At 58.4% G+C, this 56,954-nt stretch carries 57 protein-coding genes (2 of these 57 cut by a window edge); 25 read left to right on the forward strand and 32 right to left on the reverse strand.

The window, feature by feature from the left end; translation table 11 throughout:
• The 8 genes from tolQ to C8D72_RS04560 all read right to left on the reverse strand — a co-directional run.
• On the reverse strand, positions 1-268 hold the 5' end (the start) of the coding sequence (gene tolQ / locus C8D72_RS04525; protein WP_115853622.1) for a protein TolQ. 419 nt of this gene lie to the left of the window's left edge; only the first 268 of its 687 coding nucleotides appear in the window; the start codon lies at positions 266-268; its stop codon lies off the left edge, out of view.
• Between the two features lie 11 nt (positions 269-279).
• Complete coding sequence (gene ybgC, locus C8D72_RS04530; RefSeq protein WP_115853168.1) at positions 280-684, reverse strand: tol-pal system-associated acyl-CoA thioesterase; 405 nt, start codon at positions 682-684, stop codon at positions 280-282.
• A 5-nt stretch (positions 685-689) separates the two neighbouring features.
• Positions 690-1,736, reverse strand: a complete 1,047-nt coding sequence (ruvB, locus tag C8D72_RS04535; protein ID WP_115853169.1) for a Holliday junction branch migration DNA helicase RuvB — start codon at positions 1,734-1,736, stop codon at positions 690-692.
• Positions 1,733-2,371, reverse strand: coding sequence for a Holliday junction branch migration protein RuvA (gene ruvA, locus C8D72_RS04540; protein ID WP_115853170.1), 639 nt, complete (start codon positions 2,369-2,371; stop codon positions 1,733-1,735). The genes ruvB and ruvA overlap by 4 nt, the downstream gene beginning before the upstream one ends.
• 77 nt (positions 2,372-2,448) lie before the next feature.
• Positions 2,449-2,985: a crossover junction endodeoxyribonuclease RuvC gene (gene ruvC, locus C8D72_RS04545; RefSeq protein ID WP_115853171.1), complete on the reverse strand. Its 537-nt coding sequence runs from the start codon at positions 2,983-2,985 to the stop codon at positions 2,449-2,451.
• 28 nt (positions 2,986-3,013) lie between these two features.
• Complete coding sequence (locus C8D72_RS04550; protein WP_115853172.1) at positions 3,014-3,772, reverse strand: YebC/PmpR family DNA-binding transcriptional regulator; 759 nt, start codon at positions 3,770-3,772, stop codon at positions 3,014-3,016.
• Between the two features lie 139 nt (positions 3,773-3,911).
• Positions 3,912-5,690, reverse strand: coding sequence for an aspartate--tRNA ligase (gene aspS / locus C8D72_RS04555; RefSeq protein WP_115853173.1), 1,779 nt, complete (start codon positions 5,688-5,690; stop codon positions 3,912-3,914).
• 98 nt (positions 5,691-5,788) lie between these two features.
• Complete coding sequence (locus tag C8D72_RS04560) at positions 5,789-6,031, reverse strand: FmdB family zinc ribbon protein (RefSeq protein ID WP_115853174.1); 243 nt, start codon at positions 6,029-6,031, stop codon at positions 5,789-5,791.
• A gap of 200 nt (positions 6,032-6,231) precedes the next feature.
• On the opposite strand from C8D72_RS04560, the gene C8D72_RS04565 reads away from it, so the two are divergent.
• From C8D72_RS04565 to C8D72_RS04585, 6 genes are all read left to right on the forward strand, one after another.
• Positions 6,232-7,167: a D-2-hydroxyacid dehydrogenase gene (locus tag C8D72_RS04565; protein ID WP_115853175.1), complete on the forward strand. Its 936-nt coding sequence runs from the start codon at positions 6,232-6,234 to the stop codon at positions 7,165-7,167.
• A gap of 141 nt (positions 7,168-7,308) precedes the next feature.
• Positions 7,309-7,773: an undecaprenyl-diphosphatase gene (locus C8D72_RS04570; protein ID WP_115853176.1), complete on the forward strand. Its 465-nt coding sequence runs from the start codon at positions 7,309-7,311 to the stop codon at positions 7,771-7,773.
• A 36-nt stretch (positions 7,774-7,809) separates the two neighbouring features.
• Complete coding sequence (locus C8D72_RS17520; protein WP_170140497.1) at positions 7,810-7,959, forward strand: hypothetical protein; 150 nt, start codon at positions 7,810-7,812, stop codon at positions 7,957-7,959.
• Positions 7,960-8,148: 189 nt separating this feature from the next.
• On the forward strand, positions 8,149-9,105 hold the full coding sequence (locus C8D72_RS04575; RefSeq protein WP_115853177.1) for a nucleoside hydrolase: 957 nt from the start codon (positions 8,149-8,151) through the stop codon (positions 9,103-9,105).
• Between the two features lie 51 nt (positions 9,106-9,156).
• Positions 9,157-9,900, forward strand: a complete 744-nt coding sequence (gene otsB / locus C8D72_RS04580) for a trehalose-phosphatase (protein ID WP_170140498.1) — start codon at positions 9,157-9,159, stop codon at positions 9,898-9,900.
• A 28-nt stretch (positions 9,901-9,928) separates the two neighbouring features.
• Entirely contained in the window at positions 9,929-11,332 is a 1,404-nt protein-coding gene (locus C8D72_RS04585) for an alpha,alpha-trehalose-phosphate synthase (UDP-forming) (protein ID WP_115853179.1), read from the forward strand.
• Between the two features lie 97 nt (positions 11,333-11,429).
• On the opposite strand, the gene yccX is transcribed toward C8D72_RS04585, so the two are convergent.
• Both yccX and C8D72_RS04595 read right to left on the reverse strand, forming a co-directional pair.
• Positions 11,430-11,696 (reverse strand): acylphosphatase, encoded by a 267-nt coding sequence (gene yccX / locus C8D72_RS04590; RefSeq protein ID WP_115853180.1) that lies wholly within the window; start codon positions 11,694-11,696, stop codon positions 11,430-11,432.
• A gap of 94 nt (positions 11,697-11,790) precedes the next feature.
• A complete protein-coding gene (locus C8D72_RS04595) occupies positions 11,791-12,708 on the reverse strand; it encodes a LysR substrate-binding domain-containing protein (protein WP_115853181.1) in 918 nt (305 codons plus the stop codon).
• 136 nt (positions 12,709-12,844) lie between these two features.
• Between C8D72_RS04595 and C8D72_RS04600 the strand changes: the two genes are divergently transcribed.
• Positions 12,845-14,095 (forward strand): dicarboxylate/amino acid:cation symporter, encoded by a 1,251-nt coding sequence (locus C8D72_RS04600; RefSeq protein ID WP_115853182.1) that lies wholly within the window; start codon positions 12,845-12,847, stop codon positions 14,093-14,095.
• A gap of 48 nt (positions 14,096-14,143) precedes the next feature.
• On the opposite strand, the gene cls is transcribed toward C8D72_RS04600, so the two are convergent.
• The 5 genes from cls to C8D72_RS04625 all read right to left on the reverse strand — a co-directional run bounded on the left by cls (position 14,144) and on the right by C8D72_RS04625 (position 19,522).
• Positions 14,144-15,565: a cardiolipin synthase gene (gene cls, locus C8D72_RS04605; protein WP_115853183.1), complete on the reverse strand. Its 1,422-nt coding sequence runs from the start codon at positions 15,563-15,565 to the stop codon at positions 14,144-14,146.
• A gap of 62 nt (positions 15,566-15,627) precedes the next feature.
• Positions 15,628-16,485: an endonuclease VIII gene (gene nei, locus C8D72_RS04610; RefSeq protein ID WP_115853184.1), complete on the reverse strand. Its 858-nt coding sequence runs from the start codon at positions 16,483-16,485 to the stop codon at positions 15,628-15,630.
• Positions 16,486-16,567: 82 nt separating this feature from the next.
• Entirely contained in the window at positions 16,568-18,598 is a 2,031-nt protein-coding gene (gene uvrB / locus C8D72_RS04615) for an excinuclease ABC subunit UvrB (protein WP_115853185.1), read from the reverse strand.
• A gap of 256 nt (positions 18,599-18,854) precedes the next feature.
• Positions 18,855-19,268 carry an OsmC family protein gene (locus C8D72_RS04620; protein WP_115853186.1) on the reverse strand — a complete coding sequence of 138 codons (414 nt, stop codon included), beginning with the start codon at positions 19,266-19,268 and terminating at the stop codon, positions 18,855-18,857.
• Between the two features lie 62 nt (positions 19,269-19,330).
• Positions 19,331-19,522: a heavy-metal-associated domain-containing protein gene (locus C8D72_RS04625; protein ID WP_115853187.1), complete on the reverse strand. Its 192-nt coding sequence runs from the start codon at positions 19,520-19,522 to the stop codon at positions 19,331-19,333.
• Between the two features lie 150 nt (positions 19,523-19,672).
• Here C8D72_RS04625 and ygfZ point away from each other — a divergent pair, with 150 nt between their 5' ends.
• Positions 19,673-20,713 carry a CAF17-like 4Fe-4S cluster assembly/insertion protein YgfZ gene (gene ygfZ, locus C8D72_RS04630; protein WP_115853188.1) on the forward strand — a complete coding sequence of 347 codons (1,041 nt, stop codon included), beginning with the start codon at positions 19,673-19,675 and terminating at the stop codon, positions 20,711-20,713.
• 72 nt (positions 20,714-20,785) lie between these two features.
• Here the strand turns inward: ygfZ and mscL are convergent, their stop codons facing one another.
• The 3 genes from mscL to C8D72_RS04645 form a co-directional block, all read right to left on the reverse strand.
• Entirely contained in the window at positions 20,786-21,286 is a 501-nt protein-coding gene (mscL, locus tag C8D72_RS04635; RefSeq protein WP_115853189.1) for a large conductance mechanosensitive channel protein MscL, read from the reverse strand.
• 131 nt (positions 21,287-21,417) lie between these two features.
• On the reverse strand, positions 21,418-23,004 hold the full coding sequence (locus C8D72_RS04640; RefSeq protein WP_115853190.1) for a peptide chain release factor 3: 1,587 nt from the start codon (positions 23,002-23,004) through the stop codon (positions 21,418-21,420).
• A 190-nt stretch (positions 23,005-23,194) separates the two neighbouring features.
• Positions 23,195-23,425, reverse strand: coding sequence for a hypothetical protein (locus C8D72_RS04645; RefSeq protein WP_115853191.1), 231 nt, complete (start codon positions 23,423-23,425; stop codon positions 23,195-23,197).
• 202 nt (positions 23,426-23,627) lie between these two features.
• Between C8D72_RS04645 and C8D72_RS04650 the strand changes: the two genes are divergently transcribed.
• The 5 genes from C8D72_RS04650 to C8D72_RS04670 all read left to right on the forward strand — a co-directional run bounded on the left by C8D72_RS04650 (position 23,628) and on the right by C8D72_RS04670 (position 29,173).
• Positions 23,628-24,926: an ATP-binding protein gene (locus tag C8D72_RS04650; protein WP_115853192.1), complete on the forward strand. Its 1,299-nt coding sequence runs from the start codon at positions 23,628-23,630 to the stop codon at positions 24,924-24,926.
• A 6-nt stretch (positions 24,927-24,932) separates the two neighbouring features.
• A complete protein-coding gene (locus C8D72_RS04655) occupies positions 24,933-25,469 on the forward strand; it encodes a response regulator transcription factor (protein ID WP_086898919.1) in 537 nt (178 codons plus the stop codon).
• Between the two features lie 53 nt (positions 25,470-25,522).
• Positions 25,523-26,338, forward strand: a complete 816-nt coding sequence (locus C8D72_RS04660) for an inositol monophosphatase family protein (protein WP_115853193.1) — start codon at positions 25,523-25,525, stop codon at positions 26,336-26,338.
• A gap of 100 nt (positions 26,339-26,438) precedes the next feature.
• On the forward strand, positions 26,439-28,244 hold the full coding sequence (locus tag C8D72_RS04665; protein WP_115853194.1) for a monovalent cation:proton antiporter-2 (CPA2) family protein: 1,806 nt from the start codon (positions 26,439-26,441) through the stop codon (positions 28,242-28,244).
• 86 nt (positions 28,245-28,330) lie between these two features.
• A complete protein-coding gene (locus C8D72_RS04670) occupies positions 28,331-29,173 on the forward strand; it encodes a fructosamine kinase family protein (protein WP_115853195.1) in 843 nt (280 codons plus the stop codon).
• Positions 29,174-29,191: 18 nt separating this feature from the next.
• On the opposite strand, the gene C8D72_RS04675 is transcribed toward C8D72_RS04670, so the two are convergent.
• The gene (locus tag C8D72_RS04675) at positions 29,192-30,475 is read right to left on the reverse strand and encodes an MFS transporter (RefSeq protein WP_115853196.1); all 1,284 of its coding nucleotides are present in this window, start codon (positions 30,473-30,475) and stop codon (positions 29,192-29,194) included.
• Between the two features lie 147 nt (positions 30,476-30,622).
• On the opposite strand from C8D72_RS04675, the gene C8D72_RS04680 reads away from it, so the two are divergent.
• From C8D72_RS04680 to C8D72_RS04715, 8 genes are all read left to right on the forward strand, one after another.
• Entirely contained in the window at positions 30,623-31,501 is an 879-nt protein-coding gene (locus tag C8D72_RS04680; RefSeq protein ID WP_115853197.1) for an acyltransferase, read from the forward strand.
• A complete protein-coding gene (locus tag C8D72_RS04685; protein WP_245955146.1) occupies positions 31,483-32,340 on the forward strand; it encodes a M23 family metallopeptidase in 858 nt (285 codons plus the stop codon). The genes C8D72_RS04680 and C8D72_RS04685 overlap by 19 nt, the downstream gene beginning before the upstream one ends.
• 104 nt (positions 32,341-32,444) lie before the next feature.
• Positions 32,445-33,569 (forward strand): glycosyltransferase family 4 protein, encoded by a 1,125-nt coding sequence (locus C8D72_RS04690; protein ID WP_342768062.1) that lies wholly within the window; start codon positions 32,445-32,447, stop codon positions 33,567-33,569.
• Complete coding sequence (locus C8D72_RS04695) at positions 33,559-34,128, forward strand: phosphatase PAP2 family protein (RefSeq protein WP_115853199.1); 570 nt, start codon at positions 33,559-33,561, stop codon at positions 34,126-34,128. Before C8D72_RS04690 ends, C8D72_RS04695 begins: the two co-directional genes overlap by 11 nt.
• 440 nt (positions 34,129-34,568) lie before the next feature.
• Complete coding sequence (locus C8D72_RS04700; protein WP_115853624.1) at positions 34,569-35,588, forward strand: TRAP transporter substrate-binding protein; 1,020 nt, start codon at positions 34,569-34,571, stop codon at positions 35,586-35,588.
• Between the two features lie 55 nt (positions 35,589-35,643).
• The gene (locus C8D72_RS04705) at positions 35,644-36,705 is read left to right on the forward strand and encodes a TRAP transporter substrate-binding protein (RefSeq protein WP_115853200.1); all 1,062 of its coding nucleotides are present in this window, start codon (positions 35,644-35,646) and stop codon (positions 36,703-36,705) included.
• 83 nt (positions 36,706-36,788) lie between these two features.
• Positions 36,789-37,421 carry a TRAP transporter small permease subunit gene (locus tag C8D72_RS04710; RefSeq protein WP_115853201.1) on the forward strand — a complete coding sequence of 211 codons (633 nt, stop codon included), beginning with the start codon at positions 36,789-36,791 and terminating at the stop codon, positions 37,419-37,421.
• Positions 37,418-38,719, forward strand: coding sequence for a TRAP transporter large permease (locus C8D72_RS04715; RefSeq protein ID WP_115853202.1), 1,302 nt, complete (start codon positions 37,418-37,420; stop codon positions 38,717-38,719). Before C8D72_RS04710 ends, C8D72_RS04715 begins: the two co-directional genes overlap by 4 nt.
• A 67-nt stretch (positions 38,720-38,786) precedes the next feature.
• Here C8D72_RS04715 and gcvT read toward each other — a convergent pair whose 3' ends face one another.
• The gene (gene gcvT / locus C8D72_RS04720; RefSeq protein ID WP_115853203.1) at positions 38,787-39,902 is read right to left on the reverse strand and encodes a glycine cleavage system aminomethyltransferase GcvT; all 1,116 of its coding nucleotides are present in this window, start codon (positions 39,900-39,902) and stop codon (positions 38,787-38,789) included.
• A gap of 89 nt (positions 39,903-39,991) precedes the next feature.
• Positions 39,992-41,356 (reverse strand): alanine/glycine:cation symporter family protein, encoded by a 1,365-nt coding sequence (locus C8D72_RS04725; RefSeq protein ID WP_115853204.1) that lies wholly within the window; start codon positions 41,354-41,356, stop codon positions 39,992-39,994.
• A 333-nt stretch (positions 41,357-41,689) separates the two neighbouring features.
• Between C8D72_RS04725 and gcvH the strand changes: the two genes are divergently transcribed.
• Together gcvH and gcvP are read left to right on the forward strand one after the other, a co-directional pair.
• Complete coding sequence (gcvH, locus tag C8D72_RS04730) at positions 41,690-42,088, forward strand: glycine cleavage system protein GcvH (protein WP_115853205.1); 399 nt, start codon at positions 41,690-41,692, stop codon at positions 42,086-42,088.
• A gap of 131 nt (positions 42,089-42,219) precedes the next feature.
• On the forward strand, positions 42,220-45,111 hold the full coding sequence (gcvP, locus tag C8D72_RS04735; RefSeq protein ID WP_115853206.1) for an aminomethyl-transferring glycine dehydrogenase: 2,892 nt from the start codon (positions 42,220-42,222) through the stop codon (positions 45,109-45,111).
• A gap of 136 nt (positions 45,112-45,247) precedes the next feature.
• On the opposite strand, the gene C8D72_RS04740 is transcribed toward gcvP, so the two are convergent.
• The gene (locus C8D72_RS04740) at positions 45,248-46,180 is read right to left on the reverse strand and encodes a LysR family transcriptional regulator (RefSeq protein WP_115853207.1); all 933 of its coding nucleotides are present in this window, start codon (positions 46,178-46,180) and stop codon (positions 45,248-45,250) included.
• Between the two features lie 199 nt (positions 46,181-46,379).
• Here C8D72_RS04740 and C8D72_RS04745 point away from each other — a divergent pair, with 199 nt between their 5' ends.
• Together C8D72_RS04745 and ppnN are read left to right on the forward strand one after the other, a co-directional pair.
• Positions 46,380-46,664, forward strand: coding sequence for a YfcL family protein (locus C8D72_RS04745; protein WP_115853208.1), 285 nt, complete (start codon positions 46,380-46,382; stop codon positions 46,662-46,664).
• Positions 46,665-46,726: 62 nt separating this feature from the next.
• Positions 46,727-48,100 carry a nucleotide 5'-monophosphate nucleosidase PpnN gene (gene ppnN, locus C8D72_RS04750; RefSeq protein ID WP_115853209.1) on the forward strand — a complete coding sequence of 458 codons (1,374 nt, stop codon included), beginning with the start codon at positions 46,727-46,729 and terminating at the stop codon, positions 48,098-48,100.
• Positions 48,101-48,124: 24 nt separating this feature from the next.
• Here the strand turns inward: ppnN and C8D72_RS04755 are convergent, their stop codons facing one another.
• The 10 genes from C8D72_RS04755 to C8D72_RS04800 all read right to left on the reverse strand — a co-directional run.
• The gene (locus C8D72_RS04755; RefSeq protein WP_147301499.1) at positions 48,125-48,502 is read right to left on the reverse strand and encodes a hypothetical protein; all 378 of its coding nucleotides are present in this window, start codon (positions 48,500-48,502) and stop codon (positions 48,125-48,127) included.
• The gene (locus tag C8D72_RS04760) at positions 48,499-48,951 is read right to left on the reverse strand and encodes a flavodoxin domain-containing protein (protein ID WP_115853211.1); all 453 of its coding nucleotides are present in this window, start codon (positions 48,949-48,951) and stop codon (positions 48,499-48,501) included. The genes C8D72_RS04755 and C8D72_RS04760 overlap by 4 nt, the downstream gene beginning before the upstream one ends.
• A 147-nt stretch (positions 48,952-49,098) precedes the next feature.
• Positions 49,099-49,395 (reverse strand): integration host factor subunit alpha, encoded by a 297-nt coding sequence (locus C8D72_RS04765; protein WP_086622906.1) that lies wholly within the window; start codon positions 49,393-49,395, stop codon positions 49,099-49,101.
• A gap of 54 nt (positions 49,396-49,449) precedes the next feature.
• Positions 49,450-51,834: a phenylalanine--tRNA ligase subunit beta gene (pheT, locus tag C8D72_RS04770; RefSeq protein ID WP_115853212.1), complete on the reverse strand. Its 2,385-nt coding sequence runs from the start codon at positions 51,832-51,834 to the stop codon at positions 49,450-49,452.
• 24 nt (positions 51,835-51,858) lie between these two features.
• Complete coding sequence (gene pheS / locus C8D72_RS04775; RefSeq protein ID WP_115853213.1) at positions 51,859-52,878, reverse strand: phenylalanine--tRNA ligase subunit alpha; 1,020 nt, start codon at positions 52,876-52,878, stop codon at positions 51,859-51,861.
• Positions 52,879-53,047: 169 nt separating this feature from the next.
• A complete protein-coding gene (gene rplT / locus C8D72_RS04780) occupies positions 53,048-53,398 on the reverse strand; it encodes a 50S ribosomal protein L20 (RefSeq protein ID WP_086622909.1) in 351 nt (116 codons plus the stop codon).
• Between the two features lie 33 nt (positions 53,399-53,431).
• Complete coding sequence (gene rpmI / locus C8D72_RS04785; RefSeq protein ID WP_086622910.1) at positions 53,432-53,626, reverse strand: 50S ribosomal protein L35; 195 nt, start codon at positions 53,624-53,626, stop codon at positions 53,432-53,434.
• Between the two features lie 105 nt (positions 53,627-53,731).
• Complete coding sequence (gene infC, locus C8D72_RS04790) at positions 53,732-54,277, reverse strand: translation initiation factor IF-3 (RefSeq protein WP_115853214.1); 546 nt, start codon at positions 54,275-54,277, stop codon at positions 53,732-53,734.
• A 26-nt stretch (positions 54,278-54,303) separates the two neighbouring features.
• A complete protein-coding gene (gene thrS, locus C8D72_RS04795) occupies positions 54,304-56,202 on the reverse strand; it encodes a threonine--tRNA ligase (protein ID WP_115853215.1) in 1,899 nt (632 codons plus the stop codon).
• 263 nt (positions 56,203-56,465) lie between these two features.
• Positions 56,466-56,954: the 3' portion of an OmpA family protein gene (locus C8D72_RS04800; protein ID WP_115853216.1), read on the reverse strand. It continues 447 nt past the right edge of the window; 489 of the gene's 936 nt are visible here — the last part of the coding sequence; its start codon lies beyond the right edge, outside the window — the gene reads right to left on this strand; its stop codon occupies positions 56,466-56,468.

Consider the following 56,954-nt stretch of genomic DNA (forward strand, 5'->3'; position numbering starts at 1 on the left):
TGAACTCACGAAACCCCGAGCGAAAGATATGCGCCGCACCCTGCGGATTATCGGCAGGCACTTCCCGATAAAGCTCGTTGAGATCAACGCCTGACCAGAAGTGTGACTCGAACTCATCGAGTTCCTGCGAGTCACGCTTGAGTGCAAAGGCTCGCTGAAAGATCAGCACCCATGAAAGAACAGATGCCGCCAGTAGTATCAGCATGATCAGCTGAACCACCAGACCAGCGTGGAAAAACAGCGAAATGACCGACATGGAATCGTTCACGAAAAACCCCTTCAAGCGTTCTGGGAATCAAGCGTCATGGCCGAAAGCAGATCTTCGGGCCAACGAGCTGGTTTGTAACGTGTTGCATCGATACAGGCAATATCGACCATACCGCGAAAAAGAAGTTTTCCATTTCGCATGACCTGCTGCTCAAATGCCACGGTGTATGGGCGGGGTGTCTCCGCCCGGGACTCGACCGTCAGCAGATCATCCAGTTGCGCCGGCAGGCGATACTGGCACTCCAGACGTCGAACGACCAGTGCAATATTGCGCGACAGGAGTGAATGCTGATCGAAGCCTCTCGCACGCAGCCATTCGGTACGACCGCGCTCGAGATAATTGAGGTAGTTGGCGTGATAGACGATGCCGCCGGCATCGGTATCCTCGATATAAACGCGTAGATCAAGGGACGTCATGCCGTTCAGGGCTCCGCCGTTGCTGCGCCATCGCCGGGATCCGGGATGTCATCGGTAGGTGAAAGATCAAAGTGCAAATACGCCAGACGCGTCACCATACGACCGCGGGCCGTGCGCAGCATGAAACCCTGCTGAATCAGATAGGGCTCAAGGACATCCTCGATGGTGTCCCGCTCTTCACTAATGGCGGCTGCCAGACTCTCTACGCCGACGGGACCACCGTCGAACTTTTCGATCATGGTCAAAAGCAGTCGTCGGTCCATGTGATCAAGCCCATGGCGATCCACGTGCAGCATGTTGAGCGCCTTGTCTGCCACATCCGCCGTCAGCCGGCCATCGCCACGCACCTGAGCAAAGTCACGAACCCGACGCAGCAGCCGATTGGCGATGCGAGGCGTCCCACGAGCGCGACGGGCAACTTCAATGGCACCGTCTTCATCGGCCTCAAAGCCCATGAGCCGGGCACTGCGATTGACGATATGCGTCAGGTCCCCGATGTTGTAAAACTCGAGTCGCTGCACGATCCCGAAACGATCGCGCAGGGGCGCCGTCAAAAGGCCTGCCCGGGTCGTTGCCCCGACCAGGGTAAACCTTGGTAGATCAAGCTTGATGGAGCGTGCTGCCGGCCCTTCGCCAATCATGATATCGAGCTGAAAATCCTCCATCGCCGGATAGAGCACCTCCTCGACGGCAGAAGAAAGCCTGTGGATCTCATCGATAAAGAGCACGTCACCCGGCTGCAGGTTGGTCAGCATGGCGGCAAGATCGCCGGCCTTTTCAAGCACCGGCCCCGAGGTGGACTTGATATCAACGCCCATCTCGCTGGCGATAATATGAGCCAGCGTGGTCTTGCCCAGCCCCGGAGGCCCGAAGATCAGGGTGTGATCCAGACTGTCTTCACGCTGACGCGCCGCCGTAATGAAGATATCGAGCTGTTCGCGTACCGCTGCCTGTCCGATATAATCATCGAGCATGCGCGGGCGGATGGCGTGATCCACCCGCTCCTCATCAGGGCGCTCGGCGCCTGCAATGAGCCGATCGGATTCAATCATGATGCCCTGCCTTTCCCGCTACGTGTCTCGCTGCCGGTCAGCCGATCGGAAAGCGCCATCTTGATCAATGCCTCGGTGGAGAGTGTGCTATCCAGCCCCGACAGCATTCTGGTGGCCTCGGTGGGCTTGTAGCCCAGGGCAATCAGAGCTGCCTCGGCATCGGCATGATTATCGGCTTCAAGCGGCAGCTCGGTTTCTTCAACCCCCTGCGCCAGCTGCTCGAACTCAGGCCAGTGCTTGAAGCGGTCCCGCATTTCAATGATCAGACGCTCGGCCGTTTTCTTGCCCACGCCCGGCAGTTTGGTCAGCGTTTGGGTGTCATCCTCCATGACACTTTTCATGAACTGCTGTCGCTCCATGCCGGACAGAATGGCCAGTGCCAGACGAGGACCCACCCCTGAAATCCGGATCAATTCGCGAAAGAGTCGACGCTCGGGCTCATCAATGAAGCCATACAGCAGATGAGCATCCTCGCGCACACTCAAATGGGTATAAAGGCGCACTGTCTCGCCCGGCGCCGGCAATGCCAGCAGCGTATTCATGGAAGCTTCAAGCTCGTAGCCGACCCCATGAACATCGATCACGATCAGGGGTGGTTTTTTCTCAAGCAGTTGACCGTGCAGGCGACCTATCATGCGTTGTATATCCAGACAGAAACGGTAAACGAAAAAAGTACATGGCCTTTGAACGCCATCGATATTTAAATACCAAGTCAGGGCCGATAGTTGCGCCAGCTTGATGAACGCGATCTTGTCGAACGGGTTGTTGCCGGCATGGCGATCGCACCGCGACAGGTAAAAAAGTGCGTCAGCGCAATGGCCAGAGCATCAGCGGCGTCTTCCTGAGGCAGCCCTGAAAGCTTGAGCGTCGACTGTACCATATGCTGTACCTGCGTCTTGTCCGCGCCCCCATTACCGGCCACCACCTGCTTGATACGACGAGCGGCATATTCATGAACGTCCAGACCATGATTGGCGGCACAGACAATGGCCGTCCCACGGGCCTGCCCAAGTTTCAGGGCCGAGTCGGCGTTTTTGGACAAAAACACCTGCTCGATGGCCATCTCGCTGGGGGTATACTGAGCAATGACTTCGGCAACGCCGGCATAGACCTGAGCCAGTTTCTGGGCAAGCGTCGGGGCTTCGATTCTGATACAGCCACTGGCGACATAGCGTGGTGTGGCACTCGAAACATCGATAACGCCAAACCCGGTGCGACGAGAGCCCGGATCAATTCCCAAAAGCATCATGAAACGGCTCCCGATGCGCCGACAGTGGTCATGACGCTTCCTCGAGTGCCTCAAGCACATCGGATTCGAAATCGGCATTGGAATAGACGTTTTGTACGTCATCCAGATCCTCGAGTCGATCAAACAGCGCCACGATCCGACGCGCCGTCTCGACATCATCAATACTGGAATAGCTGTCCGGGAACATGCCTACTTCGCTGCGCGTCACTTCCAGATCGGCCTGATCCAGAGCATCGCGCACCGGACCAAATTCTTCGGGCGTGGTCACGATTTCAAGCGTGCCATCCTCTCGGGGCTGAACGTCTTCGGCACCCGCTTCCAGGGTCGCCTCGATCACGCTCTCTTCGGATGTACCGGCGGGCAGCACGATACGCCCCTGCTTGTGAAACAGGAAAGCGACCGAACCGCTGGTGCCCAGGTTGCCACCATGCTTGTTGAAAGCGGTGCGCACCTCCGAGACGGTTCGATTGCGATTGTCGCTCATGCACTCCACCAGAATCGCCACGCCATCCGGTCCATAGCCTTCATAAACCAGCTCCTCCATCGCATCGCTGTCGCTGTTACCGGCGCCGCGAGTGATGGCGCGCTCGATGGTATCGCGCGTCATGTTGTTGGAGAGCGCCTTGTCGACGGCTGCCCTGAGTCGCGGGTTGTCCTCGGGGGCACTGCCACCCTGCCGCGCCGCCACGGTCAGTTCGCGAATCAGGCGCGTAAAGACCTTGCCCTTTTTTGCATCCTGAGCCGCCTTTCGATGCCTGATATTGGCCCATTTGCTGTGTCCGGCCATGGGATCTCTCCTTCAGCCACTCGTCATCACTGATGCAATGACGTCATACAAAAATACGGGTGTGCAAGGCACACCCGTATTAACCCTAACACTCCCGAGCAGCAGCAACAGAAACGTTTCGTTTCAAATTGCCCGCCGATCAGGAGGTTGTGCTGTCAGAGGCCTTCTGGCGCAGGCGAATGTGCAACTCCTTGAGCTGCTCATTATTGACAGTCCCTGGTGCTTCGGTCATCAGACAGGCAGCACTCTGGGTCTTGGGGAAGGCAATCACATCACGAATGGTACGACCGCCAGTCATGAGCATGACCAGACGATCCAGACCGAAGGCCAGCCCGCCGTGCGGCGGTGCGCCGTGCGCCAGACCATCCAGCAGGAAGCCAAACTTCTCGCGGGCTTCCTCGTCACTGATGCCAAGGGCTTCAAACACCTGACGCTGCATCTGCTGATCGTGAATACGGATCGACCCGCCGCCCAGCTCGGTGCCGTTGAGCACCATGTCATAGGCACGGGAAAGCGCGTTTTCCGGGTTCTGCTTGAGGGTTTCCGGATCACAGGCCGGCGCCGTGAACGGATGGTGCAGCGCCGCCAGACGGCCGCTGTCATCGCGCTCGAACATGGGGAAGTCGACCACCCACAGCGGTGCCCAGGGCTGCGTATAAAGGTCGAGGTCACCACCGAGTTTGACGCGCAGTGCGCCAAGCGCTTCATTGACAACCTTCGCGCGATCGGCGCCGAAAAAGAGGATATCGCCGTCTTCAGCACCCACCCGGTCCAGCAGCGTCTCGATCACGCCTTCCATGAACTTGACGATGGGCGACTGAAGCCCCTCGACGCCCTTGGAGCGGTCATTGACCTTGATCCAGGCCAGCCCGCGAGCGCCATAGATGCCAACAAAGTTGGTGTACTCGTCGATTTCCTTGCGAGTGAGCTTCGCGCCACCCGGCACCTTCAAAACGGCAACACGGCCGTCATCGGCATTGGCCGGGCCCGAGAAGACCTTGAAGTCGACATCCTTCATCAGATCGTCAACGTCGACAAACTCCAGCGGAATGCGCAGATCCGGCTTGTCGGAACCGTAGCGGCGCATGGCGTCATGCCATGTCATGCGCGGGAACTGCGGCAGCGATACATCCAGCACTTCCGCGAAAAGACGACGGATCATCTCTTCGGTAATGCCCATGACATCGTCTTCCTCAACAAAGGAAGCTTCGATATCAATCTGGGTGAACTCCGGCTGACGATCGGCGCGCAGATCCTCATCACGGAAGCATTTGGCGATCTGATAATAACGATCGAACCCGGCCACCATCAGCAGCTGTTTGAAAAGCTGCGGAGACTGCGGCAGCGCAAAGAACTCGCCGGCATGAGTACGGCTGGGCACGAGGTAGTCGCGCGCCCCTTCGGGGGTAGCACGGGTCAGAATGGGCGTTTCGATGTCCAGAAAGCCGTTATCTTCAAGGTAGGCACGAACACTGTGTGTGATGCGCGAGCGCAGACGCAGACGATCGATCATTTCCGGGCGCCGCAGATCGATATAGCGATACTTGAGACGCACGTCTTCACCCACCTTGCCATGCTCGTCGAGCTGGAAAGGCGGCGTCACGGCAGTGTTGAGCACCTCAACCTGTGTGGCGAGAACCTCGATCAGACCGGTCGGCATATTGGCGTTCTGGGTGCCCTCCGGACGCATGCGAATACGACCGGTAATACGCAGTACATACTCACTGCGGGCTCGATCTGCATTGGCAAAGGCATCCGGCGTATCCGGATCAACCACAACCTGTGCAACGCCATCACGATCACGCATGTCGAGGAAAATCACCCCACCATGATCGCGGCGGCGGTGAACCCAACCGCAGAGTGTGACTTCCTGGTCGACAAGGCTTTCGTTTAGCTGGCCGCAATAATGACTGCGCATCTTTAATCCTGTGTTGTAACGCTTGGTGTAATGCCTGAGCTGTTTTAATGCCGGACGCACGTTAATGCATCCGGCATGGGGTGACCCCTGCGGAGACGTCAGCTGTCGGACGTACCGCCCTTGTCGGATTTGCTGTCACCGGCAAGGTTACGACGACCGGAGCTTTTGAAATCGGTCTCGTACCATCCTCCTCCGGAAAGCCTGAAACCTGCTGCCGAAATCAGACGCTCTAGGGCGTCTTCATGACAGGAAGGACATTCCACCAGAGGAGCAGCCTCAATTTTTTGAATCTTTTCGAGACGCGTACCGCAGGCGCGGCACTGATATTCATAAATCGGCATGGCCTTTCATACCCGATATTGGATGTTACTGCAGGCGCGCTCAAAGCGACCTGCGCCTGTCGGGAATTTTGTCCATCGGATGGCAGACATTATTCCCGATGTATTATTGACGCATCAGCCGGCTGACACGACGATACAACCCTGCACAAGATGGGCATTATAGCGCGGCAGACATCATGATGGGCAAGGAGTGCACAACCATGAAGGCAGTAATTCTCGACAGCGATACACTGGGAAGCGACATTGATCTCTCTCCCATTTCCAGCCTGATCGATCGGTTCGACTGCTGGGGCGCCACGCCTCATGATGAGGTAGCGACACGTCTTGAAGGCGCCACCATTGCCATTACCAACAAGGTCGTCATTAACGATGAGATCATGGCGGCGTTACCCGACCTTGAAATGATCGCTGTCACGGCCACCGGCACCAACAATATCGACATGCAGAGCGCCAACGAGCGCGGCATCAGCGTGGCCAACGTCAGCGGCTATGGCACACAAAGCGTGGCGCAGCATACGCTCATGATCATGCTGGCACTGGCGACCCGCCTGCCGCATTACCAGCGTGACGTTGCCGCCCATCACTGGGAAAGCGCTGCATCCTTCTGTTTGCAGAATCATCTCACCATGCAGCTGGCCGACAAGCACCTGGTACTGGTGGGTAGCGGTGAGCTCGGCCAGGCCGTGGCGCAACTGGCCAGAGCCTTTGGCATGCAGGTGAGCTTCAGCGCGCGACCCAATGCAGAGCAGGATGATCGACCAACCCTTGAAGCATTACTGCCGCAGGCCGATGTTATTTCCCTGCACTGCCCCCTGACGCCCGATACGCATCATCTCATCGGCGAGAAGCAATTAAAGCTGATGAAATCTCATGCTCTGCTGATCAACTGCGGACGCGGTGGCCTGATTGATGAGCACCGGGCACTGGAAGCACTCAGAAGACAGGAGCTGGGCGGGCTGGGTGTTGATGTCCTGCCGGTGGAGCCACCCCGGGAAGGTCATGCCCTGATCGATGCGCTGACGCAGGAGGCGCTTAATCTGATCGTGACGCCCCATAATGCCTGGGTATCGCCTGAAGCGCGGCAAAATATCGTGAACCTGACGGCCGATAATATTCGTAACTTTCTAAAGACCTGACAAAAATATCGACTTCTGTAAGCTTATTTGAAGATAACGGTATAAATATAGGAGATTACGTTCTCTTACCCATTCATTGCGAAAATAAATGTTTATCCCGTGTGGCAGTCGGCATAATCCTTTGGTCTAAAAAAGGGCCTAATGGCTGAGGATACAGGCTCACTCATTATCTCGCAGGTATGTGACACCAGCATGGAAGCACTCAATCAACATCTGTTTTTGGCCATGAATGCCCAACCCCAGAGCAACCCGCTGGTGATCTGGTTTGCCATCGTCATGGCGCAATATGCCATTTTCTGTATCCCCCTGATCATGATCGCAGGATGGCTGGGCAAGGATGAACGTCATCACAAGGTGATGCTGACGGCCCTGCTGGCAACGATTGGTGCGCTGCTGATCAACAATCTGATCGGCTCACTGCTCTGGTACCACCCGCGCCCCTTCATGATGCCGCTGGGCCATACGCTGATTGCACATGCGCCGACGCCCTCTTTCCCGAGCAATCACATGACGATCATCTCGACCGTGGCCTTCAGCTTTATTCTGCGACCGGCACTGCGCCGAATGGGTCTGGCACTGGCGATACTTGCCTGCCCCATTGCGTAATCACGCATTTACCTGGGTATCCACTTTCCGCTGGACATGCTGGGCGCAGTGATCGTTGCCGGGCTGGCCTCAATCATGATGCTCTGGCTACAACCGCTGTATCTTGAAAGGCTTTACAGTCTGGCGCGTGGGCTCTACCGCATTGTTTTTGCACCGCTGATCGCGCGTGGTCTGTTGCACCGATAACGCGGCCCCCCTTTTAAAAGCCCGCTTCCAGGCGGGTTTTTTTACGCCACTGATTTTTGATCCGGGCCCCGCTACGCACGGACGTAAAACTTATGTCAGACTTGCACCACAGTATTTTCAGCGACTTAAAGAAGTGCTGCTGCCATTGGCATGCTCATTTTCTTCCAGGTACAGACGTGGAGCCCATATATGACACATACCATCATCTTTGACACTGACCCGGGCGTTGACGATGCACAGGCCATTGCGCTGATCATGGCCCACCCGGATATCGAGGTTGTGGGCCTGACCACCACCTTCGGCAATGTCCGGGTCGAGACAGCGACTCGTAATGCCCTGCTGCTGACAGAGCTGGCCGGTCAGACCATTCCGGTCGCCCAGGGCGCCGACTACCCGCTGGTGAAGACACCCTATCCGGTGCCGGCCCATATCCATGGTGCCGATGGGCTGGGCAACCAGACACTCGATACGCCCTCCGGAAAGCCCCACGAACTCAGTGCGGCCCAGTTCATCGTGGAAAAGACGCGCGAGCGGCCAGGCGAAATTACGCTGATGGCCGTCGGGCCGCTGGGCAATCTGGCCATGGCCATTGCGCTTGATCCGGACGTCGTCAATCGCGTCAAACAGGTTGTCATCATGGGCGGCTCGGCAGCACGAGGCGGCAATGTGACGCCGCTGGCCGAGGCCAACATCTTTTCGGACCCGCATGCTGCCAAACGCGTTCTGACGGCTGACTGGCCGCTGGTCATGGTAGGCCTTGATGTGACGCTGGATACGGTCATCACGCCCGATCGCATGGCGCGTATTGCCAAAGGCCAGGGCGAGCTCGGCAAGGTGCTGTCGAAAAGCTATGACTTCTACGCAGACTTCTACCGCAGTGCCATCGGTCTTGATGGCTGCTGCCCGCACGACAGCTGCGCCGTGGCATGGCTGGTGCACCCGGAGTTCTTCGAGACCGTCACCGGGCATCTGGATGTCGTGACTGAAGGCTCGGCGGAAGGCCAGACCATCTTTGCACCGAAAGAGCGTCAGTATGTCAGCGACCGCTGGTCACAAACGCCGGCGGTTCAGGTCTGCATGAACGTGGACGGTGACGCCGTCTCCAGCTGGATCGAGCAGACCCTGACCTCATCATCCAACGCATGACCGTCACGCCATGACAGGGAGGTAATGGTGATCACAACACCCGATAAAGACATGCCCTCGCTACCGAACAACGATCGATCGTGGGCACTCTTTCTGGATCTTGATGGCACGCTGGTCGAGCTGGTGGATCATCCTGACAATATTGCCGTGGATGATGCGCTCAGAATGCGTCTTGAGACCCTCACCACCCTGCTTGACGGGGCGGTGGCGGTCATCAGCGGCCGCGCCATTGATGATCTGGACAAGCACCTGACCCTGCCCACGCTTGCCATGTCGGGCCAGCACGGTGCTGAATGGCGTGACAGTCAGGGCAATCGCCATATTGCCCGGGCGCATCAAAAAGCGCTCGAAGCGGTCCGCCAGCAGGTCAGGGCACATGTTGATCGCGATGACGCGCTCTACCTGGAAGACAAGGGTGCCAGCCTTGCCCTGCATTATCGCCATCGACCCGAGGCGGGTGACATACTCAATCGTGAACTGACTGCCCTGATCGATAAATACCCCGAGGTACTGGAGCTTCATCAGGGCAAGTTCGTGTTCGAGATCAAGGGCCGTGGATATGACAAGGGTGTGGCTCTTGAGCGCTTTCTGGCCACCCCCCCGTTTACAGACCGATGCCCGGTCTTTATCGGCGATGATCGCACCGATGAAGATGGTTTTCGCACCGTCAATGCCCACCAGGGTCTGGCCATCAAGGTCGGTACAGGCGAGAGCATTGCCGGCAGCCGATTGACCGATCCTGAAGCCGTACATGAGTGGCTTGATCAATGGATCACGCTGCTGCAACGCTCATGAATGCATCACAGATTTCACGGAGGAAACCTTGAAGCAACTGATCGTAGTATCCAATCGCGTCCCCTCCCCTGACAAGGACAGTGGCAGTCAGGGCGGGCTGGCGGTCGGGGTCATGAACGCCCTGAGCCGCACCCGTGGGCTCTGGATGGGCTGGAATGGCCAGCTGATAGAGGACGCAGAGCAGCACGACCCCGAAAGTTATGAAAACGAGGGCGTCCAGTTTGCCACCTTCCCGCTGACCGAGCAGGAGCATGAGCTTTTCTACGTTGGCTACTCCAACGAAGTGCTCTGGCCACTTTTTCACTACCGCTCGGACATGGTCGAGTATTCGCGTGAAAAGGATGCCGGCTATCAGCACGTCAACGAGCGATTTGCCCGTCAGGTCGCCGGACAAATATCGCCCGACAGCGACGCCTCCATCTGGGTGCACGACTACCAGCTGCTCTCGACCGGGCATTATCTTCGAGCCATGGATGTAGAGTGCCCGATCGGCTTTTTTCTCCACATCCCGGTGCCGCCGTGGGAGGTGTTTCGCATCCTGCCGCATCACGGGCGCATGATCGAGCATCTGTGTGCCTATGACACCATCGGCTTTCAGACCGCCACCGATCTCAGGCACTTCCTTGATAACGTCGAGCGCAGTGGCGTGGCCACCGTCGAAGGCAACACCGTTGTTTTCGATCATCGGCGCATCAATACCGGGGTCTTTCCCATCTCGATCGATGTGGATACCGCCCGCGAGATGGCAGAAAAGGGTGAGCAGTCCTCACGCAGCAAGCGCCTGAAGGATTCCCTACAGGGTGGCCCGCTGATCATCGGTGTAGATCGTCTGGACTACAGCAAGGGACTCTACAAGCGCTTTCAGGCTTTCGAGCAACTGCTGGAAAACACCCACACCCGCTATGGCAATGTGACCTATCTACAGATTGCCCCGCTTTCAAGAACCGGTGTGGAGCGTTATGCCAGCCTGCGCCGCGAGCTTGAGCGCATTGCCGGACACGTCAATGGCCGGTTCTCGACCTATGACTGGATGCCCCTGCGCTATCTCAACACCGGCTATGACCGTGAAACCCTGATGGGCTTCATGCGCCAGAGCCGCGTCGGGCTGGTCACGCCCCTGCGCGATGGCATGAACCTGGTGGCCAAGGAGTATGTCGCAGCCCAGGATCCGGAAGACCCGGGGGTTCTACTGCTGTCGAACCTGGCCGGCGCGGCAGAAGAGCTTGATGGCGCCATGCTGTGCAATCCCTTTGATGTCGAAGAGATGGCCGACATGCTCGATGCGGCGCTCTCCATGTCGCTGGAAGAGCGCAAGGAGCGCTGGCAGCGGCTTCACAGGGTGATCAGTACCCATGACATCCATCGCTGGGGAGAAGACTTCATTACAGCGCTGGATCAGTCTGCTGCTGCTCGGCACATCGACAAGCAGTAATCCCATGCCGTAAGTTGATCAAAGCGCCATGTGTAAACCACATGGCGCTTTTTTGACGTCTGTTTTAACGTCCGTCCCTACAAGAGACAAGAGCGTATCAACCGGTCTGAAAATCCGACCACTGCTGTGGGGCGATCTCCTCACTGGTCACCTGATCAACCCGGCTGGAAGGGGATCCTGTTTCAAGCCAGTCGATCAGGGTAGTGACATTATCGTCGCTGCCCGCCATACCGACCTCGACACTGCCGTCGTCGCAATTTCTGGCGTAGCCGACCACATCAAGTTCACGAGCACGCTGTGCCGTAGCCTGACGAAACCCCACGCCCTGAACATGCCCGATAACCCGAGCCTGCATGTATCGCATGACATCCTCCTGCGGCATATGAGATTTCAAAGCCTGGCACAGCACTGCCGTGTCACCACAAGCGACAGCCACCACAAGCGACAGTCACCGCAAGCTACATCTTGAGAAAATCGCGCGGCAGTTTCTGCAGCTGGTGCCAGAGCCGCTCGACATCAGGCTTGTGCACCAGCGAACAGCGATACAGGCGAATATCCAGCGGGATATTCCATTTCTCGTCACCGGCGCGGACCAGCCTTCTGGACGCCAGCTCTTCGTGAATACAGAAGTCGGGAATCCACGCCATGCCCACCCCCTGCAGCGCCATGCCCTTGAGCCCCTCGGCCATGGCGGTTTCGTAGATGGTACGAAGCCGCAGGCGAAGCGGGTCATTTTTCAACAGCATGTGAACGCTGCGCCCCAGAAAAGCGCCCTGGGTATAGGACAGGTGTGGAATGCTGTCACCGGCCTCGAGATCAAACAAAGGGTTGCCCTGGGCATCCGGCACGCAGACCGGCAGCATGCAGACCTGACCGATGGAAAAGGAAGGAAATATCTCGCTATCGAGCTGCATGGTGGCGTAGGGATCATGGTAGGCCAGCATCAGGTCACAGTTGCCGTCACGCAGGACATGAATGGCGTCTCCCACATTCATCGCCATCAAACGCGTCGGCAGCTCGCCCACGCCCTTTTGCAGCCGGGAAATCCAGCGCGGGAAAAAGGCCAGTGCCAGAGAGTGCGCCGCTGCAATGTCGAGCGCCTCGTTGGCAATATTGAGCCCGCGCAGATGACTGATGCTTTCGTTAAGCTGCTCGACCAGACTGCGCGCCGTCACCAGAAAAAGCTGCCCTTCGGGCGTCAGGCTGACCGGTGTGGTGGAACGGTCGACCAGCATGACGCCGGTCGCCTGCTCGAGCGCCCGAATACGGCGGCTAAAGGCAGGCTGAGTGACATGTCGGCGGCGGGCGGCGGCGGAAAAGCTGCGCGTGGCATTCAAGGCCACGAAGTCTTCCAGCCATTTGGTTTCCAGATTCAACGCTTGGTACCTGCCTTGTTGATCAGCCTGCCCCCTCAGGGCGCGAGGCCGCGATTCTAACCGCCCCGGGCCGGTAAGTGATAGGCTGCCCCTCCCGGATATGACACATTCCACAACAGCCAAAAGAGACCGCCTCATGTCCAAAAGTACGCATACACGCGCCGGCATTCCCCTGTGGCAAAAAATCATGGCAGGTCTGGTTCTCGGCGTGATCGCCGGCTGGCTGCTTGGCGACCACGCTCAGTGGCTTGCCCCCATCGGCGAGCTTTTCATCAACGCCATCAAGATGCTGATCGTGCCGCTGGTTTTCACTTCCCTGATCAGCGGCATCGTTTCCATGGGCGACCCGGCCAAGATGGGCAGAATCGGGGGCAAGGCGGTCGCGCTCTATCTCGTGACCACGGCCTTTGCCATTACGCTGGGCCTGCTTGCCGCCTCCATTTTTCAGCCCGGTACCGGGGTCGAAATGCAGATGGACAACAGCGTTTCGCCCGGTGAAGCGCCCTCACTCACCGATATTCTTGTGGGTCTGGTGCCGACCAACCCAATCAGTGCCATGGTGGAAGGCAACATCCTGCAGATCATCGTCTTTGCCATCGCACTTGGCGTGTCGCTGGTATTGATCGGTGAGCGCGGCCAGCCGGTCATTCGCGTCATTGAGTCGACGGCTGAAGCCCTCTACAAGCTGACCTCCCTGATCATGGCCTGCGCGCCCGTCGGCGTTTTTGCCCTGATTGCGGTCGTTGCCGGGGAGTATGGCCTGGCGGTGCTGATTCCCCTGCTCAAGGTGATCGGCGTGGTGTATATCGCCTGCATTCTTCATGTGCTGGTGATCTACAGCGGTCTTCTTGCTCTTGTGGCAAGGCTTAATCCAAAGCGCTATCTGACCGGCAGCCTGGATGCCATCGTGATCGCCTTTTCCTCGGCATCCAGTGCCGGATCACTGCCCGTCTCCATTCGCTGTGCGCGTGAAAGGCTGGGGATTTCACAGGGCGTGGCAGGCTTTGTGCTGCCGGTAGGCGCCACCATCAATATGGATGGTACCGCCCTCTACATGGGTGTGGTGGCCCTGTTTGTGGCGCAGTTGACCGGCACCGACCTGAGTACGGCCGACTATGTCATGATCGTGTTGACCGGCACCCTGGCCTCGATCGGTACGGCAGGCGTTCCCGGCGCCGGGCTGATCATGCTGTCGATCGTCTTTGCCCAGACCAATCTGCCGCTGGAAGCACTGGGTCTGATTGCCGGCATTGACCGTATTCTGGACATGGCCAGAACCGCCGTGAACGTATCGGGCGATCTGATGGTGACAACGCTTGTAGGCAAAAGCGAGCGCGAGATCGATCTGGACATCTACAACGGCAAATCAGTCGGCCACACCTCCTGACCGTCCACCGGGCAGCGACTTCCCTGCCCGGCTTCCGGGTCTCACCGATCACTGGATCGGTGAGGCCAGATACGCCGCCCGTGCTGCCAGCTTGTGCCACAGGGGGCGTTTTTCGATCTCCTCGAGCATCACCTGCCGGCAGCTGGCAAAGTCGGCTTCCAGCATCTGCGCGACCTCTGCTGCAAACGCCTGGTCTGACACATAGGCCGTGACTTCGAAGTTGAGTCGAAACGAGCGGTTGTCCAGGTTGACCGTGCCGACAGCACTGGTGTGGTCATCAATCAAAAAGGTTTTCTGATGTAGAAAACCGGGTTGATAACGGTATATTTTAACGCCGGCGCGAATCATCTCTCCCAGAAACGAAAAGGCCGACAGAAACACCAGTAGATGATCGGGACGCTCCGGCATCATGACCCGCACATCGACGCCGCGAAGCGCGGCCAGCTTGAGCGAATCCTGCACGCCCTGATCCGGCACGAAGTAAGGGCTGGTCACCCAGAAACGTTCGTTGGCCTGATTGATGGCGTGCTGAATCAAAAGGCTTGCCGTTTCCAACGGATCCGACGGGCCTGACGGCACGATCACCACATGCTGGCGCGCCTTCCCCGGCGCCGCGTGGGGGTGCCAGGCCAGCGACAGGATATCACCGGTGGCCCAGTGCCAGTCCTCCCAAAAGGACTCCTGCAGGCCCAGCACGGCCGGCCCGGTCAGTTTCAGGTGAGTATCACGCCAGTGACCATGCTTTTTACTTTCACCGCGATACTCAACGCCGACGTTCAGACCGCCAACCCAGCCATGATGGCCATCGGCCACCATGATCTTGCGATGGTTGCGAAAATTGACCTGAAAGCGATGCCGCCAGCCCTTTGAAGAGCCAAAGGGATGTACGGCGATGCCTGCCGCCCGCAGCTCTTCAAAATAGCGCTCCGGCAGGGCATGCGAGCCGATCTCGTCATAGAGGAAAAAGACATGCACACCGCGTTCGGCGCACTCGATCAATCGCCTTTTAAGTGCCTGCCCCAGCGCATCGTTGCGCACGATGAAAAATTGGATAAGGACATAATCCTCGGCCTGGTCGATACCCTGAAAAAGGCTCTCGAAGGTGTCATGTCCATTGATAAGCAGCTGGCAGTGGTTATCCCCGGTCATGGGCAGCATGGCCAATCTTTCCACCGCGCGAAGCCGGGCATCCTCGGGATGGGCAAAGGCCGGCTCCACCAGCGTTCGAAACTGATCCAGCACGCGCCGCAGTGAGGTATCACGCTGCTCGCGTGCCGAGACATAGCCGTAAAAGCGCGGGCGTCCCAGAAACCAGTAGGCCGGGATCGCCAGATAGGGGAAGGTGATCAGGCAGATGATCCAGGCGATGGCCCCCTGGGAAGTACGACTCGACATCAGTGCCATGAGCCCCGAAAGCGCCCCCAGCAGATGCAGACAAATAATGAGCAGACCGCCCAGCAAGGCTGTCATGTCGGGGTACCACCCTTGTCATTGAAGCAATGGGCGGAGCATACCCCACTACAAGATTCGGGTCATTGCTCCTGACGGGCATACACCTGCGAAGGTGTCATATCCTGCTGACAGTGCGGGCAGAGATAAAGTCGGCGTGACGCCACAATAATCCTTTCAATGGGCGTGCCGCAGGTATGACAAGGCTCGGTGGCGCGATTGAATACCGCATGACGCCAGCGCCCTCTTGGCTCGCCGGCCGCAATCATGGGATCACGCCACGCCCTGAGATTGGTCACACCGGCATGGCGCCAGGCGCGCGCGGTCACCTGCAGGATCTGCTCGGCAAGCCGTCGACACTGTGCACGGTCGAGATCCATCGGTCGGTAGCGCTCATGCAGACCCGCAAAGAAGAGAATTTCCGAGCGCAGGTAGTTACCGATACCGGCATAAAAGTGCTGATCCAGCAGCAGCGCCCCCAGCCGGCGGCGCATGAAACGCGGGCTCTGAAGCCGAGCCACAATATCGTCAGTCGTGACGTTATGGGTGAGCAGATCGGGACCGAGCTTCGACAGAAATGGGTGTTGATCGAGTTCCTCACGACGCCAGAGCGAAATATCGGAGGCGCTCATCAGCCACGCCGAATGGGTCGCCGTGCTCAGGCGCAGGCGCGGTGAGCGCTTGCCGGCAGGTTCGCTGTCACGACGCATGATGCGCCAGACCCCATAGAGCTGATTGTGCGAGTAGATGACATGATCATCTTCAAAGCAGGTTAAAAGCGCCTTGCCCCAGCTATCAACACGGGTCACCTTCTGCCCCGCCAGGCGTGCCTCAAAAGGCTTGAGATGATCGAAGGCAAACCAGACATCCTCGATGATACGGCCCGCCAGCACCTTGCCCAGCCGGTCGGCAACACGTCTTATTTCAGGCCCTTCCGGCATGTCATGACTTCCATTGTCCTGTAAAGAATGGTGGGGATAAAACAACCACTCCGTATCATCCATGACACGAAGCGGGAAGGCGCTACTTCAGCTCGATCAGGCGGGCATTAAGCGTCTGCATCTGATCACGCAGCGACGCGGCCGTTTCAAACTCGAGATTCTGCGCTGCCTCATGCATGCGATCCTCGAGCTTTTTGATCTCGCGGTTAACGTCGTCGAGGCTCATCTGACCGATGGCCTCGGGCGTGTACTGCGCATCGGCTTCGGCCACCTGGCGATCGCCCTTGCGCTTGCTGCGTCGGCTGCCCGGTGCCTGAGCCGCCTCCATGATGTCCGCCACGTTCTTGGTGATGGTGCGCGGCGTAATGCCGTGCTGCTCGTTGAAGGCAATCTGTTTCTCGCGGCGACGCTCGGTTTCATCCATCGCACGCTGCATCGACCCCGTCACGCGATCACCGTACAAAATCGCCTTGCCATGGGCGTTACGGGCGGCACGGCCGATGGTCTGAATCAGCGAGCGCTCGGCACGCAGGAAGCCTTCCTTGTCGGCATCCAGAATGGCCACCAGCGAGACCTCGGGAATGTCCAGTCCCTCACGCAGCAGGTTGATGCCAACCAGCACATCGAACTTGCCCAATCGCAGATCGCGGATGATTTCGACACGCTCGACGGTATCGATATCCGAATGCAGATAGCGCACCCGGATGTCGTGCTCACTGAGATAGTCGGTAAGATCCTCGGCCATACGCTTGGTCAGGGTCGTGACGAGCACCCGTTCACCCACCTCTACGCGCGAGCGTACCTCAGAGAGCAGATCATCGACCTGAGTGCTGGCGGGTCGCACCTCGATTTCCGGATCGACCAGGCCTGTCGGGCGCACCACCTGCTCGACCACCTGGCCTGCATGCTCCTCCTCGTACGGCCCGGGAGTGGCGGAGACAAACACGGTCTGCGGCAGGATGTTCTCCCACTCCTCGAATTTCATTGGACGGTTGTCCAGCGCCGAAGGCAGTCGAAAACCATATTCGACCAGCGTCTCCTTGCGCGAGCGATCGCCCTTGTACATGCCGCCCACCTGCGGAACGCTGACGTGGGACTCGTCGATGAACACCAGCGCATCGTCAGGCAGATAATCAAAGAAGGTGGGCGGTGCCTGCCCCGGGTCGCGACCGGAAAGATAGCGGGAGTAGTTTTCGATGCCGTTGCAGTAGCCCAGTTCCAGCATCATTTCAATGTCATAGAGCGTGCGCTGCTCAAGGCGCTGAGCCTCGACCAGACGATCATGATCACGCAGATACTTGAGGCGCTCGGCGAGCTCTTCCTTGATCGACTCGATCGCGCCGAGGATCGTGTCGCGCGGGGTGACATAGTGCGTCTTGGGATAGATCGTCATGCGCGGCACCTTGCCACGCACTTCACCGGTCAGCGGATCAAACAGGCTGATGGTATCGATCTCCTCGTCAAAGAGCTCGACCCGCACGGCCTCATCCTCGGCATCGGCCGGGAAGATATCGATGACATCGCCGCGCACGCGGTAGGTGCCACGGCGAAAATCGGTATCGTTACGCGTGTACTGAAGCTCCGCCAGCCGGCGCAGAAAATCACGCTGGTTGATCAGCTCGCCGCGGGTAAAGTGCAGACGCATTTTCAGATACTGATCCGGATCACCCAGACCGTAGATGGCCGACACCGAGACCACGATCAGGGCGTCGCGGCGCTCCAGCAGTGCCTTGGTCGCTGACAGACGCATCTGCTCGATATGGTCATTGACCGAGGCATCCTTCTCGATGAAGGTATCAGACGAGGGCACATAGGCCTCGGGCTGATAGTAGTCGTAGTAGGAGACAAAATACTCGACGGCATTATCGGGAAAGAACGCCTTGAACTCACCGTAGAGCTGGGCCGCCAGCGTCTTGTTGGGCGCCATGACAATGGTGGGCCGCTGCAGGCGCTCGACCACATTGGCCATGGTGAAGGTCTTGCCCGAGCCGGTCACACCCAGCAGGGTCTGATGCGCCAGCCCGGCATCCAGTCCCTTGATTAGCCCGTCGATGGCCGCCGGCTGATCACCCGCCGGCTTGTAGTCGGAGGCAATGCGGAACTCACGATTCATGCGCACTCCGTGCAGGTAGCGAAGAGGTTCAAATAGGCCGGGCCAGCGCATGTGCGGTGGCCAATGGACGGCGTTACCGCCGAAAGCGTAGTCGATAGACAAGGGCTGCGGGGTAACGGATAAGCGTCAGAGCTGACGTTTACAAACCATATGATGGCAGGCAGGCAGTATTACAAGGCATGTCCCGCCGAAGCAGAGACACGCCCTGTCATGAAAAAAAAGGACAGTTGCCCTGGAGATTTTTCAAAGGGTCGACTCATGCGCCGCCCAGATGCGCTCGCGTGTTGATGTCGATCTGACCCGAGGTCATCAGTTTCTGGATCGGGCACTGTTGTGATGCCTCCAGAAGACAGTCACGCGCCTGGGCGCTCAGATCACCGATCAGACCGATGTCCACCTGCAGTCGGTAATGCCCGTCACGCTCGTCACTGCTGTCGCGAGTAACACGAACGCTGACACCATCCAGCGGCATCTCCTTTTTGCGGGCATACATCAACACGGTCATCGCCTTGCAGGTGGCCAGCGAGATGTCGAAATAATCATGCGGATCCGGCGCGCTCGCCTCGCCGCCGGCACTGGCAGGCGCATCCGCATAAAGCGCCTCATGATCGTTGAACACGATGCGCTGTCTCAGCGCGCCCTCACGCTCGGTCTCGATAAGAATGCTCATCGTTGCCTGTCCTCCTGGGGCGTAATGCTGTCCCGTTTATTCACTGCTGCGGTTTAAAGGCCTCAACGTTTTGACGAGAACCCCAGTTTTTCGATGACTTCGACCACTCGTCCCGGCTGAACACGCCCTTCAACTTCCAGCCATTCCCGTGCGACCTGAACGGTATCCACGCCGTCGAGTTCCATCAGGGCCGTGGTCAGCCGATTGACATCGTCGGAATCCTTGAGGCCACTGAGGGTAAATGTTAACGCCATGACGTTCCTGTCTCCTGATAGTAATGCAACGATTACAGCTGCTTGTAAAGTGGTGCCTTCGCCCAGATATGCTCTTCATATGAAATCGGCGTTCAGGCAGACCAACCCTGCGTCATTGCCATCGTTTGCGCAAATTTTTCTGGAGTCACCATGAGCGATCCGCATCGCCAGACCTTTCTGCAACAGCTATCCGACGAGCAGTCATTGCCACCACAGGCAGAGGCTGAGCTTGATCTGCAACACAACACGGCCCTTATACCCCTCGATGACCGGGTCGTTCTGGAGGTTCGCGGCCCGGACAGTGACCGGTTTCTTCAGGGACAGGCGAGTGCCTCCACGGCACACGCCACGTCGACCATTGCACCACCCGCGGTCTTTTGTACCCCCAAGGGGCGTGCCATTGCCAACGCACAGCTGATCAAGCTGTCGCCGGAATGTTACTGGCTCCTGCTGGAGCGCAGCATTGCCGACGCCCTGCATCAGCATCTGGGCAAATACGCGGCGTTCTACAAGACCGAGCTGACCCTGCGCGATGATCTGGCCGTCGCCGGCCTGGCCGGTCATCAGGTCGGCAACGTTCTCGAAAACACAGTGCCTGAGCTGCCACAGGCCATGTGGGGGGTGCGCGTCAGTGCCGATGAAGAGCTGGCCATTACCCGACACCCTCACGACACGATGCGCCTGATCCTGATTGCCTCTCATGACAGGCTCGCCACGCTATTCAAAACGACATCCGCCGAACTGACGCTGGCGCCCGCTGCCCTGTGGCAGCGCCTCGACATCGAGGCCGGCCTGCTATGGCTGGATGAGCTTCAGCGCGAAAAATGGCTGCCACAGATGTTCAACTGGGAAGCGCTGGCGGGTATCAGCTTCAAGAAAGGCTGCTATACCGGGCAGGAAGTGGTGGCCAGGGCGCATTACCGTGGCCAGGTCAAGAAACGGCTGATGCGCCTGTCCATACCGGGCAACGAGGCACTGACACCGGGCACTGACGTCATGGACGCCACCCGGGAAAAGTCACTGGGTGAAGTGGTCCTGAGCGCGCCGACAACCGGCGATCACGTTGAACTGCTGGCGATCATGACCCTGAAGGAGGACATGCCGCCCCTGAGTATCAACGGTGAGACTGCCCAACTGATGACGCTGCCCTACGCACTGGAGCGGCTTGACCCCGAAACCCTGTCGGACTGAGCGCGACAACTGCGCCGGGGCATGACCCGGCGCAGCGTGTTGCCGTTTTTTTCGCCCGGAGTCCTCAAGGTGTCAGGTCGTGGGCACCGTTGTCTTTGGTGCATCGAGCACGGAGGTACAGCTGGGACAGCGCGTGGCCTCAATCGAGATAGGCGTAATGCAGAAGGGGCAATTGCGCACGGTCGGCGCTGCCGCCGGTGTCTCATCCTTGCGAGTGCCCAGCTCACGAATGCGGTGAATGTTGCGAATAAGCACAAAGCAGACCATGGCCACCAGCGTGAACGAGATCAGGGCATTGAAAAAAATGCCGTAGTTAATGGTCACCGCGCCGGCGGCCTGCGCATCCGCCAGCGTATTGTAGGGTTCTGCCGTCTGTGCGCCTTCCTTGAGCACCACAAACAGATTGGTGAAATCGATTCCGCCGGTAATCAGGCCCAGTACCGGTGTAAAGACATCCCGCACCAGACTGTTGACGATGCCGGTAAAGGCCGAGCCGATAATGATTCCCACCGCCAGATCCACGACGTTGCCCTTGACGGCAAAATCGCGAAACTCCCTGATAAACCTTGGCATGCCACGCCCTCCCCGGGTCAAACGTCCTGTGGGTGACGGGATGTCGACGACCCCGCCAGTCATCCCGCCACTGTTACCAGCACTACTATAGCGAATGAATAAAAAGGCGTACCGGTTGGCTATCGCTCGACTCAGTGCTCTCGGGTGGCATCAAAGGAGAGATCGGGCCAGCGCTCCTCCATCAGCTGCAGATTGACCCGGGTGGGCGCCAGATAGGTCAAATGCCCGCCGCCATCGATCGCCAGATTGGTGCTGACCTTGTTGCGTAGCTCATCGAGCTTGCGCTCGTCGCCATGAATCCAGCGGGCCGTCTGAACATTGACCGGCTCATAGATGCAGTCGACCTTGTACTCGTCCTTGAGCCGATGCGCGACCACGTCGAACTGGAGAAGGCCGACAGCGCCGACAATCATGTCGTTGTTGTCCAGCGGCATGAAGACCTGGGTGGCGCCCTCCTCGGAGAGCTGCTGGAGCCCCTTCTGGAGCTGCTTGGTCTTGAGCGGGTCCCGCAGGCGCACGCGACGAAAGAGCTCGGGAGCAAAGTGCGGGATACCCGTAAAGCGCATCTGCTCGCCACTGGAGAAGGTATCACCGATCTGAATGGTGCCGTGGTTGTGCAACCCGATGATATCGCCCGGCCAGGCCTCCTCGACATGGGCCCGGTCCGAGGCCATGAAGGTCAGGGCATCGGCAATCTTGACGTCCTTTTTGATGCGCACATGGTGGATCTTCATGTTGCGCTCATACTTGCCCGAGCAGACGCGCAGAAAGGCGATACGGTCGCGGTGACGCGGATCCATGTTGGCCTGGATCTTGAAGACAAACCCGCTGAAACTGCCATCCTCAGCGGTGACCTCACGCATGTTGGTTTCGCGCGGTTTGGGAGACGGGGCATACTCGACGAAGCCATCGAGCATTTCACGCACGCCGAAATTGCCCATGGCCGTGCCAAAGAAGACCGGCGTCAGCTCGCCGCGGCGGTAGGCTTCCAGGTCGAACGTGTGCGAGGCACCCTGCACCAGCTCGATCTCCTCACGCAGCTCGGCCGCCTGAGCGGCGCCCAGCGTTTCATCGACCTGCGGATTATTGATCCCCTCGATTTTGACATCCTCGGGGATACGGTTGCCCTGACCCTGTTTGTAGAGATGGATCGTGTCATTGACCAGATGGTAGACGCCGCGGAAGTGACGCCCCATGCCGATCGGCCAGGTGACCGGGGCACAGGCAATGTTGAGCACGGTCTCGATCTCGTCCATGACCTCGACGGGATCTCGCGTATCGCGGTCCATCTTGTTGATGAAGGTCAGGATCGGCGTAGTCCGCAGCCGGCAGACCTCCATCAGCTTGATGGTACGATCCTCGACGCCCTTGGAACCGTCCACGACCATCAGGGCAGAATCCACCGCAGTGAGCGTTCGGTAGGTGTCTTCGGAGAAATCTTCGTGTCCGGGGGTATCCAGCAGGTTGACGATACGTCCCTTGTAGGGGAACTGCATGACAGAGGTGGTCACGGAGATACCACGCTCCTGCTCCATCTTCATCCAGTCGGAGGTGGTGGTGCGCTCCTGACGCTTGCTCTTGACGGCGCCGGCCACCTGAATGGCATTACCAAACAGCAGCAGCTTTTCGGTAATGGTGGTCTTGCCCGCATCAGGGTGGGAAATGATGGCAAAGGTTCGGCGAAGACTGGCTTCCTGGGCGATCCGGGTATCGGTCATGGGTGCTTCAGTAGTCATTATGTACACAGTCTGTACGTGAACGGATTTGCCCGCATTCTACAGGCAGTGCCAGCTGCGGGGATAGAAGGCCCGACGCATCGCCCATGTCAGATCGGTGCTGCAAACGTTAAAAGACCGACCCTTGTGGGGTCGGCCTGAACGAGGCACCGGATCGCTGATGAGTTCAGCGTCAGGGCTGATAAGGCGGTGTCTGCTCCGGCGGCACCTCGGGCGGTGGCTGCGACGGCGGTGGATCCTGCAGAGGCGGATCTTCCATCGGTGGCTCCTCCACCGGCGGTTCCTGTGGCTGCGGTGGTTCCTCAGGCGGGGAATGCGGCTGCGGGTCCGGTGGCTGAACCGGCGGCTCACTCATGGTCATGCAGGGAGTGCGGACAGCATCAATATGGGATTGCATCATCATGCTTATCTCCTCCTTCGAGGCGAAAACCGGGCGGGCGTCTCCGGAAGACTCCATTTACCCGCCCTCATCACGTTAGGCCCAATACCATCATAACGCCAGGCCCCTTGCCGTCATGTCAGCCGTCATTATTCTTTACTCCACGCCCCTGTAGCGATTGCGATATCATGGACACACAACGCTACATTCTCTGCTCCGGACTCTCATGACGCAGGCGCTACTGCTGACCACACCGGCCCGCAATCTGGTACGGCTGACCATTGCCCGGGGTATTACCTGGACGTGCTTTCTGGTCGTGATCCTTTTTGGCATCGAGGTCATGAACTTCAAGCTCAGGGTCGTGCCCATTATTGCCATTATCGTCGCCATGGGGCTTTTCAATGTGGCCACCTGGTGGCGGCTGGGCCAGGCGCGTCAGGTCACGGATATCGAATACCTGATCCATCTGCTCATCGATGTGTCAGGCCTGACCCTGATCTTTTACTACACCGGCGGGGCCACCAATCCGGCCATCACCTACTATCTGATTCCCGTGGCCATGGCCGCTGCCACACAGCCCTGGCGCCATGCCTGTATTACGGCGGCCTCGGCGCTTGTGGCCTACTCGATGCTCATGCTCTTTTTCGAGCCAGTGCCGGAGCTTCGTCACACGATCGGCGACAGCCTTTTGACCCTCAACGTGCTGGGCATGTGGCTCAACTTCGCCCTGTGTGCGGGGCTCATTACCTTTGTCATCTTTCGCATGGCAGATACCCTGCGACAGCGTGATCGCATGCTGTCGCGCACGCGTGAGGCGGCCCTGCGCAACGAACAGATCCTGGCCGTGGCCAGCCAGGCCGCGGGCACGGCCCATGAGCTGGGCACACCGCTGTCCACCATGGTCATGCTGATTGACGAGATGAAAGCCGAGCCCGTTACCGACACACAGCGCGCCGATCTTGATCTGCTGCGCAGTCAGGTCGACACCTGCAAGCGTCACCTTCGCGAGCTGGTGGCCAGCGCCGAGCGCCGTCAGAGTGACCCACCTGCACGCGTCAATGCCGCCGACTGGCTTGAAGCCCTGATTCAGCGCTGGCTGGTCATGCGCCCTGATGTCACCTATCAGCTTCACATCGATCATCGCGCGATCCCGCTCATGGCCGACCCGACGCTGGATCAGGCCATCATGAATCTGCTCAACAATGCCGCCGATGCCAACCCGCGTGATATCGCCATTACACTGGGTGAAAGTTCCTTCAAGGAAGACACGCGCCGGGTCGTGATTTCGATTGTCGACCACGGTCCGGGCATTTCGATGGAAATTGCCAGCCGCATGGGAGAAAGCTTTATCTCCGGACAGTCCCGAGGACTGGGCATTGGTCTTTTCCTGACACACTCGACGCTGGACCGCTTCGGTGGCAGCGTCAGTCTCTACAATCAAACCGAGGGGGGCACGCTGACCGAAGTCAGACTGCCACACCCGGATACTGACCCGGCCTCGCCCTCTTCAATCTCACAGGAATGACACGTCATGCACGAAAAGGCCTCCTTTCTGGTCGTTGACGACGACCCCGTATTTCGCCAGATCATGGAGCGCGCTCTGACGCGCCATGAGTTTGATGTCATGGTAGCGGCGACCATTGAAGAAGCGCGCCAGCTGGCGCAGCGGCGGCCGCCGGAATATGCAACGCTCGACCTGAAGCTCGAGGAGAGCTCGGGGCTACAGTTTCTGCCTACGCTGCTCTCGATCAGCCCTGCCTGTCGTGTCGTGATCCTGACCGGCTATTCGAGCATCACCACCGCAGTCGAGGCGATCAAGCTGGGCGCCGTGAACTATCTGTGCAAACCGGTCGAGGTCAGCGAAGTGCTACAGGCCCTTGATGCCCAGGAGGGCAATCCGGATGCCGAGATCGCCGAAAACCCGCCATCGGTCAATCGACTGACCTGGGAGCATATACAGCGTGTCCTGCAGGATAACGATGGCAATATTTCGGCCACCGCCCGCAGCCTGGGCATGCACCGGCGCACCCTGCAGCGCAAGCTGCAAAAACGTCCGGTCAAGCGCTGAGCACCGTCTCGCCAGCCATTTATCCTTTACGACGATACCTGACAGGAGTTTGCATGACTCTCGAAGAGCGCCTTGAAGAGGCTACCCGCATCGCCCACGAAGCAGGACGTCGTATCAGGGCAGCACGTGAGGGTGGCAGCCTTCAACGCAACATCAAGCATGGCAATGAACTGGTGACCGACATCGACGTCGCCGTTGACCGCTACATCAGCGAGCAGCTGGAATCACTGTTCCCGGGCGAGGCACGCCTGACCGAAGAACTCTCGCCCAATCGCCATGATGTCAGCGATGAAAAGCCTCTGTGGGTTGTCGACCCCATCGATGGCACCGTCAACTTTGCCCATGGCCATCACCATGTGGCGGTCTCCATCGCCTGGGTCGACAGGGGGCGTGTCCAGGTGGGTGTCGTACATGCACCGTTTCTTGAGGAAACCTTTAGCGCCATTCGCGGCAGCGGCGCATGGTGCAACGATGAACCGATCTCGGTCAGTGGCACGCGCGAGCTTGACGCTTCGCTGATTGGCACCGGTTTCCCCTATGACCGCGATGCCCGCTTTCCGCTGCTCAAACGCCTGCATGCCGTGCTGGAAAACTGCCGCGACATTCGCCGCAATGGGGCTGCCGCGCTGGATCTGTGCGCCGTGGCCTGTGGCCGGCTGGATGGCTACTACGAAAGCAGCTCTCCCTGGGACTTTGCTGCAGGGCTCTTGATCGCACGGGAAGCCGGCGCCCGCACCGGCCATGTCTACGACTGTCCGGAAGGCATTTCCACCGAGCTTTACGGCGAAAACCTGCTGGCCTGCACACCGGAAATCTACTCTCCCCTGAAAGCGTTGATCAAAAAGGCCGATAGCGGGCAGTACCGCTGACCTCCTATCATCGACGTCATTGACATGCCGGGCCGGGCAGAAGCCATGTCGCTTCTGCCCGGTCTGCGATGCTGGCCTGCACTGTTCGGAACGTACTGTCATGCACTTTCTGCTTGAAGCAACCGTCATGCTGGGCGCTGCCGTTCTGGCAGTCCCCCTGTTCGCTCGGTTCGGTCTGGGATCGATACTGGGCTATCTATGCGCCGGACTGATCCTGGGGCCCTCGATCAGCGGCTTTGTTGCCGACCCCGAATCCGTGCTGCACTTTTCCGAAATCGGCGTGGTCATGCTGCTGTTCGTGATCGGACTGGAGCTGGAACCGGCCCGGCTCTGGCGCCTGCGCGGGCGCCTGTTCGGCCTGGGCAGCCTGCAACTCTTTCTGACGGGCCTGTTACTTACGCCGCTGGGATTCATGCTGGGGCTCGGCCATACCGCCTCCATTCTGCTCGGACTGACGCTGGCACTCTCCTCTACCGCCTTTGCCCTGCAGCTGCTTACCGACCATCAGCACCTTGCCAGCCCGCATGGCCAGACAGCTTTTGCCATCCTGCTGTTTCAGGATCTGGCGGTCATTCCACTGCTGGCCCTGATGCCCATTCTTGCCGGCAACCCCGGGGCCAATGATGCCAACCTGTGGCTGGATGTTGCCAGAACCGCCGCCATCGTGGCGGCCACGCTGCTGGTGGGTCGTTTCATATTTCCACGCGTGCTGCGCATTGTGGCGCGCAGCGAAGTCCACGAGGTCTTTACCGCCGCGGCGCTTTTAATGGTGCTGGGCACGGCCTGGGTCATGGAAGAGGCCGGCCTTTCCATGGCGCTGGGCGCCTTTCTGGCCGGCGTGCTGCTGGCGGATACGCCCTATCGCCATGAGCTTGAAGCCAACATTGAACCCTTCAAGGGCATTCTGCTCGGCCTGTTCTTTATCTCGGTCGGCATGTCGGTCGACCTGCTGCTGGTCATGGACAACCTGCTGATTGTGCTGGGCATTACCCTTGCCATTCTGGTGGTCAAGATACTGGTGCTGTGTGTGGTCGGCGTCATTGCACGCCTGCCGCGACAGAATATTCCACGTCTGGCCGCCGTGATCGCCCAGGGCGGTGAGTTCGATTTCGTGCTGCTGACCACAGCCGTGGCCGCCGGTGTCTTCGAACAGCGCATCGCCAGTCTGTGCATTGCCGCCGTGACGATCTCGATGGCGTGCACCCCCTTTCTTTATACGCTGGGGAGTCGCCTCGGCGATCGGCTCAAACCCACGAAGAGCTGGGACAATCAGTTCCCCGATGACGACCCGCCCGTCATCATCGCCGGGCTGGGTCGCTTCGGACAGATCGTGGCACGCGTGCTCAAGATGCAGAACGTGCGCTTTACGGCGCTGGACCCCAACATTCGTCAGGTGGAATTCATCCGCCAGTTTGGCTCACGGATCTATTACGCCGATGCCACTCGGCTGGAACTGCTTCGCTCGGCAGGCCTTGATCGCGCGCGCATGCTGATCATCTGCGTGGATGATGAACAGGCGGCGCTGACCATTGCGCGGCTGGCGCGAGAAAATTACCCCGAGCTGAGTATCCATGCCAGGGCCCGCAACCGCCATCATGCCTGGCGCCTGCAGGAGCTGGGCGTGGAGGTCATTGTCCGGGAAACCTTTGCCGCCAGTCTTGAGCTGTCACAGGAGGTACTGGTCGGGCTGGGCTACCCCAGTGCCAGTGCCGCCCAGGCGGTAAGAACCTTCCGCGACTTTGATGTTCGCCTGTTTGAAGAGTCCTATCAGTATCGCAATGACAATGCCCAGCTGCTCGAAAGCGACCGGGCCGCCATGGCGGAGTTCTACAAGCTCTTTCAAAGCGAGGAAAGACCCCATCACGGGCCACGGCAAAAAGGTCACAATGACGACAACCCGGACTAGCGCACGCCATCACCTGACTCAATAACAGCCGATGGCGCTGCTACGCTGGGTAGACATTTTTCATGTCGACACAGGAGTACCGCGCCATGACGTCAGCAAACCCTCAGGAAACGCTCGAGAGACTGGGTATCAGCGCCACAACATCTCCCGAACCCCTCCGCGGCGGCGATATCGGGCAGGTCTGGCGTGTCACCACCCGGCAGGGAGATGTGCTGGTCAAGCATGCCGACTCCGAAGGGCTCGAAGCGGAGGCCGACGGTCTGAAGGCCCTGCGTGAGGCCGACACCGGACTGATCGTCCCCGACATTGTGGGGGAACTGCCCGGCGCACTGGTAATGACCTATCTGCCGCCGGCCCGGCCCGATCGACACACACACGAAGCCTTCGGCCGCGGGCTTCGCGCCCTGCACGCCAACACAAGCACCGATCACGGCTGGCATCGCGACAACTTTGCCGGCACCACGCCGCAGATCAATACCTGCCATGAGGACGGTCGCGTCTTTCAGCGGGAATGTCGTCTGCTGCCGCTGGCGGAAAGGTGCCTGCACAAAAAGCGCATGGATCAGGGCCTGTATGACCAACTGGCTGGCGTTGCCAACGCCCTTGAAAGCTGGCTGTCTGACGCACCGGCAAGCCTGGTCCATGGCGATCTGTGGTCCGGGAACGTACATTTCAGCACACAGGGCCCGGCCCTGATCGATCCGGCCATCTACCGTCATTACCCCGAGGCGGATCTCGCCCTGCTGGAGCTTTTCGGCAGCCCTGCCGATGCCTTTTACGAAGCCTATTGGGATGGCGGCATGCCGGATGACTGGCCGCGCCGACGCGCCCTCTTTCAGCTCTATCCGCTATTGAACCACCTGTACATGTTTGGCGGCAGTTACTATCAGGGCGTACGTTCCGCCATCGCCCAGTTGCCCGGCCACTAGGACAAGGCGACAGAAGCGCTAGTGAGTGTCGCCTTCCGAGGCAAACTCAAGCTCGAACTGATGGGGCTCGTAGCGCGGATCCAGCTCCACATAGTGAGAGGTTTCCATGGGCGCTGTTGGCACCCAGGGCTCCTGAGCCACTTCAGGCGCCCAGCTGCGGCGTCCGCGCAGACGCGTCAGGATAAAGCCTGCCAGCAGCAGCGACGCGCAGCCAAGAAACATCCAGAGGCCATCGGGCCCGAAAAGCTGCATGGCAAGGGAGGCACTGAACGGCCCCACGACTGAGCCGATCCCATACCAGATCAAAAGCTTGGCATTGGCCTGGATGGTTTCTTCCGGTTCCAGCCAGTCGTTGGTATGGGCAAGGCTCAGCGAGTACAGGGTATGCAGCATGGCCGTATGCAGGCAGGCCGTCAGCAGCAAAAAGAGATAATCAACACGCGCCACGGTAGAAATCACGGCACCTGATATCGCCATGACGAGTGCCATGAACAGGATGACCTTGCGTCGATCAAGCCGGTCGGAGACACGGCCCAGCGTCCACTGCGCGATCAGCGCCACCAGCGTGGTAATGGACATGAACTGTGCCGTCTGACCGGTGGAGAGCCCGATCTCCTGACCATAATATGGCGTCATGGCAAAGAAGGCCTGCACCATCATGCCGGCCACAAAGGCGCCTACCAGCCCTACCGGCGCCCGCTTGTAAAGCGTCTTGAGCGGCAGTTTGAGCGCAGTTTCGTGACCGGAACGTGCCGGCCCCTGAATTCGATAAATAGATAACGGTATAAGTGAGAGTGCAAACAGGATGCCCGTCACACTGAACAGTACCATCGAGGCCGGGTCCGCCGCATTGAGCAGCCATTGCCCGCCCGCCAGCGATGTCGTGGAGATGACCAGGTAGATCGCAAGGACCTGCCCCCGATTGTCATTGCTGGACTCGCCCGAGACCCATGACTCCATGACCATCAAAAGACCTGCTGTGGCCGCACCCCCAAACAGACGCCAGAACAGCCATGCCCATTGATTAACCCAGAGCCCGTGCAGCATGGCCGTCACGGCCAGTACCGCGGCGCAGGCAGAGAAAACACGGATATGACCCACCGAACGAATTCGTTTTTCAAGCAGATAACTGCCGGCCACAAATCCCAGCGAGAAACTCGACATCAAAAGACCCGCCATCTGTGATGGAAACCCTTCAAGCGACATGCGTACGCCCAGCAGGGTCATGATCAAGCCATGGCCCAGCAAAAAGAAGATTTCACAGATAAACAGTACTGGTAATGTCGATGGCAGATTCCGCACTCGCTACTCCCTGAGGATTTCGAAAGGTTACTGATTTCCTGGCGGGGAGGCATTGTAGTGGCTCGGGCGGAACTGCGTCATCCTTGTACTGGGCCCAGCGCGGACGATCCATTAGGATACGGGCACTGCAACAAGGATCCGGACACCATGGCATGGCTCAAGGGCATCATCAGTATCGTGCTGCTGACCGGCAATACGCTGTTCTGGGGCATACCGCTGGTGACATTAAGTCTTCTCAAGCTGGTACTTCCCTTTCACCCGGTGCAACGGCAGCTGCTCAAGTGCCTGAATCGGGTCGCCAGCCTCTGGATCACGACCAATAATCTGTGGATACGCCACTGGCTCAAGCCGGACTGGCACATCTCCCTGCCCGACACGCTTTCCAGAGATCGCCACTGGCTGGTGATCGCCAACCATCGCAGCTGGACGGATGTCTTTGTCCTGCTGTACGCCCTGCATGCCCACCTGCCGATGCCGCGTTTTTTTATCAAGCGTGAGCTGATCTGGGTGCCCATTCTGGGACTGGCCTGGTGGGCACTCGAATTTCCCATAATGCGGCGCTACTCCGCCAGTCAGCTGCAACGCCGCCCGCATCTGGCAAGGCATGATCTCAAGGCGACCCAAAAACTGCTGACCCATATCGACCGTACGCCTGTTACCATCTACAACTTTGCCGAAGGCACACGCTTCACCCGAACCAAACATGAACAGCAGCAAAGCCCCTATCAGCACCTGCTCAAGCCTCGCGCCGGCGGCTGTGCCCAGGTCATGACGATGATGGGGCATGAACTCTCCGGTATCATCGACGTAACACTTGACTACCGACACGGCCGGCCACGGTTTCGGGATCTGCTGTGCGGACGAAGCGCCAGGATCAGCCTGAAGGCAAGACAGCTGGACATCCCCGGCTGGATGCCCGGCGGGGATTACCTCAACGACACGCATTACAGGGAACGCTTTCAGGCATGGATCAATGCGCTATGGCAGGAAAAGGATCAGCAGCTCGCATGTACTACCGCTTCCTGACCCTTTTAGTGCTCCTTTTACTGGCAGGGTGTGCCGGGCGCACTACCGGCGGTGGAGGTGAGGCCGGCTATATCACCATCCAGCGGGGAGATACCATGAGCGCCATCGCCCGCCAGGCAGGCATCCCGCTGCTGCGTCTGCAACGGTTCAATCCCTCCGTCAGGGCCAATGACATGCGCATCGGGCAGCAGTTGATGCTGCCCGGCCGCAATGAGCGTGCCCCGGGGGATGGACAATATCGTTATGCCGTCAGAAGCGGCGATACGCTGGGGCGCATCGCCAGCCACTTCGGCACCTCCAGCAGCCGCATCAACGCGGCCAACCGCGGCATTGATCCCAATCGTTTGCGCATCGGCCAGATGCTGACCGTACCGGTCGGTAGTGCTTCAGCCTCGACAACCTCACGTGCTACCGGCACTGCCGGCGCCCAGTCCAGCCCGGCGCCTGCCAGCGCCCTGCCAAAGGGCGCTGGCCCATGGTCATGGCCGCTGCGTGGTGGCCAGGTCCAGCGTGAGTTTGGCAAGGACAGCCGGGACGCCCTGCAGCCCATGCTCCTCTCTGCCGGAAGCGATCACACCGCCCGTGCCGTGGCCTCAGGCACTGTGCGCTTTGCAGGCACCATGCGCCAGCTTGGCGGCGTCGTGATCGTTCACCATGACCAGAATCTGCAGAGTGTGTATGCCCAGTGCGAGCGCCTCAACGTCAGCAATGGACAGCGCATCAGTGCAGGCACTCCCGTCTGTGAGATACGTCGTGATGCCGGCACCGGCCGCCATGATCTGCTTTTTGATACGCGCAATGCCGGACGCCCCTTCAACCCCAGGCAGATTGTGCGATGACACGCGACACAAGAACGTCACCTGATCGCCCTGCGACCGTCATGAACGACAACCATACTGACAGACAAGACGATAGTACCCAGCCACCACTAAAGGTCGCTTTTGTGAGCGAGACCTGGGCACCCGAAATCAATGGTGTGACGCATACACTCGGCCACCTGTCGCGCCATCTCAAGGCGCGCGGCATGTCCCTGCAGCTGATTCGTCCCAGGCCACGGAGCACCCATCATGATGCCCTCATGAGTGAGGAGCTCCAGGTCGGCGCCATTCCCATTCCGGACTACGACGGCGTCAGCATGGGGTTTCCTGCCCCGCGCAAGGTTGCCGGGCTGTGGCGCACCCATCGACCCGACGTCATCTATATCGCCACCGAAGGGCCCCTTGGCCTCTCTGCCCTTAACCAGGCGCGCAGACTGGGCATTCCGGTCATCAGCGGTTTTCATACCAATTTCGATCAGTACAGCCGCCACTACATCATGCTGAAAGTGCTCAGCCCGCTGGTGAGGCCCTTTCTTCGACGCTTTCATAACCGTTCGACCATGACGCTGGTACCGACCAAAGCCCAGGCAGACAATCTCACCCAATATGGTTATGACAATGTTAAGGTGCTCAGTAGAGGGCTTGATTGTGAGCGTTTTTCGCCCCGCCAGCGTGATGCCTCACTACGTGCTCAGTGGGGCGCTGACGACGACACGCCCGTCGCCCTGCATGTCGGGCGCCTGGCGGCCGAGAAAAACGTTTTGCTGCTGATTGACACGCTCGAAGCCATGCGCGAGCGTCAGCCCGATCTCAAGGCGGTACTGGTCGGCGACGGGCCACAGCGCGCACTGCTGGAAAAGCGCCTTCCCTGGGCCCACTTCGCGGGTTTTCAACGCGATCAGGCGCTGGCAAGACACTATGCCAGTGCCGACATTTTTCTGTTTCCGTCACTGTCGGAAACCTTTGGCAACGTCGTAACCGAAGCGATGGCCAGCGGACTGGCGGTCGCCGCCTTTGATTACGCGGCTGCAGGCGAGCTGATTTGTGAGGACATACACGGTAAGCTTGCCGCCACTGACAGACCAGCGCAGTTTATCGAAGCTGCCGTGGCGCTTTGTGAGGACATGGCATCCGCCCGGGAGATGGGGCGTGCTGCCTGTGAGCGGGTACATACACTGGGCTGGCCAAAGATTGGCGACGCCTTTATTGATTATCTGCTTCAGGCACAGGAGGTGAACGATGGCAGGTGAACGACTTATTCCGGTATTCAAAAGACTCGATACGCTTGAGTGGAAAGCGTGTAACAAGCTGGCCCGCCTCGGCGCCTATCGTCCGCTTCTTTTCGTTCTGCGCTGGGCCAGCCGTCTGGGTGACGCACCGGCCTGGATCGTCATGTGCCTGAGCCTTCCCCTGGTGACACAGTGGTGGTATGGCTGGTTTCTGGGCGTCTGCTTCGGTCTCTCGGCCGCAGTGGGCGGCATTCTCTATCGCCTGCTCAAGAACCGGCTATGTCGTGAGCGCCCCTACATCTCCTTTGAAATTCCCTGCACCATGCCACCACTGGACCGCTACAGCTTCCCCAGTGGCCACACGCTGCACGCCGTGATGTTTACCACGCTGGCGGCGCTGTTCGCGCCCCAGATGCTGATCGTGGTAGCCCCCTTTGCCGTACTGGTGATGCTGTCGCGCATCATCCTGGGCCTTCACTACATTACGGACGTGATAGCCGGCGCGTTGATCGGTTTTGTACTGGCCCATGGTATGGCACTAATCATCGTGGCCCTGCGCGGGATGCTGTTTGGCATGTGACCCATAGCAGCACAGCATGATTTGCTACTGAGCCGGCACCTATTTCTGTGCCGGCTTTTTTATAGGCGTGGATCAGAGCTGGCTGGTGCAATGTGCTGTCTCCAACAATATTTATTGTAGAGTAGCCGTATTGGCAGGTTGCGCTCAAACTGCCCTTCCCCCCCAGAACTCGAACGCATCTTTAACGCTTTCAAGACCTTGCCATCAGCATACGCCTCACCCCGAGACGTCGATCCCCCCTGCCTTCTTTAACCCTGATCAAACTCAGGACTAACGTCCTACAGCCAGAGACAGCGTATTACGGAATGCTGTGTCAGACATAACAACAAGGAAGCAGACAGGGCACGGTAACGCGCCCTATGGCAGGCGCAAAATCGAACATAAAACTGGTGTGCCCACCTCCCTCCCCATTTCCCATGCAGGTGCAGCGGAGCGTCATCATGACCATTACCTTATCGTTGAAGATAGGCATCATTCTTATACTCGGCGCCTTTGCGCTCAATGCCCAGGGCGCCGAGTACGAATGGAAGTTTCAGGCATCGGAAACTTCCGGTGAGCCCAGCTTTAAAATCAAACAGGAGTGGGCAGATAACATTGAAGTCATGACCAATGGTCGCGTGGCCATTGAAGTAATGCCGATCAATGCCGTGGTAGGCCCCACCGAAACCCTGCAGGCCGTCAGCGCCGGAATACTGCAGGGCCACATGACTGACCCCAGTTACTTTTCAGGCCAGAACCCGGCCTTTGGCATGCTGGGCAACCTGGTCGGTGCCTGGCAGAACCCTTACGACTTTCTCGAATACATGAAATATGCCGGCGGCGAAGGGCTCTACAACGAGCTGGTCGAACCCTACGGTGTTCATTTGATTTCGGCGGCCACCTTTCCGCTGGAATCAGTACCCTCAACGGTGGAAATCAAGACCATAGAAGACTTTGAGGGTCTCAAGATTCGGGCCCCACAGGGCATGGTGTACAACATTTTCGAGCGCATCGGTGCCACACCGGTCAATCTGCCGGGCTCTGAAGTCTATACCGGCCTTGAAAAAGGGGTCATCGACGCCGCCGACTCCACGGTGCTCTCCAATAACGATGCCCAGGGACTTCATCAGTTCGCCCCCTATCCGCTGTATCCCGGCTTCCACTCCATGCCCATGATCGCGGTGTCGATCAACAAGCAGATCTGGGATGGCCTGCCACAGGATCTGCAGGTCACGTTGAAAACGGCCTTTGATCGCATGTCCTACGACCTGATTGCGCGCCTCAAGGCGCAGGATCTTGAAACGCTGGCCAAGCTTGAAAATGACCCGGACGTGCATCCCTATGATCTGCCGCCGGAAGAGCGCAGGAAGTTCCGCCAGGCCGCCGAGAAGGAGTGGCAGGAATGGGCCGGTCGCAACGACATGACCCAGAAGATCTACGACTCGACCACCGGTTTCCTGCGCTCTCGCGATCTGCTCTGATCGCGACAGCCCATCATCGGCCCTGTACCAATAAAAACGTCAGAGGGAACCCATCATGTCTATCCGCCTTCCGCTGAAAGCCTGCGTGCTCATCGCACTGGGCAGTACAGCGCTTAATGTTCAGGCCGCCGAATACGATTGGACCTTCCAGACCTCGGAAACCTCCGGCGAACCTCAGTTTGAAATGAAAAAGGCGTGGGCCGACAACGTTGAAAAAATGTCGAACGGCCGTATTGCCATCGAGATTCTCCCTGTCGGGGCCGTGGTACAGGCCAACCAGACCCTTCAGGCAGTACGCTCCGGCATCCTGCAGGGGCATCTGACCGACCCCAGCTACTTTACCGGACAGGATCCGGCCTTTGGCATGATGGGCAATCTGGTCGGGGCTTGGAGCGACCCGTACGATTTTCTCGATTACATGAACAATGCCGGTGGCGAAGACCTCTACAACAAGCTGGTTGAGCCCTACGGGCTTCACCTGATCGGTGCCGCCGCTACGGGGCTTGAGTCCCTGCCTTCAAGCAAGCCAATACGCTCCATTGCGGACATGAAAGGGCTCAAGCTGCGGGCGCCGGAAGGCATGGTCTATAACATTTTTGAAAAGGCAGGCGCCACGCCGGTTAATCTGCCGGGCTCGGAGGTCTATACCGGGCTCGAAAAGGGGGTCATCGATGCCGCCGATTACACCGTCTTTGCGACCAACCAAGCCCAGGGGCTGCATGACTTTGCGCCCTATCCGCTGTACCCCGGCTTCCACTCCCTGCCCATGGTCGCCGTCTCGATCAACAACGATATCTGGCAGGGTCTCCCGGGCGATCTGCAGGCCATGCTGACCACATCCGTGGATGCACTGGCCTACGAAATGGTGGCCGAGCTGCGAACTCGCGATCTGGAGGCGGTACGTCAGGCGCGCCAGAACCCGGATATCGAGATCATTGATCTGTCACAGGAAGAGCGCGCGACGTTCCGTGATATCGCCCGTCAGGAATGGGCGGAGTGGGCCGAGCGCAATGATATTACCCGCGAGTTCTATGACTCGGTCGTGGCGTATCTTCAGACACACAACCTGCTTCCTGCTGAAGGCAGCAATGGGACAGATGCAGACGCCTCTTCCTGATTGAACTGGTTTTCAGGAGAGACGGGCATGGCCATGCCCGTCTCTCCTGACCCGATTGATTTTCTCTGATGAGAGGACGCCACATGTCCCAGGACCCCCACCGCCAGCATGGCGTCATCGAGGCAGACGAAGAGGAGCTCGCTCACTCGAACCCGGACCATATTGATCACGCCCCGGACCCGGTACGCAGTGCGCTTGATCGCGGCGTGGTATGGTGCGCCCGCAGCGCTGCCTGGCTGGTTTTCGCGGCCATGGCCATCAGCGTCTATGAGGTCATCATGCGCTATGGCTTCAACTCTCCCACCTCATGGGTGCATGAGAGCGTGGTAATGCTGGTCGCTGTCAGTTTTGCGATTGGCGGGCCGGCAGCGCTCGCCAGCAACCGTCATATCCGGGTGCGCATCCTTTATGACAGTGCCGGCCCCCGGCTACGCCTCTGGCTGGACCGTTTCAATGACCTGGTCACCTTCGGCTTCTGCCTGGCCATGAGCTACGCCGCCTTCACCATGTTCTGGGATGCCTCTCACAACCCTCTGGGAGAGTGGCGACTAGAACGTTCCGGTACCTCATGGAATCCGCCATTTCCGGCGCTGGTGAAAGGGATCATCATGGCCGCGCTGATGATCATGTGCGTCCAGTCGCTGGTCCATTTCGTTCAGTCCCTGCGGGGCAGGCCTGCCGAGGCACGACACGATGACGGGGAGGCAGCGTCATGAGCATTGCCGACGGTACGATCCTGATGGTCGGAGCCATCTTTGCCCTGCTGGTCACCGGCCTGCCGCTGGCCTTTATTACCGGTCTGGTGGCGCTCGCCTTCACCTTTGGCTGGTTCGGCCCGATGGCCATGCCACTGGTCACCAGTCGCATCTATGGCTTCGTGACCGAATATTCGCTGGTGGCGGTGCCAATGTTCGTGCTGATGGCATCGCTGCTGGATCGCTCCGGCATTGCAAAAGACCTGTTCAATGCCATGCGCGTGTTTGCAGGTCGCCTGCCCGGCGGTGTTGCGATACAGACCGTGGTCGTGGCCTTTTTCCTTGCCGCCCTCTCGGGCATCATCGGCGGAGAGATCGTGCTGCTGGGTATTCTTGCCCTGCCGCAGATGCTGCGACTGGGCTACGACAAACATCTTTCCATTGGCGTGGTCTGCGCCGGCGGTTCGCTGGGCACCATGATGCCGCCCTCGATCGTATTGATCATCTACGGGCTGATCGCCAGTGTTTCTATCGCCGATCTGTTTACCGCCGCCATTACACCGGCGGTGATCCTGATGCTCTCCTATATCGGCTACGTGCTGGTGCGATGTTTGAAAAACCCCAGCCTCGGGCCGCCACTGACTGAAGAAGACCGCCTCGAAACCTTCGCCACCAAAGGCAAGGCGCTGCAGGCGATTATCGTGCCGGCGCTGATCGCGGTGCTTGTGCTGGGTTCGATCTATGGCGGTATTGCCTCGGTTACCGAGGCAGCGGCCATGGGCGCGTTCGGTGTGCTGCTGGCGATCGTGCTGCGCGGCGAATTCTCGCTCAAGGTCATGCACGAAAGCCTCGGCCAGACACTGATGACCTGCGGCATGATTATCTGGATCGGTATTGGGGCAGCAGCCCTGGTCGGGGTTTACAACCTGATGGGGGGCAACCGCTTCATCTCGGGCATGATCCTGGGACTCGATGTCGCCCCCATCGTGATCATACTGGTGATGATGGGTATTTTACTGATACTGGGCATGTTCCTCGACTGGATCGGGGTCGCGATGCTGACCCTGCCGATTTTTGTGCCCATCATCACGGAGCTGGGCTACAGCCCGATATGGTTCGGGATCTTGTTCGCAGTCAACATGCAGGTGTCGTTTCTGTCACCGCCATTCGGGCCGGCCGCGTTCTATCTCAAGGGAGTCGCCCCGCCGGAAATCAGCCTCCAGGATATTTTTGTCTCACTATTGCCCTTCATTGCCCTGCAGCTGCTGGTGCTGTTTGCCCTTCTTTTCTGGCCCAATCTCGCCATGTGGCTGGTGTAACCTCCATCTTTGTTCGTACCGTACCTTCTCAAGGCCCAGCCGTTGATGCTGGGCCTTCTCCCCGGGCTCAACCACGATAATAGTGTGTCGTGACAAAGGGCATTGCCGTGACAGTCATGTCCAGCCGTCGACCGCGAACCTCTGCCTGTAGTGTCTGCCCGGGCTCACGGAACTCGCGCCTGACATATCCCATCGCTATGGGCGCACCGACCGAAGGGCCGAAAGTACCCGACGTTACCTCGCCGATGGGATCGCCATCCATGTTGTAAAGCCGGGTGCCCTCTCGAACTGGCGCTCGCCCATCGGCTTTAAGGCCTACTCTGACCCGCTCGGTATCCTGATTGCCCTGCTGGGTCAGGATGACATCTGCCCCCGGAAATCCACCTTCACGCTCACCGCCCTGTCGTCTCGCCTTGCCGATCGCCCAGCCGAGCGAGGCTTCAACCGGCGTGGTTTCCTTGTCCATATCGTGGCCATAAAGACAAAGCCCTGCTTCAAGGCGTAACGAATCACGCGCGCCCAGGCCGATGGGGGCGACTTCTTTCTGGTCGAGCAGCCACTCGGCAACCTCAGTGGCGCCTTCTGCCGGGATCGACAGCTCGAAACCATCCTCTCCGGTATATCCCGAGCAGCTGATCCAGAGATCATGTCCCATGACCTCAAAGCGCCCGTGCTGCATGAAGGCAAGCTCTGTCGCTAACGGACACAGCCTGCTCATGACCTCGCGCGCTCTGGGCCCCTGCAGCGCCAGCAGGGCACGATCCTCCAGGACCTCAAGCGTCCCTTCTTCACCCAGCCCGCTCCTCATCAGCGCAGCATCCGCTGCACGGCAGGCAGCATTAACGACCAGATAAAGATGCTCCCCGGCATTGACCGCCATGAAGTCATCATGGATACCGCCCACATTGCTGGTAAAGAGCCCATAGCGCTGACGCCCGGGCGCGATTCCTACGGCATCGATGGGGGAGACCCGCTCCAGCGCCTGCGCCGGTCGACTACCGCGGATCAGCATCTGTCCCATGTGAGAGACGTCAAACAACCCGCACTGACTGCGGGTATGCTCGTGTTCACGCTTGATCCCCATCTCGAACTGGACAGGCATTTCATAGCCGGCGAAGGGGACGAACCTGGCCCCGCGCTGTTGCCAGAGCGTATAGAGCGGCGTTCGGTGCAGCGTTGACATAAATCCTCCGGATCCGGTTCATGAATGGATACTCCTGAATGTGCATGGCCATTGATGGCAAAGGCCATGCACATGCAGCCGACAGCTTTCTACCGGTGATCGAGCGTCTGCGCTTCGCCGGCGAAATGCTCCCGGGTCAGCTTGAACACGACCGGCGACAGCAGTGCCAGCGCAATCAGATTGGGGATGGCCATCAGGGCATTGAAGGTATCCGCCAGCAGCCAGATAAAATCAAGATGCGCCATCGCTCCGACAGGGATCGCCAGCACAAAGGCGATTCGATAGAAGCGTGTGGCGCGGCTGCCGAAAAGATACTGAAAACATCGCTCGCCGTAGTAGGACCAGCCCAGAATGGTGGTAAAAGCAAAAATCGCCAGCGCGATGGCCACGATATAATCCCCCGGCCCCGGCAGCGCCGTACGAAAGGCCAGTGACGTCAATGAGGCACCCGAATCACCCTCGAGCCACTGCCCGGAGGTCACGATCGCAAGTGCCGTGATCGAGCAGACCACAATGGTATCGATGAAGGTACCCAGCATGGCCACCATGCCCTGCCTGATGGGGCTGTTGGTCTGCGCTGCCGCATGGGCAATCGGCGCACTACCCAGACCTGCTTCATTGGAAAAGACGCCCCGTGCCACACCAAATCGAATGGCTGCCGCCACCGCGGCACCGGCAAACCCGCCAGCCGCCGAAATGGGCGTGAAGGCATGTTTGATGATCAGCCAGAGCGCTTCAGGAATGGCGGCGTAGTTAATGGCCAGCACCACCAGCCCCGCCAGCAGATAGGCCACGGCCATGAACGGCACCAGACGGCCGGCAACACTTGAGATACGCTGGATCCCGCCCAGAATAACGGCGCCGGCCAACACCATGATGATCAGGCCGGTCACCCAGGTAGGGATGTTGAAAGAAGTGGATAGAGCGTCGGCGACCGAATTGGCCTGCACCGTATTGCCGATACCAAAGGAGGCCAGCGTGCCAAACAGCGCAAACATCACGCCAAGCCAGGCGTAGCGTTTGCCGAGCCCGTTTTTGATGTAGTACATCGGCCCGCCCACAAATTTGCCCTGGTCATCACGCTCGCGATAACGCACGGCACAGACCGCTTCAGCGTATTTGGTCGCCATGCCGACCAGTGCCGTCATCCACATCCAGAACACGGCGCCGGGCCCGCCCAGAGCGATCGCGGTGGCAACACCGGCAATATTGCCGGTACCGATGGTGGCCGAAAGAGAGGTCATGAGGGCGTTGAACGATGAAATCTCGCCGCTGTCCTTTTCACCCGGAGCACGCCCCTGCCAGAGCAGGGCAAAGGCGCGGCCGATGTTGCGCACGGGCATGCCCTTGAGCCCTATCTGCAGATAGAGCCCCACGCCCAGCAGCAGCAGCAGCATCAGTGGCCCCCAGACCACCCCGTTAATACCTTCTACCAGTCCTTGTAGTGCTTCCATGACCGATTTTCCCTGATTTGTTATTGAAGTCATTGCTCGTCGAACAGCATGGATGACGGCGCAACATGAAAATCTACAGGCTGACCCTGCTGATGTCATGACAAGCTTGCCGGAAACCGACGTTTTTCACGCCCGCCCCTTTTAGTCCCCGGTCGGCAACGTTACGATAAGCAAAAAGTTTCCGATCGGAAACACGTCGGCACAACAAAATCGCCGGTCCGCAATCAGCAGTGGACGAGCAAGCCGCCTGAAGCCACCCTATAGGCAGGTCAGCCTCGTTATCCCCGGGATGTTTCGCCATCCGTCATCTTGGCATTGAACAGGACATATAAAATGAGCCAGATCCCCACTAATCTCCGCTATTCGGACAGTCACGAATGGGTCCAGGATAATGGCGATGGTACGGTCACCATCGGCATTACCGATCATGCTCAGCAGGCCCTTGGCGACGTGGTCTTCGTGGAGCTTCCCGAGGTTGGCAGCACCATCACCACCGGTGAGGAGTTCGGTGTGGTTGAATCGGTCAAGGCCGCCTCCGACCTTTATGCCCCCCTGAGCGGTGAAGTCCTTGGCGTCAACACCCTGCTCGAAGACGCCCCCGAAAGCCTCAATGAAAGTCCCTACGACGATGCCTGGTTGATCAAGATTCGTCTGGCAGAGCCTGATGAACTCGAATCACTGATGGACGCCGAGAGCTATACCGAACTCGTCGCCAACGAAGCAAACGACTGAACAGCATTTACGACTGACACCACGAGGCTGACCTCCTCGCTGTTGTCAGAAAGGCTCATGATCATCGCTCGGTCCCATATTGGCCGCGCCCTGCAGTGACATCTTCTGACACTCCATCTTACGGATATCCCATGGCCGCTGATTCTCGCTCGCTGGATGAACTCTTCACGCATGATGCGTTTATTGCCCGTCATATCGGCGTCGATGCCACGGCCCGTCACCATATGCTGGAGACACTGGGCGCGGACACGATAGACGACCTGCTATCTCATGCCATCCCCGCAGACATCCGCATGGAGGGCGAGCTAAACCTGGCCGAACCGGTGTCGGAGCTTGCAGCACTGACGCGCCTGCGCCGGGACATGGGCACCAATCAGGTCATGAGAAATCATATCGGGGCCGGTTATTACGGCACCATCATGCCTGCCGTCATCGCCCGTAATGTGCTGGAAAACCCGGGCTGGTATACCGCCTATACCCCCTATCAGCCCGAGATCGCTCAGGGCCGCCTTGAAGGGCTGCTCAACTTTCAGCAGATGGTCATGGACATGACCGGCATGGCACTGGCCAATGCCTCGCTGCTGGACGAGGCCACCGCCGCGGCCGAGGCCATGGCCCTGTGCAAGCGGGCCAACCGCAAAAACAAGAGCCAGGCCTTTTTTGTCGCGGACCACGTTTTCCCCCAGACCCTGGATGTCGTGCGTACGCGCGCGCGCTGGCTTGGCCTTGACGTGATCGTGGACCGCGCCGAGCGGCTTGATCAGTACGATGTCTTTGGCGCGTTGCTGCAGTATCCGGCCGAGGATGGCAGCGTGACGGAGATCCAGGCCCTCATCGAGCGCGCCCATGAACGCCAGATCATGGTCGCCGTGGCCACTGATCTATTGTCGCTGGCGCTTTTGAAGCCGCCGGGAGAGACGGGCGCCGACATCGCACTTGGTTCCGCCCAGCGCTTTGGCGTGCCCATGGGCTTTGGGGGTCCACACGCGGCCTTTTTTGCTGTCAACGATGACCTCAAGCGCGCCATGCCCGGACGCGTGATCGGCGTGTCTCGGGACCGTCACGGCAAACCCGCCCTTCGCATGGCCATGCAGACGCGCGAACAGCACATACGTCGCGAAAAGGCGACATCCAATATCTGTACTGCCCAGGCGTTACTGGCCAACATTGCCGGTTTTTATGCGGTCTATCACGGCCCCGAGGGCATTCGCACCATTGCGACACGCGTGCATCGGATGGCCCGCATTCTGGCAAGCAGCCTGTCCGACAGCGATATCAGTGTGGAAAGCGAGTATTTCTTCGATACGCTGACACTGCGGGTTAATGACACCAGCGCCCTGCGCCGGCGCGCCGAAGCGGCCGGCCACAATCTTCGCTACCGTGAGGATGGCCGCGTGGGGATCAGTCTGGATGAAACCACCACGCCGGAGGATCTTGAGGCGCTTTTCACCATTTTGCTGGGCGACCAGCACGGGCTTGATGTCGCTAAACTCGACAGGGAGCTGCAGCAGACCAGCACTCAACTGCCGGGAGCCTGCCAGCGTCAATCGGACTTCCTGACACATCCGACCTTCTCGCGCTATCACAGCGAAACCGAGATGCTTCGCTACCTGAAACGCCTCGAGAATCGCGACCTGTCACTCACGCACGCCATGATTCCGCTGGGCTCGTGCACCATGAAGCTCAATGCCACCAGCGAAATGGTGCCGCTCTCCTGGACCGAGTGTGCCGACATCCACCCCTTTGCGCCCGAGACCCAGGTACCGGGCTATCTGAAGATGATTGGCGAGCTGGGCGATTATCTGGTTAAAATAACCGGCTATGACGCCATCTCCATGCAGCCCAACTCGGGCGCTCAGGGAGAGTATGCCGGCCTTCTGGCCATTCGACGCTATCAGCAGTCGATCGATCAGGGTCACCGACACATCTGTCTGATCCCATCGTCAGCCCACGGCACCAACCCGGCATCGGCGGCCATGACCAGCATGAAGGTGGTGGTAGTGGAATGCGATGCCAACGGCAATATCGACCTCAACGATTTACAGGCCAAGGCCGAAAAACACAGTGCTGAACTGTCGGCCATTATGCTAACCTACCCCTCCACCCATGGGGTGTTCGAGGAAGGCATCCGCCAGGCATGCGAGATAGTGCACCAGCACGGCGGTCAGGTGTATATCGACGGTGCCAACATGAATGCTCAGGTCGGTCTGTGTCGACCGGGCGACTATGGCGGCGATGTGTCGCATCTCAATTTGCACAAGACCTTCTGCATTCCACACGGCGGCGGCGGCCCCGGCATGGGCCCGATCGGCGTCAAGGCGCATCTGGCAGAGTATCTGCCCGGCCATGTGCACCGCTCGGGGCACACCCATTTTGAGCCAGGCACTGCTGTCTCCTCGGCAGCCTTTGGCAGCGCCCTGATTCTGCCCATTTCATGGGCCTACATTGTCATGATGGGCGCACGGGGGCTGCGCGAGGCCAGTGAAGCGGCCATTTTGAACGCCAACTACGTGGCGCATCGCCTGAACGAGCACTACAGCGTCCTCTATCGTGGCAAAAAGGGCCATGTGGCCCATGAATGCATCATCGACATTCGTCCGCTCAAGACCACCACCGGCATCGATGAAGAGGACATTGCCAAGCGCCTGATGGATTACGGCTTTCATGCACCGACCATGTCCTTTCCAGTGGCAGGGACGCTCATGATCGAGCCGACCGAATCCGAGTCGCACCAGGAGCTGGACCGCTTCTGCGAGGCGATGATCGCCATCCGCGAAGAGATTCGCGCCATCGAGCAGGGAGATGTTGCTCGCGATAACAATGTGCTGGTCAATGCGCCGCACACCCAGCATGATCTGTATCGCGATGACTGGCCTTACCCCTACTCCCGCGAACAGGCGGCCTTCCCCACTCAGTCGACCAGGGCGGCCAAGTTCTGGCCCAGCGTCAATCGGGTTGATAATGTGTATGGGGATCGCAACCTGATCTGCAGCTGCCCGAGCATCGACGACTATCGCAATTAAGCCTCTTTAACGCATCAGGCCGACAGAATGGAACTCATTCTATCGGCCTGATCATTGTGACGCCTGGAGCAGGGTCGGTTACAGCTGGCCTCAAAAGGACAGCATCAGCCAGAGACTCTGTTGCTGTCGAATGGCCTCAGGTGCTGCGGTCGTCGGAGACCATGTCTGCAGGTGCCTCATAGCCATACAGTGCATTGCGTCGCTGCTCGCGAAATTCATCCAGCAGCTGACGGTATCGACGCGGCAGCTCCGCGCCTCGACGCGTCAACACATACAAAGACTCATAGACCGGTACCGTCAGCGGGACTTCCTGCACTTGGCGCTGCCATGGAGAGGTTTCAAGCACCGGACGCGACACGACGGTGAACCCCAGCCCACGCGCGACCGCATCAAGGACTACTGCCACGTCGTTGGTATAACCCTTCTGCGGGAAATAACTGATCGAGCGAAACTCATCGGAGTAGTTCTCGCGCAGTACCTGACTTGCGTTATTTACCCCGTCGAAATAGTTCAAAAATCCCAGCGCCAGCAGTTCATTGATGCTGTTACCGCGAAAATCGGCCGGCACGACCAGACACAGCGGCTCGTGATGCCAGAGTTCATACTCAAGATCAGGATGACGCGTGATATCGGTCACAAGCCCCAGATCATAGCGACCGGCCAGCACGTCCTGCACGATTTCGGCATTGAAGGCAAAGTTATAGTTGATGGTCAGCCCGGTATTGACCTGCTGATACCCCAGCGCAAAGGGATAGAACATCAAGCCGATACTCGAGGGGCTTGCGATACGGCAGTCGCCGCTGCTCAGGGACTCATCATCAAGGCCGTGACGAAACTGTTCATGCTCGGCAAAAAGCCGGATGGCATAGTCATAGGCGCGTCTGCCCGCCTCTGTCAGCGTAAAACGGCGACCATGACGGCGCAGCAGGGTCTTGTCGAGGTAATGTTCAAGCTTACGGATGTGCTGGCTGACCCCCGGTTGGGTCATTTCCAGCTTGTATGCCGTATGGGTAAAACTGCCTGTTTCCACCAGCGTGATAAAGGTCTTGAAATACTGGGCATTAAACATGAGGAGTTATCAGCTCACTGACGGCCCTGGCCGCAACGCGACCAGGGCAGATAAAAAAATCTTCATTTCTGATCAGACAGATACGGCGTGCCTGGCTACTTTATCAGAAAATTTTATAGCTCGCATGAGCTCCTCAAGCTCTCGTGTTAGCATCCAGAGACATGCCTTTTGACACCGCTGCCCCCCTGGAACATTCATCATGTCCGACCCCTTTTTAAACCGCGCTGAAAATATCAAGAAGACCCTGCTGGCCATGGAATCTGAGGCGCCTGATAACGACCTTTTTGCGCTGGGTTACATGATTCCGCAGATAGAGCTTGTGCAGGAGATGGCGCAATACGATCCCGAAGATGTGACCGGCGAGGATTTTGATGCCACCTACCGTCAGTGGCTTGAAAGCACCTTTATGGAAGATGCCATGGCAAGCGATGACCGCCAGCGTATTGAAGAACTCTGGCAGAGCGCCATGAGCCGGACAGCCTGATCCATTCCCGCCAGGGCCTGACTCTGGCATTTGTTGACTGCAGGAAAAGGATATCAAAGAGGATGACAGAAGCCACACGCATTTCAGCCACCATTTCTCCGGAAGGCAGTCTGGAAGTACTCTCGCAGCAGGAAGTCAATCGCTTGCGGGACACCTCCTCCAACGGCATGCACGACGTGCTGCGCCGCTGCGCACTGGCCATTTTGAACTACGGCACCATGGTCGATGACAGCTGCAGTGTGCTTGAGACCTATCACGACTTTGATATCGAAGTGATCCAGCAGGACCGTGGCATCCGATTGAAACTGACCAATGCCCCGGCGCATGCCTTTGTGGATGGCAGCATGATTCGCGGCATCCGTGAGTTGCTCTCTTCTGTCCTGCGCGATGTGGTGTATGTCTCCAACGAAATCGAAAAGCACGGTCGTTTCGATCTCGACTCTGCCGAAGGCATTACCAACGCCGTATTCCATATCCTGCGCAACGCTGGCGTCATGAAGCCGTCCCGCGACCCCAACCTCGTGGTCTGCTGGGGCGGGCATTCAATTTCACGCGATGAGTACGATTACAGCAAATCGGTCGGTTATCATCTGGGCCTGCGTGACATGGACATCTGCACCGGTTGCGGCCCGGGCGCCATGAAAGGGCCCATGAAGGGTGCCAATGTGGCACATGCCAAGCAGCGTCGTCGCAACAGCCGCTATCTGGGCATTTCGGAGCCCGGCATTATCGCTGCCGAATCGCCCAACCCGATCGTGAACGAACTGGTCATCATGCCGGATATCGAAAAGCGTCTTGAGGCCTTCATCCGGGTCGGGCACGGCATCATCATCTTCCCCGGCGGCGTGGGCACCGCCGAAGAAATTCTCTATCTGCTGGGCGTACTGCTGCACCCGAACAATGCAGACATCCCCTTTCCAATCATCTTTACCGGGCCGGCCAGCAGCGCTGACTATTTCCGACGCATCGACGAATTCATTGCCTTTACGCTCGGCGCCGAGGCGCAGAAGCACTACCGCATCATGATTGATGATCCCGTCGGTGTGGCGCGCGCCATGAGAGAGGGTATCGAGGAAGTCACCGAATTCCGGCGCCAGCATCAGGACGCCTTTTACTTCAACTGGCGTCTGGAGATCCCGCGGGACTTTCAGCAGCCCTTTACGCCCAATCACGACTCGATGGCCGGTCTGGCGCTTCACCGCCGCCAGAATGTGCATGATCTGGCCGCCAATCTGCGTCGCGCCTTCTCGGGGATCGTGGCCGGCAACGTCAAGGAGCATGGCCTGCGCGCCATCGAAAAACATGGCCCTTTCCGCCTGAATGCCGAAAGCGAACTCATGCAACCCCTTGACGAACTGCTGACCTCTTTCGTCGCTCAGGGACGCATGAAGCTGCCTGGCAGCGAATACGTCCCCTGCTATACGCTCAACGCATAAAACGTACTCGACCTGGTGGTGGCGCTACTGCGTGGCAGGGCGCCACCAACCGTACAAGGCGTGCAGCAACAGCCCGACGGTCATGGCCCTGGGGAGCCACTGATACCAGAACTGCGCCTGCCCCGTAACCAGATGCCAGAGTGTCGTAGCGACAACACCTGCTGCCAGCCACAGTAGCAGGCGTTTCATTGATTGGGAGGCATCGCTTTTGACGTTGTCTGAAGCGCGCTGCCACAGGATGGCAGACACGACCACCAGGGCCGCCACGCCCCCACATACCAGTACCAGTCGCTCATTGTCACGGACGATATAGTAGCCGGGCGCTGCTACCAGCATGGTCATGGCCAAACCCAGCAGGATGGAAATCCGCTCGCCGCTGGCCAGCAATCCATGACGGTTCATGAATGCTCTGCCAGCCACTGTTCCGCCCAGGGCAGTGCCGCATCGTCGGCCATCGGCGTTTCCGAGGCATCCACTTCCAGACGCTCGCCTACACGGCTGGCCCCGAGCGACGTCAGAAGCTCATCCAGCTTTCGACCGGCACCGCAAAAACTCTCCTCATAGCTGCTGTCCCCCATGGCAATCAAAGCGTATCGAAGCCCCTGAAGTGAGGGACGCTCCTGCTCAAGGGCGCTGCTGAGGCCGGTAAAGTTGCCGGGATAATCGCCTCGCCCCGTAGTGGAGATGCAAAAAAGCGCCAGATCCGGCTGCGGCTCGAGCAGCCCCTCAAGCGTTGGCGTTTCATGAACATCAACGCCGTATCCTGCCGTTTCAAACAGTGGCGCTATCTGCTCGGCAACATCCAGCGCGCCGCCATATACGGTTGCAACATAAATTCCGACATCAGGCATGAGTCTTGATCACCAGCGTTAAATTTTGGGAATGGTAACATAGCGCGCTTGACGCTTTCCTTGCCCGCAGCATACAAAAAGCCCCGCCATGGGCGGGGCTTTCACTTCACGACAGCTACTCGTCATGGCCGTGAATACGGGGATGGATCAGGCCTTGTCGCGCTCTTCCACCAGGGCCTTGAGCTTCTGCCCGGGTCGAAATGTGACCACACGACGTGCCGAGATAGGGATCTCCTCTCCCGTCTTGGGGTTACGACCAGGTCTTTCACGCTTGTCACGCAAATCAAAATTGCCAAAGCCTGAAAGCTTCACCTGTTCATTTTCCCTGAGACAACCGCGGATTTCGTCAAAGAACTGCTCGACAAGCATTTTGGCTTCACGCTTTGAAAAGCCAAGCGACGTGTGCAGATGCTCTGCCAGTTCAGCCTTGGTCAACGCACTCATTATCCGACATCCTGTAGGAAACAATCTTTAGGAGACAGTGTCCCGCCACCGCATTCAGTTACGCAGTAACGCGCCAAAACGTTCCGAGGAAACCGCTACAATATTGTCAATTGTCTGATTAATTTCAATATCTGTCAGCGTGCGCGAAGGATGCTGCCAGGTCAAGCCCAGCGCCAGGCTCTTGCGCCCCTCTTCCACGCCGGCGCCCTGATAAACATCAAAAAGGCGCAGATCCGTCAACGCCTCCCCGGCCTGCTCACGGATCACGTCCAGAAGCGACTGCACCGGCAGGGTTTCATCCACCAGTAGCGCCAGATCGCGGCGCACTTCCGGATGACGGGACAAGGGACTGAACGCAGCGAGCCTGCCCTGCTGCAAGGAGGCCAGTTCAAGCTCAAAAACGTATACCTCGGGCTTGATACCGAGTTTTTCCCGGACCGCGGGATGCAGTGCTCCTACCCAGCCGACACGACGCTCGCCACGCATGATACGGGCGCACTGGCCGGGATGAAGCGCGTCATGCTCGCCCGGCTCGAAGCGCCATTCATGTTCGGCGCCCCCCAGTGCCAGAAGACGTTCCACATCACCCTTGATATCAAAGAAATCGACGCTTTCCTTGCGGCCCGCCCATCCTTCCGGATCCCGAGTTCCGCAGATCATGCCGCCCAGCATCGGCGTTTGCGTCAGCGCCTCGATATCACCATTGAACACCAGCCCTGTCTCAAAAAGACGAACGCGCTGCTGCTGACGATTGAGGTTATGCAACAGCGACCGACTGAGCCCCGCCCACAGACTCGAGCGCATGACAGACATGTCGCTGGAGATAGGGTTGGCAAGCGTTGGCGTTACAACATTCGGGGTCAGCGCTTGCTGCAGCTCATCGGAGACAAAGCTGTAGGTGATGGCTTCCTGATAACCGCCCGCTACCAGATGCTGGCGAATGGCATCGAGAGAGACCTTCGTCCCATCTTCGCGACGTGGGGCCAGGTTGGTCTGCGGATACCGAACGGGCAAACGGTTGTAGCCGTGAACGCGTGCCAGTTCTTCGACCAGATCCTCTTCCAGGCGCACATCAAAGCGCCATGCAGGAATACTGACATGCCAGACGCCCTCTCCCTGAGCCACCAGGGTCATGCCCAGGCGGGTCAGGATGTCGCTGATTTCGTCATCATCAAGGGCCATGCCCAGAATCCGGCTGACGCGCGCGGCACTCAGGGTGATCTGGCAGGTCTCGGGCAGCGCCTGTGCATCCGTCTGCTCGATCACCGGGCCAGGGCGGCCGCCGGCCAGTTCGACAAGCAGTTTCGTGGCACGCTCAAGCGCGCGCACCTGCAGCGTTGGATCAACACCACGCTCGAAGCGATGCGAGGCATCCGTGTGCAGACCATACTGGCGAGCCCTTCCAGCGACGGCAAGCGGCGCAAAGAAGGCAGACTCCAGCAGCACATGACGCGTCTCGCTGTTGACGCCCGAACTCTCTCCCCCCATGACCCCCGCGATGGCCAACGGGCCATCAGCATCGGCGATCAACAGGGTATTGTCGTCAAGCTGGACTTCCTGCCCATCAAGCAGGGTCAATGTTTCGCCAGCGCGAGCATTTCGCACTTCGATATGCCCCTGGAGTCGATCCAGATCGAAGGCATGCATCGGCTGACCCAGCTCAAGCATCACGTAATTGGTGATATCCACCACGATATCGATGGAGCGCAGGCCACAGCGACGCAGATACTCCGTCAGCCACAGGGGCGAAGGTGTACTGACATTGACATCACGCACAACGCGCGCGCTGTAGCGCGGGCAGGCGCTGCCATTATCAAGACGAACCTCGAAGCGCTCGTCCATCTGCGCCGCCACGGGCGGGATCTCGGGCGTTTTGACCTCAAGGCGATTGAGCACACCCAGCTCGCGCGCCAACCCCATGATACTCAGGCAGTCGCCGCGATTGGGCGTCAGGTCGACATCGATGCTGTGATCGTCCAGCCCGAGCCACTGCCTTACGTCCCCGCCAACAGGCGCACTGTCCGGCAACACCCAGATGCCCGGCGACTTTTCCTCCACCAGACCGAGCTCGGATTCGGCACAAATCATGCCGTGAGACGCCACGCCTCTGAGTTTTGCTTCCTTGATGGCGAAATCGCCGGGCAGGACCGCACCCGGCCTGGCCAGAGCCACTTTCTGACCGGTGGCCACGTTGGCCGCTCCGCACACCACCTGCTGAAGCTGGCCGCTGCCATCATCAAGCTGACAGACACGAAGGCGATCTGCATCAGGATGTTGATCAGCCTCTTCTACACGTGCCACAACAACGCCTGAAAACGGGGCTGATACCGGTTCGATGGCATCAACTTCGAGCCCCGCCATGGTGATCTGATCGGCGATCGCCTGCACGTCCTGCGCTACATCAACCCATTGACGCAGCCACTGTTCGGAAACTTTCATCTTGCCTCGCTATACCGAAACGGATTACTGGAACTGGCGGAGAAAGCGCAGATCGTTGTCGAAGAAAAGACGCAGGTCATTGACGCCGTATCGCAGCATCGCCAGACGCTCGACACCCATGCCAAAGGCAAAACCGCTATAGCGCTGCGAATCTATACCCACATGAGCAAACACATTGGGGTGCACCATGCCGCAACCCATCACTTCGAGCCAGCCGGTATGAGAGCAGACACGACACCCCTTGCCACCGCAGTTGACGCACTGGATATCGACTTCTGCCGAAGGCTCGGTAAACGGGAAATAGGAGGGGCGAAAACGCACATCGAGCCGATCACGCTCAAAGAAAGCTTTCAAAAAGGCCTCAATGGTGCCCTTTAAATCGGCAAAACTGACGTTTTCGTCAACAAACAGCCCTTCTATCTGGTGAAACATGGGGCTGTGGGTGAGGTCGGAATCATTACGGTACACGCGGCCTGAACACACCAGACGCACCGGAGGCTCCTGGTGCTCCATGGTGCGAATCTGTACCGGAGACGTATGTGTGCGCAGAACATGGCGCGCATCAAAATAGAAGGTGTCATGCATGGCGCGGGCAGGATGATGTGCCGGTATATTCAACGCCTCGAAGTTATGATAGTCGTCCTCTATTTCAGGGCCTTCCGCGATGTCATAACCAATATTGGCAAAACACTGCTCAATGCGACGCAGCGTCTGGGTAATGGGATGAAGACCACCCGAGGTTTCCCGCCGACCCGGCAGAGTCACATCTACCTTTTGCGCCGCAAGCCTTGCCGCCATGGCGCTTTCTTCCAGCGTCGTCCTTTTGGCTTCCAGAGCAGTCTCAATCTGCTGTCTCGCCTGATTGATCACTTCTCCGGCTGCAGGTCGCTCCTCCGCTGGTAATTTTCCCAATCCTTTCAACAGGGCCGTCACTTCACCCTTCTTGCCCAGGTAGCGGACACGAATATCTTCCAGTGCCCTGATATCTTCGGCAGCGTCAATGGCGTCGACTGCCGTCGCTACTACTGTGGAGAGATGCTCCATCCGTCTTGCTCCATGAAAAACGGCAGATTGCAGATACCAGGAAAGCTCTGCACGTTGATCCTGTTATCAGGGATCTGACGATAAATTGTTGCCACACAAAAAAACAAGGGAAGAGCGACGGCTCTTCCCTTGTAGCACTTCGGCAGGTGATATCAAATCACCCGTACCATCAGGCAGCCTTGGCTTGCTCGACGATAGAACCGAAAGCCTGCTTTTCGTGAACGGCCAGATCAGCAAGGATCTTGCGGTCGATCTCGATACCGGCCTTTTTCAGACCGTTGATGAAGCGGCTATAGGACATGCCGTGAGTGCGGGCCGCAGCGTTGATACGTGCAATCCAAAGTGCACGGAACTGACGCTTGCGCTGACGGCGGTCACGGTAGGCATACTGGCCTGCCTTGATCACTGCCTGCTTGGCAACACGGAAAGTACGCGAACGAGCACCGTAGTACCCTTTTGCCTGCTTCAAAATCTTCTTGTGACGGCGACGAGCGACGACACCACGCTTTACACGAGCCATGAAAACCTCCTGACTTCAGTTGTTAAAATCGACTTAGATATAAGGGAGCATGCGCTCGATCAAACGACGATCGGCATCATGGATCTGCTTCATACCGCGCAGCTGACGCTTACGCTTGGTCGACTTCTTGGTCAGGATATGGCTGCGGAAGGACTGCTTGTGCTTAAAGCCCTTGGCAGTGCGCTTGAAGCGCTTGGCCGCACCGCTGTTGCTCTTGATTTTCGGCATGAGAATAACTCCGCGCGATATTTTTTAGAAAACCCGAGGCCAGCGTGCCGCGTCATCGCAGATCTCCTGCGATAGCATCGGCACGCTCGTTAAACTGCCCGCGGATCACTTTTTCCTGGGGGCCAGCATCATGATCATTTGCCGGCCTTCCATCTTCGGACGCGATTCTACAACAGCAAGGTCATCCAAGTCATGTTCTACACGCTCCATGAGCTTGCGTCCGATATCCTGGTGCGCCATTTCGCGACCACGAAAGCGCAATGTGACCTTGCCCTTATCGCCTTCCTCAAGGAAACGAGTCAAATTCTTGAGCTTGACCTGATAATCACCTTCATCAGTGGCAGGCCGAAATTTGACTTCCTTGATCTGGATCTGCTTTTGCTTCTTCTTCTGAGCAGACTTCTGCTTTTTCAGTTCGAACTGATGCTTGCCGTAATCCATGATCTTGCAAACGATCGGATCGGCATTGGATATCTGCACGAGATCAAGCCCAGCCTCTTCAGCCTTGGCAAGCGCCTCATTCATGGGCACAACACCCAGCTGCTCGCCCTCGCTATCGATAAGCCGAACTTCATCCGCACGAATGCGGTCATTTATGGGTGCGCGCTTTTCCTGAGGGCGCCCACGTTGGTTATTTCGCTTGATCGTCAAGTCTCCATTGCTGAAAAGAAATGCTGCTATCTACGTTCGGTATCAAGTCTGGCAAGAAACTCGGAAACTGTCATGGTTCCCAGATCCTCACCAGTCCGCGTTCTGACAGCAACGCTATCTGACTCCACTTCCTTATCGCCGATGACCAGCAGATAAGGCACCTTCTGGAGCGTATGCTCACGAATTTTAAAACCGATCTTCTCATTCCTCAAGTCCGACTTGACACGAAGGCCGGCTTGTTGCAATCGCTCGGTCAGCGCCGTGGCATAGGACGCCTGTGCATCGGTAATATTGAGCACCACGACCTGCTCCGGCGCGAGCCACAAGGGCAACGCTCCTGCATGATGCTCCAGCAGGATACCGATGAAACGCTCGAATGATCCGATGATGGCACGGTGAAGCATTACCGGTGTATGGCGATTGCCATCTTCACCCACATATTGCGCCCCAAGGCGGCCGGGCATCATGAAATCGATCTGCATGGTACCTACCTGCCACTCACGGCCCAGGCAGTCCCGCATATGATACTCGATCTTGGGACCATAGAAGGCACCTTCACCCGGCAGTTCCTGCCACTGGACATCACAGGCCTTGAGCGCAGCACGCAGCGCGCCTTCAGCCTTGTCCCACTCTTCATCAGTGCCAATACGCTTTTCGGGACGCAGAGCAATCTTGACGTCGATATCGTTGAAACCGAAGTCTTCGTAGACCTTGAGCGCCTGACGATGAAAATCGGTGACTTCCGGTTCGATCTGACGCTCAGTGCAGAAGACGTGACCATCATCCTGAGTAAAGGCGCGCACTCGCATAATGCCATGCAGGGCACCTGAAGGTTCATTGCGATGACACCCGCCGAACTCTCCGTAGCGAATGGGCATTTCACGGTAGCTGTGAAGACCGGAATTGAACACCTGAACATGTCCCGGACAGTTCATCGGTTTGAGCGCGTACTCACGCTTTTCCGATTCGGTAAAGAACATGTTTTCCGAATAGTTATCCCAGTGACCGGACTTCTTCCAGAGACTAACGTCCATGACCTGAGGACAACGGATCTCCTGATAGCCGCCGTCGTGATAAACACGGCGCATGTATTGCTCGACCGCCTGCCAGATGGCCCATCCACGTGGGTGCCAGAAGACCATACCCGGTGACTCTTCCTGCTGATGGAAGAGATTGAGCTGACGCGCAAGCTTGCGGTGGTCGCGCTTTTCGGCTTCTTCAATCCGTTTGATGTAGGCATTCAACTGCTTCTTGTCTGCCCAGGCCGTACCATAGATGCGAGTCAACATGGTATTAGAGGCATCGCCACGCCAGTAGGCGCCGGCCAGCTTCAGAAGCTTGAAGGACTTTAGATGCCGTGTGTTGGGAACATGGGGTCCCCGGCACATGTCCGTATATTCCTTGTGGTGATACAGCCGTATGGTCTCACCCTCGGGAATACGAGAAACAATATCCTGCTTGTAGGGTTCGTCTCTTGCGACAAAAGCTTTCAGCGCCTGATCGCGATCGACGTACTCCCTTGAGACGTCATAACCTTCGTCGATCAGTGCACGCATGCGCTTTTCGATATTTTCAAGATCATCACTTGAAATGGACTGGCCGAAATCAATGTCGTAATAAAAGCCTTCATTGATGACAGGGCCAATGGCCATTTTGGCATCGGGATAAAGCTGTTTAACGGCATGCCCAATCAGGTGTGCACAGGAGTGGCGAATGATCTCGAGCCCCTCCTCATCCTTTGCAGTCACGATGGCAACTGCTGCGTCATGATCAACAACATCGGCCGTATCCACCAGTTGCCCATCAATTTTGCCGGCTATGGCAGCCTTGGCCAGACCGGCACCAATGGACTCGGCGATTGCCATTATGGACACGGGAGATTCAAATTGACGCTGGCTACCGTCAGGAAGCGTGACGACGGGCATAGGTTATCCTTCCTTGTTTCAGTGGTGACCGCTACCAGGAGTCACTTGAAGTATTACATTGTCAGCACAGCGCAGGGAATGCGCCATGGAACTGGCAGGCGTGGGGCAAGTTATCAAGCCGAAACGCAAACTAGCAAAGAGTGGTGAATGGCGTCCAGTCAATACATATAAATCGTAAAGACAGCCGGCCTCTGCTCGGGGAATATTGATATAAAAAGAGGGCGCCGAAGCGCCCTCTTTTATCAGATGGCAATCAGTAAAATTTACTGATTGTTACCACCATTCTGGCCAGTACGATCCATTACCTGACCATTTTCACCCAGCGGATGAACTTCAGTACGACGGTTCTCTGCGCGGCCTTCAGCTGTGTCGTTGCTGGCTACCGGACGCTCTTCACCGAAGCCGAGGGCTTCCATGCGGTCAGAGGAGACACCCTGAGAAGCCAGGTATTCACGGACAGAGTCCGCACGACGCTGGGACAGATCCTTGTTGTAGGAAGCGCTACCAACGGAGTCGGTGTGGCCTTCCAGACGGACACGAACCTGTTCGTTGCTGTTCAGCTTCTCGGCAACATCATTCAGGGTCTGTTCGGCATTGGAGGTCAGCTGTGCGGAATCAAACTCGAAGTTGACATCGCGCAGTACCAGCGCAGCCGGGCAGCCCAGTGCGTTGACCTGAGTGCCAGCCGGAGTGTTCGGGCACTGGTCCTGATAGTCCGGCACGCCGTCACCATCGGAGTCCAGCGGGCAGCC

The sequence above is a fragment of the Kushneria indalinina DSM 14324 genome, from assembly GCF_003385845.1.
Lineage (GTDB): Bacteria > Pseudomonadota > Gammaproteobacteria > Pseudomonadales > Halomonadaceae > Kushneria > Kushneria indalinina.

What these genes read in the sequence shown, in the direction of transcription:
- ybgC (WP_115853168.1), bottom strand. Translation starts at nt 684, where the DNA reads ATGACGTCCCTTGATCTACGCGTTTATATCGAGGATACCGATGCCGGC.
- ruvB (WP_115853169.1), bottom strand. Translation starts at nt 1,736, where the DNA reads ATGATTGAATCCGATCGGCTCATTGCAGGCGCCGAGCGCCCTGATGAG.
- ruvA (WP_115853170.1), bottom strand. Translation starts at nt 2,371, where the DNA reads ATGATAGGTCGCCTGCACGGTCAACTGCTTGAGAAAAAACCACCCCTG.
- ruvC (WP_115853171.1), bottom strand. Translation starts at nt 2,985, where the DNA reads ATGATGCTTTTGGGAATTGATCCGGGCTCTCGTCGCACCGGGTTTGGC.
- C8D72_RS04550 (WP_115853172.1), bottom strand. Translation starts at nt 3,772, where the DNA reads ATGGCCGGACACAGCAAATGGGCCAATATCAGGCATCGAAAGGCGGCT.
- aspS (WP_115853173.1), bottom strand. Translation starts at nt 5,690, where the DNA reads ATGCGCAGTCATTATTGCGGCCAGCTAAACGAAAGCCTTGTCGACCAG.
- C8D72_RS04560 (WP_115853174.1), bottom strand. Translation starts at nt 6,031, where the DNA reads ATGCCGATTTATGAATATCAGTGCCGCGCCTGCGGTACGCGTCTCGAA.
- C8D72_RS04565 (WP_115853175.1), top strand. Translation starts at nt 6,232, where the DNA reads ATGAAGGCAGTAATTCTCGACAGCGATACACTGGGAAGCGACATTGAT.
- C8D72_RS04570 (WP_115853176.1), top strand. Translation starts at nt 7,309, where the DNA reads ATGGCTGAGGATACAGGCTCACTCATTATCTCGCAGGTATGTGACACC.
- C8D72_RS17520 (WP_170140497.1), top strand. Translation starts at nt 7,810, where the DNA reads ATGCTGGGCGCAGTGATCGTTGCCGGGCTGGCCTCAATCATGATGCTC.
- C8D72_RS04575 (WP_115853177.1), top strand. Translation starts at nt 8,149, where the DNA reads ATGACACATACCATCATCTTTGACACTGACCCGGGCGTTGACGATGCA.
- otsB (WP_170140498.1), top strand. Translation starts at nt 9,157, where the DNA reads ATGCCCTCGCTACCGAACAACGATCGATCGTGGGCACTCTTTCTGGAT.
- yccX (WP_115853180.1), bottom strand. Translation starts at nt 11,696, where the DNA reads ATGCGATACATGCAGGCTCGGGTTATCGGGCATGTTCAGGGCGTGGGG.
- C8D72_RS04600 (WP_115853182.1), top strand. Translation starts at nt 12,845, where the DNA reads ATGTCCAAAAGTACGCATACACGCGCCGGCATTCCCCTGTGGCAAAAA.
- cls (WP_115853183.1), bottom strand. Translation starts at nt 15,565, where the DNA reads ATGACAGCCTTGCTGGGCGGTCTGCTCATTATTTGTCTGCATCTGCTG.
- nei (WP_115853184.1), bottom strand. Translation starts at nt 16,485, where the DNA reads ATGCCGGAAGGGCCTGAAATAAGACGTGTTGCCGACCGGCTGGGCAAG.
- uvrB (WP_115853185.1), bottom strand. Translation starts at nt 18,598, where the DNA reads ATGAATCGTGAGTTCCGCATTGCCTCCGACTACAAGCCGGCGGGTGAT.
- C8D72_RS04620 (WP_115853186.1), bottom strand. Translation starts at nt 19,268, where the DNA reads ATGAGCATTCTTATCGAGACCGAGCGTGAGGGCGCGCTGAGACAGCGC.
- C8D72_RS04625 (WP_115853187.1), bottom strand. Translation starts at nt 19,522, where the DNA reads ATGGCGTTAACATTTACCCTCAGTGGCCTCAAGGATTCCGACGATGTC.
- ygfZ (WP_115853188.1), top strand. Translation starts at nt 19,673, where the DNA reads ATGAGCGATCCGCATCGCCAGACCTTTCTGCAACAGCTATCCGACGAG.
- mscL (WP_115853189.1), bottom strand. Translation starts at nt 21,286, where the DNA reads ATGCCAAGGTTTATCAGGGAGTTTCGCGATTTTGCCGTCAAGGGCAAC.
- C8D72_RS04640 (WP_115853190.1), bottom strand. Translation starts at nt 23,004, where the DNA reads ATGACCGATACCCGGATCGCCCAGGAAGCCAGTCTTCGCCGAACCTTT.
- C8D72_RS04645 (WP_115853191.1), bottom strand. Translation starts at nt 23,425, where the DNA reads ATGATGATGCAATCCCATATTGATGCTGTCCGCACTCCCTGCATGACC.
- C8D72_RS04650 (WP_115853192.1), top strand. Translation starts at nt 23,628, where the DNA reads ATGACGCAGGCGCTACTGCTGACCACACCGGCCCGCAATCTGGTACGG.
- C8D72_RS04655 (WP_086898919.1), top strand. Translation starts at nt 24,933, where the DNA reads ATGCACGAAAAGGCCTCCTTTCTGGTCGTTGACGACGACCCCGTATTT.
- C8D72_RS04660 (WP_115853193.1), top strand. Translation starts at nt 25,523, where the DNA reads ATGACTCTCGAAGAGCGCCTTGAAGAGGCTACCCGCATCGCCCACGAA.
- C8D72_RS04665 (WP_115853194.1), top strand. Translation starts at nt 26,439, where the DNA reads ATGCACTTTCTGCTTGAAGCAACCGTCATGCTGGGCGCTGCCGTTCTG.
- C8D72_RS04670 (WP_115853195.1), top strand. Translation starts at nt 28,331, where the DNA reads ATGACGTCAGCAAACCCTCAGGAAACGCTCGAGAGACTGGGTATCAGC.
- C8D72_RS04680 (WP_115853197.1), top strand. Translation starts at nt 30,623, where the DNA reads ATGGCATGGCTCAAGGGCATCATCAGTATCGTGCTGCTGACCGGCAAT.
- C8D72_RS04685 (WP_245955146.1), top strand. Translation starts at nt 31,483, where the DNA reads ATGTACTACCGCTTCCTGACCCTTTTAGTGCTCCTTTTACTGGCAGGG.
- C8D72_RS04695 (WP_115853199.1), top strand. Translation starts at nt 33,559, where the DNA reads ATGGCAGGTGAACGACTTATTCCGGTATTCAAAAGACTCGATACGCTT.
- C8D72_RS04700 (WP_115853624.1), top strand. Translation starts at nt 34,569, where the DNA reads ATGACCATTACCTTATCGTTGAAGATAGGCATCATTCTTATACTCGGC.
- C8D72_RS04705 (WP_115853200.1), top strand. Translation starts at nt 35,644, where the DNA reads ATGTCTATCCGCCTTCCGCTGAAAGCCTGCGTGCTCATCGCACTGGGC.
- C8D72_RS04710 (WP_115853201.1), top strand. Translation starts at nt 36,789, where the DNA reads ATGTCCCAGGACCCCCACCGCCAGCATGGCGTCATCGAGGCAGACGAA.
- C8D72_RS04715 (WP_115853202.1), top strand. Translation starts at nt 37,418, where the DNA reads ATGAGCATTGCCGACGGTACGATCCTGATGGTCGGAGCCATCTTTGCC.
- gcvT (WP_115853203.1), bottom strand. Translation starts at nt 39,902, where the DNA reads ATGTCAACGCTGCACCGAACGCCGCTCTATACGCTCTGGCAACAGCGC.
- C8D72_RS04725 (WP_115853204.1), bottom strand. Translation starts at nt 41,356, where the DNA reads ATGGAAGCACTACAAGGACTGGTAGAAGGTATTAACGGGGTGGTCTGG.
- gcvH (WP_115853205.1), top strand. Translation starts at nt 41,690, where the DNA reads ATGAGCCAGATCCCCACTAATCTCCGCTATTCGGACAGTCACGAATGG.
- gcvP (WP_115853206.1), top strand. Translation starts at nt 42,220, where the DNA reads ATGGCCGCTGATTCTCGCTCGCTGGATGAACTCTTCACGCATGATGCG.
- C8D72_RS04740 (WP_115853207.1), bottom strand. Translation starts at nt 46,180, where the DNA reads ATGTTTAATGCCCAGTATTTCAAGACCTTTATCACGCTGGTGGAAACA.
- C8D72_RS04745 (WP_115853208.1), top strand. Translation starts at nt 46,380, where the DNA reads ATGTCCGACCCCTTTTTAAACCGCGCTGAAAATATCAAGAAGACCCTG.
- ppnN (WP_115853209.1), top strand. Translation starts at nt 46,727, where the DNA reads ATGACAGAAGCCACACGCATTTCAGCCACCATTTCTCCGGAAGGCAGT.
- C8D72_RS04755 (WP_147301499.1), bottom strand. Translation starts at nt 48,502, where the DNA reads ATGAACCGTCATGGATTGCTGGCCAGCGGCGAGCGGATTTCCATCCTG.
- C8D72_RS04760 (WP_115853211.1), bottom strand. Translation starts at nt 48,951, where the DNA reads ATGCCTGATGTCGGAATTTATGTTGCAACCGTATATGGCGGCGCGCTG.
- C8D72_RS04765 (WP_086622906.1), bottom strand. Translation starts at nt 49,395, where the DNA reads ATGAGTGCGTTGACCAAGGCTGAACTGGCAGAGCATCTGCACACGTCG.
- pheT (WP_115853212.1), bottom strand. Translation starts at nt 51,834, where the DNA reads ATGAAAGTTTCCGAACAGTGGCTGCGTCAATGGGTTGATGTAGCGCAG.
- pheS (WP_115853213.1), bottom strand. Translation starts at nt 52,878, where the DNA reads ATGGAGCATCTCTCCACAGTAGTAGCGACGGCAGTCGACGCCATTGAC.
- rplT (WP_086622909.1), bottom strand. Translation starts at nt 53,398, where the DNA reads ATGGCTCGTGTAAAGCGTGGTGTCGTCGCTCGTCGCCGTCACAAGAAG.
- rpmI (WP_086622910.1), bottom strand. Translation starts at nt 53,626, where the DNA reads ATGCCGAAAATCAAGAGCAACAGCGGTGCGGCCAAGCGCTTCAAGCGC.
- thrS (WP_115853215.1), bottom strand. Translation starts at nt 56,202, where the DNA reads ATGCCCGTCGTCACGCTTCCTGACGGTAGCCAGCGTCAATTTGAATCT.